The sequence below is a fragment of the Shewanella decolorationis S12 genome (assembly GCF_000485795.1).
Taxonomy (GTDB): Bacteria; Pseudomonadota; Gammaproteobacteria; order Enterobacterales; family Shewanellaceae; genus Shewanella; species Shewanella decolorationis.
In genome coordinates, this window is record NZ_AXZL01000056.1 from 1 (window position 1) to 57,671 (window position 57,671).

The following is a 57,671-nucleotide window of genomic DNA, read 5'->3' on the forward strand; positions in this document are numbered from 1 at the left end:
GTCGTTGGTGATAAAGTCACTGCTGGAGCTGCCGGTGTCTTCGGTGATGGCGGTGATGGCCACGGTGTTGCCGTCACCGTCTTGGTCAATCTGGGTGTCTACGCTGCCGTTATCGCTGGCTTTTCCTGTATTACCCGCTGGATCGGTGACTGAAGCCTCTGCAGTGTAGCCACCTTCAGCGATGGGGTTGGTCACATCAACTACATAAGTTCCATCTGGGTTAACCGTCGTTGTAAGAGTTTGTTGTGCTCCCGTACTGTCGGTAACAACGATAGTGATAGTACTACCTGGAGGAGCATCGGTTGTACCCGTGATAGTGGGCGTTGTATCTTGCGTGTCATCGGGCGCACTCACAGTGATCACTGGACCTGTAGTGTCCAGAACTGCGGAATCACTGCCTTCTGGCGAGGTGTTCCCTGCTGCATCTGTTATGGTTGCAACGACAGTGATTGTTTCACCTTCAGCAGGAGCTGGAAGCGTTAGATTAACAAATCCATTATCTATGTCCTCCTGCGTTAGGATGTAATCAACACCATTAACTGTGAGCGTATCTCCCGCATTCGCGCCAGTACCCTCCAAGCCAATAGTGACGTTTACTTCGGTTGCTCCACCAAGTTCTTCATTACTGATGAAGCCGTCATTGTTAGTGTCTGTAATGATAGTGACACTAGGACCGCCATTTGCAACCGGAGTGATATTAATCGTTAATGTTGCGGTTGAACCAGTATTGGTGGTGTAAGTAATGACGGGTACTTGGCCATTCCAGAATTCGTTAGGTGTGAATGTGTAGGAACCGTCGGCATTGATGACTAAGCTACCGCCTTCTAAAGTAACTGTGGTGCCAGCTGCAACCGTTTGACCGTTGACTGTAAAGCTGGTCACGGACAGTTCATTGTCCACATCGCTATCGTTATCTAGCACGTTACCAGTTGCTACCGTATTTTCATCGACAGTATTTGTGTCGTTGGCAAGAACTGATGGGTCATCAACTGGAGTGATATTAATGGTTAATGTCGCAGTTGAGCCAGTGTTGGTGGTGTAGGTAATAACAGGAACTTGACCGTTCCAGTTTTCATTTGGCGTGAAGGTGTAAGAGCCATCGGCATTGATGACTAAGCTACCGCCTTCTAGAGTAACTGTTGAACCTGCCGCAAAACTTGTACCGTCAACACTAAAACTCACCACACTTAAAATTGTGTCAGCGTCAGTATCGTTATTGAGCACGTTACCTGTGGCTACTGTATCTTCATCAACGGTAATACTGTCGTTTGCTAATACTGAGGGAGAGTCTGTCGCAATAGATTGATCTGGCGTGTTACTAGCAATCGCTGCGAGTGTTTGTCCTGATGTGCTATAGCCGGATGTTGCAATCGCTTCGGCCCCATCGCGGGCAAGACTTACGTAACCGGAATTACCATCACTGGCAGGGGCATTGCCTGCAGCGGTTTCAGGTAAGTTTTTCGTTGGGTCCTCACCTGAAGCAATAAGATCTTGTAATGCTTGGATTTCATCAGGTGTTGCTTCAGCGTTTGTTGGGGTAGCTGCTGTAATAGCTGGCGCTGCCTCGTTTGATAACTTAGTGCCATCATCAAAAGTGATTTCGTAAGTGGCATTTTCACCAATGTGGAGAACGGCACCCTTTGGGAGTTGTTCGCCATCCTTAGCGGGTTGTTTTGAACCATCAACTTCGATATTGATCTGCCCATTAACTAACTTGAGCAAACCTTTCTTTGATGTAATTACCGATCCCATAATTAGCTCCCAACAGCCAAAGTGTGTTAATCCGAAGAAGCACAAATTCAACAAAAATGCAGAATTGTGATACAAGTGGTGAAATTTTAGCTGGGTAAGTAGCGCAAGTCAATTTTTTGACGCACCTAGATGGCTTGCTGTGACTGGGTTTTACTGGAGGAGAGACTGAATAATGTCGTTTATAAACCAAAAAACTAGATGTTGTATCTTAAATCACAAATGCAACTGTATCTAGTGTCATTGATTTCTATGTTTAAACATTTTTATAACAATTTGTGCTTGAAATAGATATTAAAGTTTTATGAATTGTTTGAGATGTGCAAGAGGTTGACCGCCAACTTCAGTTATTAACCAATAAATTTGCTTAGGCAATACCTGCTCAACAAGCATTGTCGCAACCCGCTAATGGGGCTGCGACGGCAAAATATTATAGGTTTACCGCTTGGCGATAGCTTTGATTAGCATTGCCCTGTTCACCTAATTGCTCTTGAATGCGTGCTAGCGCAAGCCAAGAGTCTTTACTCGGGGCAAGGCGACACACATTCTGCCAGCAGGTTTTCGCTTCTTTCATGTCGCGGGTTTGTTGATACAGCAGTGCTAAGCATTTTTGGTAATCAGCATTATTCTCATGGGTGATTTCATGCTTGAGCAATTGCTTGCGGATCTCTTCGTCATGGGCGGTGACGATCTGTGGAATCACTTCTAACAGTGCTGACTCTGGCGAGCTACGTAGCTTTTTCGAGAGTAATTTAAGCGCTTGGTCTTTACGATTAAAGCGGCATAAGCCCATGGCGTAAATCGCTAAAAACTCAGACTGGTTACGTTCATCGCGTGAAAGCCATTGCCAGCATTGCTCTAGGGCATCTTCCCCTTTAAGACTCGCCGCTTTTAATAGGGCGCAATGGGTTTCAACGCTGAGTGCAGTTAACTTTGCATCATCTAGAATTTGGCGTTTCTTCAATATTGGCAGCAATAGCTTAAGTGCTTCCCAGTCTTGTTGCGCGCGATATAACTCGAGGGCGAGTTTCAGCACTGGGGCTTTACTCTTACTGGTTGGTGCTAACTTATCGAGTTCCGCTCTGGCTAAGGCTAATTCACCTTGTTTGAGTAAATAACGGGTACGAGTGGTTGCTACCGCATTGGCCGTCATAGGTTGGGCTTCTGCGCGGGCAAGATATTGATCTCGCTCTGCAATTTTATTTTGGTGTTGCGCGGCGCGTGCTGCGGCTAACAAATTTAATGCTGGCAATTCACCGTTGTCGGCCCCTTTAATCATGGCGCGCTCTGCCGCAGGCCAATCTTCTTCGGCAATGGCAAGTGCGCCGATGAGGGTGTGTTTTTTGGCGGAGCGGCGACGCCAATGCTGCGGGATAAAACGGCTACGTAGCAGCAGATTAATCACAGTGATCACTAGCCATTCCAGCACTTGGAATAGGGCATAGAACACGATTAACATGATGATGCCAAAAACTAAACTGGTCTCAAGCTGATAATCGCCAGCGGCAATATACACATAGCCAGTATTGCCAACAATCCAAGGGCTAATACACAAACCTATTAATATGAACCCAAGAAATATCAATGCTTTAATCATAGCTGTGGTTCCTCTGAAGAGGTGAGCTCACCATAGCTGGTTAACTGTAATAACAGCGGCTTAGCGGCAAAGGATTTCAGGGTGATCGGGTCAAGCTCGAGTGTTGCCAACTTGTCGATTTCGGCAATCGCTTCACTAGTTTGATGGGCTTGAACATCAAAATAGGTTTGGATCCACTGGCGCGCCATCATCAGTGATTGATGATAAGCGGCTCTATCATAGCGATAGAGTGCCAGTTGTGATTGCAGCAGTTTATGGCGGATATTCTCAACCAGATACCATTGTTGCTCTGGCGCGAGCAGGGCTGGCGCATCGGCGGTGCGATGGCGAATGGTAATAAAATCTTGGGTCAACGCCTTCCAAGTTTTACTTAGATTGCTTTGCCAATCATTCAGATCGCCAGAAATGGCCGTATCTTCCGGTGTACTTGAGGCGTTGTCGGCGCGGTTAAGTGGTAATTTGTCGAGTTGATCGATTAAGGCATTGAGTGCTAGTACACCACCTTCAATATCCACACTCTTAATATTGGTAGTCGCCGCAATATCCTTGGCCAGCGCCTTACGGATTGGCAGTAATGCGGGGTTGTTCATCGCGGCAATGGTTTCGTCGGCTGACTTTAATAAGTCGGTCGCTGTGCGCGGATCTTTTTCGAGCCAAAGTTTACGACCCGCCATGTTCACCAAATATTCGGCTTCCGAGGCCATCCAGTGGGTTGGGCTACGTTGGGCCAGCTTATTTAATCTGTCCTGCAACTGGCTTTGGTCTGTGGCGAGTTTCGACAATTCTTGGAAGGTTTTGGCATCGGACAGTTGTTGTTGCTCAAGCTGTGCAATGCGCTGATTCGGGACGAGTAAAGCCTGCTGTAACTGATCTTGCAGGGCTAGATTTTTTGTCTCTTGCAATTGAAGCTGTTGCTGCATTTGTTGATACAGCAAATAGCCGCCACCTATGGTGCAAACGGTTAAGCCTAAGGCCAGTAACACACCGAAACGAATCGCCCAGGAGCTGCGATTCACTTGCAACACTTGGCGAGCCGCTTGAGTCGATTCGGGTTTGCTGGCTTGCGGCTTAGTATCGGCAGGTTTAACGGCTTTATCTTCGAGTTGATTGGCCTGGGGTTCAGAAGCTTGGGTCTGTGGCGCAGCGTCATCGGTATTGACCGACGGAGCGAGAACTGGGGTAGCCTGTGACTCTGGGCTTTGGGCGTCGTGCTTGTTGTTATCCATTTAACAGTCCTTAAAATCATGCTACTGCCGAAATTCGAGTAAAATCGGGCTAAATAGCACTTAGAGTTTAAGGGCGTTTAGCACGGCTTTGCTGTTGGCGGCATTGGCATTGGTGACTTGGGCTATACCAAAGGCATGAGCTTGAGCTTCTACTCGGTTACTGGGGACTATGATATGACATGAGCGCAGCCATGCAAATAACTCTTTTGGCACTAGATTAATCAGATTATCCAGTACTGCACCACTCGTTACGACGATAGTATCTATCCCTAAGTCACGCCAGTGTTGGCTAACCGCAGCGCCATCGAGTGGCGGGCAAGCGCGTTGATAGACTTCCCAATAGCGTACCTTTGCACCTCTGGCGCTCAGTTGCTCGGCGAGGGCTTCACGACCACCGACACCACGAATGATAGTGATATGTTTGCCTTGGATATGTTGCAGTGCAGGCAATGTCAGCAAGCCTTCTGTTTGCTGGCAATCATCTGGTGCTTCGAGAGCCTCAATTCCCTTCTCTTGCAGCGCTTCCCAAGTTGCATGACCTACGGCGAAATAATGCACGTTTGGCCAGTCTTTAACTTGGGCTGTATCGACTTTAAACGCAGCATCAGCAAAGCTCACCGCATTGGCGCTGATGCAGATAACCATATCGACATTAGCGAGTGGATGCGAAGTGTCTGGGGGCAGAGGAGGCGTGGCCTCGACACAGAGGAGTGGGGTAACGCAGTGGTCGATACCTTTTTCAGTTAAGGCATCGACCATTGACTGATTGCGCCCCTCGGGGCGCGTCAGTAAGACTTTCATCGTCTTAGGCTTTTGCGTAAACAGCGTCGAGGATGCTTTTGGCGCCTTTACTCAGCAGTTCTTCTGCAAGGGCGACACCGAGTTGCGTGGCTTCGGTCTTTGGACCTGTGATCACGCCTTCGATGATTTGGCTACCATCGGGATTACCCACGAGGCCGCGCAGTGTCATCTCATCGCCGTTTATTTCGGCAAAGGCACCAATAGGTACTTGGCAGCCACCCTCGAGGCGAGTATTCATGGCGCGCTCGGCGATCACGCGGTAGCGAGTCTCTAAGTGCTCTAAAGGTGCTAAAAGCGCTTTTACGCGTGCATCGTTAGTGCGGCACTCGATACCAACAGCGCCTTGACCGTTGGCGGGTAAAGATTCTTCCGCAGAGATAAAGCTGGCAATACGCTCTGATAACTTCAGGCGAATTAAACCTGCCGCAGCTAGGATAATCGCATCGTATTCGCCGTTATCGAGTTTCGCGAGGCGGGTGCCGACGTTGCCGCGCAGATCTTTGATAATCAGGTCTGGACGTGAGGCGCGTAGCTGGCACTGACGACGTAGGCTTGAGGTGCCGACTGTTGCACCAAGTGGCAGCTCACTGATTGACTTATACAGGTTAGACACAAAGGCATCACGCGGATCTTCGCGTTCACAAATCACTTCCAGCCCTAAGCCTTCGGGGAAATCCACTGGCACGTCTTTCATTGAGTGCACTGCGATATCGGCTTGATCTTCCAGCATGGCGACTTCGAGTTCTTTTACAAACAAGCCTTTACCACCAACCTTTGCTAAGGGAGTGTCTAAGATAACATCGCCCTTGGTGCTCATTGGCAATAGTTCCACCACGATACCTGGGTGAACGCGTTCTAATTCTGCTTTAACAAATTCAGCTTGCCACATGGCTAGCGGACTCTTGCGGGTAGCGATACGTATGCGGTTTTCAGACATGCCTAGTTTCCATCCGAGATCTTAGTTGCGCCAATGCTAACATTGGCTATTCGCGAATGTAAGGAAGCCGTATCGATTCTTTGAAGTCGGCGGTGTTCTAAATAACATAAAAATGTGATGGATATCTCATTTAGTTGCTCCGCTTTGCAAAAGTGTTAACATGAGCACACTTCTCAATTGTGCTTAAGTGTCGTGTTCTAGGATGGATCAGCAAGGTCAATTTCCTGATATCGCAGAAAGACTTAATCAAGTTCGTATTGCACGAGCTTTGGCTTTGCTTTCGCCGCTGCAAAAGCATTTGTTCCGTTTAATCCCCTTTCTTATTCAGCAGAATAGCGTTCAGTATCCTGGCTTTGTCGATGTCAATACGCCGTGTGGGATCCAAGGTTATTGTCCTGACTCAGTTGAGGCACAGGCCTGTGATGTATTTAAGCTCCCCTTTATTGCCAGCGAGGTTGAAAATCCAGCCTTTGAAGGCGTTTATGCCATGGGCAGCACTGCAAGCTTTGGTCAAAATGCTAAGAGCGATGTGGATGTGTGGTTAGTGCACAACGCGCAGTTATGTGATGACGACTTAGCCTTAATCAAATTAAAAACTGAGCGTTTAACTGCCTGGTTTGCCGAGTATCAATTTGAGGTGAATTTTTATTTAGTTCACCCACTGCAATTTTGTGGGGATATGGCGCAGCGTTCGGGCTGCCAATCGTCGATGGCCCATGAGCACAGTGGTAGTACTCAGCACTGGTTATTGCTTGAGGAGTTTTACCGTAGCCAAATTCGATTGGCGGGCAAAACCGTTGCATGGTGGCCGGATGCCAAGCTCAATCCTGAGCTGTTATACCTGGGCAATGTGCATGAGTTACCAGCAAGTGAGTACTTTGGAGCTTCGCTTTGGCAGCTCTATAAAGGCCTTAATAAGCCCCATAAGGCGTTGATAAAAATACTGCTACTTGAGGCCTATGCGAGTGAATATCCCCATTCGCAACTCTTGTGCGACAGGTTATGGCAAAAGACCTTAGGGGGAGATTTCTCAGCCTCTAACGATGCCTACTACGCGATTTATGAGGTTATTGAGGCTTACCTATTAAAGCAAAATGATAGTCGCCGACTCGAGATTGTACGTCGCTGTTTTTATCTCAAATGCGGTGTGTTTTTGAGTGTGGAGGCTCAGGGTAAAGATTGGCGTTATGCCAAAATGCAAAAGCTGGTGCAGGAGTGGCAGTGGCCCGACAGTTTGATCACTACCTTAGATGATTGCGAGCATTGGCATAGTGGCCAGCTCAATTGGTTTAATGAGCAACTCAATGAATTACTGCTGGCGAGTTACCAAACCTTACTGCGTTTCGCCTCGACCCATGAGTTAAACGAGGGACTCAGGATTGAAGAGTTGGGGATGCTTACTCGCAAACTGCACACTTACTTCAGCCAAGATGAAGACCAAATCGCTAAGTTGAATTTACTCTGGAGCCGCTCGGTTGCCGAATCTGAAGTGACCATGGTGTCTAGTGCCAAGGAAAATCTGTATTACCTCTATCGTCAGGGACCAATTCCCCGCAATCTTTTAGGTGAATCAGCTATTTGTAAAGGGAAAAGTCCTTCGTCGTTAATGATCTGGGCCTGTTTAAATGGGGTCTCGACCTTGGAAACCAAATGGTATGAATTTGGTCAGGGCAAAGCCAAATCTAGCCGTTTGACAGAAGCCTCAAGGCGACTGCTTAATTTTATTGACCATGATTGGCGAGTGTCGAAACTCGATTTATGTCAGCCCTGGCATTTTAGAAAGCTTATTTTTGTCCTTAATCTCGACTGTGATCCTACCGTCAATTGGCATGGGCAAGAGATGATGGTCGATGTGATGAATGCCAACGTGTTTTCATTGGGCCGTAAGCAGGAAAATATGCTCGGCGCCCTCGATGCTATCTGCCTCAATAGTTGGGCAGAGTGGCAATGCCACCGTTTTGAGGGCGAAACTGCGGTGTTGCAGGCGCTATCGTTTGTCACGCCGGGATTAAGACGAGCAACCCATCCCGTTGATATGGATGTGATTAGCTGCTCGCAAAAACTTAGGCCACAACTTAAGTTAGCGGTGAAAAACCTGCTGAAACAAACCGTGCGCCTCTGTCAACAAGTGCAGCAATCGAGCACCTTAGTGCAGCCGCTGCAAATCAGTCATACCCGTTATGGGATTTTCTTTAATCCATTAGGCATGGCGTATCAGGACTTGAGCGATGCCAAATCTTTCTATCAGCAGCTGTCACGCAGTCATTTGGTGCAATTACCTCGGCCTGAGTTGGGCGACGATCCCTTTTCGAGTATGCCGAAAATTATTCAGAACTTTGCGGCTAAGGGCGCGATTCAATATTTTCTGCGCCAACGCGCTGACAGCCTAGATGTGTTTATTCTCGATGAGGAAAATCAGTTAAGCCATTATGTGCAGTCTGGTTCGGATATGAGCGAACTGGTTAACAAGGTGAGTCATCACTATGTGTTTGATGAATTTTATGCATCAAAAGCACGCTTTAATATTCCGCAGTTTTTCCAGCTGGTGCGGGTGGCCGGCGAGTTGACCGTGATGCCTTTTGGGGTGGATATCAATAATGCCAATGTGGAGTTTTAAGCGGGAATCATTTCCCGCTTAGCAATGTCATATCCGCCTATTATAGGCTCAATGCGATACCGCTCTGGCGAAGGATGGAGTCCTGCACAAAGGGCATAAACTCGCCACCATTACGACCATCAATCCATTTACCATCAACAAAACCAAAGTGATAGCCACCGAAACGGGTCGCAACCCAGATTTCATGTAAAGGCTCTTGTTTGTTGATGACGATTTTCGAACCATCGACAAATTCCAGCTGTAACACGTTACCGCTGGCATCGATATCCACATCGGCGTCTTGTTGATCAATTGCGGTTTCGATAGCGGTCTCTATCGCTTGGAACATGTCATCGGCGAGCTGGTGAAATTCTGTATCTGTCATGGCCATGCATTTCTGTCCTTTGCTTTCGTCAAGATGGGTGCGATTATAAGGCTATTAGTCACCAGATGCACAGATGTTGAGAAAAATGAGACTGTTTTTATTGTTATTGCTTGGTAGCCTATTCATTACAGCATGCGGTCAAAAAGGCCCCCTGTATAAATCCTCTCCCGCAGAGGTGACTCAGTCTAAAAAAGTCAAGGCGCCTGAGAGAGAAGCAACCCCTGCTAATCCGGCGGAGCCTCAAGCTGAAACTGAAATAACACAATAATAATCAGCATAATTACAACAAAGCGCAGTAAGGAATCGGACATTGGATCACTTTCTCTACCAAGACAATACCCTGTACGCCGAAGGCTGTCGGGTCAATGATTTAGCCCAGCAGTATGGCACGCCACTGTATATCTATTCCCGTGCGACCCTCGAGCGCCATTGGCATGCGTTTAACAATGCGGTGGCCGACCATCCACATTTAGTGTGTTACGCAGTAAAAGCCAACTCGAACTTAGCGGTACTTAACGTATTGGCTCGCTTAGGCAGTGGTTTTGATATTGTCTCCGGTGGCGAGTTAGCGCGGGTGATGGAGGCCGGTGGCGATCCGGCTAAAGTGGTGTTTTCTGGCGTGGGTAAAACCGTTGCCGAAATGGAACAAGCGCTTAACCTTGGTATTTATTGCTTTAACGTCGAATCAAGCGCCGAGCTTGACCAACTTAACGACGTTGCTGGTCGCTTAGGTAAAGTTGCCCCTGTGTCGCTGCGGGTGAATCCCGATGTCGATGCCGGAACGCATCCCTATATTTCTACTGGCCTTAAAGAGAACAAATTTGGTATCGCCATGGATGAGGCCGAAGTTGTATTCGCCCGTGCCCATGCGCTGCCACATTTACAGGTAAAAGGGGTCGATTGCCATATCGGTTCACAGCTGACCGAGATCCAGCCTTTCCTCGATGCGATGGACAGAATGTTAGCCCTTATCGACCGTCTGGCCGAGCAAGGCATTGTGATTGAACACTTCGATGTGGGTGGTGGTTTAGGGGTAACCTATGATGATGAAACCCCGCCGCATCCCGATGTTTACGCCGCTGCACTGCTCGCGCGTTTAGGCGATCGCAAACTCAAGTTAATTTTCGAACCGGGTCGTGCCATTGCCGCTAACGCGGGGATTTTCGTGACTCAGGTGCTGTACCTTAAAGAAAACAGCGATAAGCGTTTTGCGATTGTCGACGGCGCGATGAACGACTTAATTCGCCCAGCACTCTATAGTGCTTGGCAAAATATCATTCCGGTAAATCCAAGGGATGAACAGGCACAAGTATTTGATATCGTAGGGCCAGTGTGCGAAACCGGTGACTTTTTAGGTAAAGACAGAGCACTCGCGATTGCGGCGGGGGATTTGCTGGTCGTGCGCTCAAGCGGTGCCTACGGTTTTGCCATGGCCTCAAACTATAACACTCGTCCGCGTGCGGCCGAGGTGATGGTTGATGGTGATAAGGCTTATCTAGTGCGTGAGCGAGAAAAATTAGCGCAGCTCTGGCAAGGTGAGCAACTCCTGCCGTAAACTAGAAAATTATATTGATTCAGGCGCTTGGCTAGTTAATGGCGGCGCCTAGGCTTAAAGGATAAGTATCTTGATCCAATTCACTAAGATGCACGGACTAGGCAACGATTTTATGGTGGTCGATGGTGTCACGCAGAACGTGTTCTTTTCGCCTGAGCAGATCCGCCGTTTAGCCGACCGTAACTTTGGCATAGGTTTCGACCAACTTTTACTGGTTGAGCCGCCCTATGATCCCGATTTGGATTTTCACTATCGTATCTTTAATGCCGACGGTGGTGAGGTCGAAAACTGCGGTAATGGCGCCCGTTGTTTTGCGCGCTTTGTTCGCAATAAAGGACTGACGAATAAGAATAAAATTCGTGTAAGCACCTCTGCGGGTAAGATGACTCTGCGCCTCGAACGTGACGGCACCGTTACTGTGAACATGGGCGTGCCCGTGCTCGACCCAAGCCAAATTCCTTTCAAAGCCAAAAAGGCCGAAAAAACCTATCTGCTGCAAACGCCGCAACAAACCTTTTTATGTGGCGCGGCCTCTATGGGCAACCCCCATTGCGTGCTCGATGTCGAAGATGTTGCTAACGCCAATGTCGCCGAAATTGGCGCGCTGCTCACTAGGCATGAGCGTTTTCCGCGCGGGGTAAACGTGGGCTTTATGCAGGTGGTGAACTCGGGCCATATCAAGCTTAGAGTTTATGAACGTGGTGCGGCCGAGACTTTAGCCTGTGGCACAGGCGCTTGTGCCGCCGTGGTGGTAGGGCAGATCCAAGGCAAACTTGACCAACAGGTGCGTGTCGATTTGCCGGGTGGCACCTTAACCATCAATTGGGAAGGTGAAGGCAAACCGCTATGGATGACGGGACCTGCGCAGCACGTTTACGATGGACAAATTCAGTTATGACCGAGCCTTTGATGCCGCAGACCAATCTTCCCTTCGATGAGTTGATTATTCGCGAGTACCTACTCGATAACCCAGACTTTTTTAATCGATATCCCGAGCTGTTATTGGCGATGCGTTTGCCCCATTCGGAGCGCGGCGCGATTTCTTTAGTCGAGCGACGCCAAGAGTTACTGCGCCAACGGGTTGGGCAACTCGAAGAAGAAATCACCAGTCTGCTGGCGATGGCGGCACGCAATGAAAAGATATTTCGGTTTAACACTGAGTTGTCTTTTAAGTTACTCAATTGCGTTAATTTAGAAGCGCTTAAAGAAGTGCTGGCCGATAATTTAAAGACGCAGTTTAATTTTACCCATGTGCGTCTTATCAGTGTGTTAGACGCTGATGTTGAGATGCAAGCGATTTGGGCGCAGCGCCTACGTAAGGATTACTACTTTGGCCGCTTAACCCAGCAGGAAGCGAAACGCCTGTTTGGTAGCGAAGTGGGCTCAGTCGCGTTAGTGAAGTTAGCCGATAATATTCCAGTAATTTTTGCCATCGCTAGTCATGATGCTACTCATTTCCATCCGGATATGGACAATATGTTGCTCGAACAATTACGTCGGTTACTCGCACATATGCTGGCCAAACTTTAAGGTACATGGTCCGCCTTGCCTCAATTCCCTAATGATGAGGAGCTGGAGATGCCCCCGCAGTGTCAGTCCTATTTGCAGCAATTTGAAACCTATATGCAGTCGGAGCGACAGTTATCGGCGCATACGGTTCGCAATTATATGTACGAGTTGCAGCGGGGAAGCGAGTTACTGCCCGAGGGCGTTGATTTGCTCAATGTGGGCCGTGAGCATTGGCAACAGGTGCTTGCTAAGCTGCACCGCAAGGGCTTAAGCCCCCGCTCGCTATCATTGTGGTTGTCGGCCATCAAACAGTGGGGAGAGTTTTTATTGCGCTCAGGCGTGATTGAACTCAATCCTGCTAAGGGACTGAGTGCGCCCAAACAAGCCAAACCGTTACCTAAGAATATCGACGTCGATTCTATCTCGCATCTGCTCGCGATTGAGGGCAATGACCCACTGACCCTGCGTGATAAAGCCATTATGGAGCTATTCTACTCCAGTGGATTGCGTTTGGCTGAGTTGGCGGCGCTGGACTTATCCAGTGTGCAATACGATCAGCATGAAGTGCGCGTCTTAGGCAAAGGCAACAAAGAGCGTATAGTCCCCGTTGGGCGTTACGCTATAGAGGCCATCAGTGCTTGGCTTAAGTGCCGCAAACAAATTCCCTGTGAAGATAGCGCATTGTTTGTCACCGAGAAGGGCAAGCGTTTATCCCATCGCAGCATTCAGGCGCGGATGAGCAAATGGGGTCAGGAGCAGGCGCTTTCTATGCGGGTGCATCCCCATAAGTTACGCCATTCCTTTGCTACGCATATGCTGGAATCCAGTGCCGATTTACGGGCGGTGCAGGAATTATTAGGCCACGAAAACCTATCTACCACGCAAATTTATACCAGTTTAGATTTCCAACACTTAGCTAAGGTGTATGATAACGCCCATCCTAGAGCGAAAAAACAACAGGATAAATAATGCGTTGTTATCTTAGACCCCAGAAGATTCGTGCAATTAGCTTCGATCTCGATGATACCTTATACGATAACGAGCCCCACATTCTTAACGCCGAAGCCGAGCTCACGCAGTTTTTGCATCAGGCTTATCCGCTGACTCAAGCTTGGCAACCGCAGCAATGGCGACTGCTCAAGTTGCAACTGATACAGCAAAATCCGGCCCTTGCCCATGACACCTCTGCGGCGCGAATTGCGACCCTGCACAAAGGCCTTTTACTGCTCGGTTATAGTGAACTTGAGGCAAAACGTGGCGCGCAGGAAGGTTTGGATTGTTTTTATTTTCATCGCAGCCATTTTCAGGTTTCAGACGACGTCTTGGCACTACTCACGCGCTTATCGGCCCACTTTCGCTTGATTGGTATCACCAATGGCAATGTGGACGCACAGCGTATCGGCTTAAGTAATGTGTTCGAATTTGTGCTGCATCCTGGCAGTGGTGTGCGGATGAAGCCAGCTAAAGATATGTTTTCACAGGCCTGTGAAAGACTAGATATCGGCTTAGATGAACTGCTGCACGTTGGCGATAGTATGAATGCCGATGTTCGTGGTGCGCGTTTAGCGGGGTGTCAGTCGGTTTGGCTCAACCCAAGTTTTGGCCGCGTGGCGTCGCTGCCTATTGCAGCACTCTTGCCCCATATGGAAATTGCTTCACTCGATTCATTACAAGAAATGTTATTGCCTTAAAAGAATAGCAGCCTATTTAAAGTGATAGGGATCAAGGATTGGCATATCGTTTTGCCGTAGAGTATTAGCATTTGTTTAACTCAGTTGTTACGCTTTCACTAACAAGGAACTGCTATGGTGCGTTTAAGTCTGTTGCTCCTCTTGAGTCTATCGTTTATTGCCCCTGCGTCGGCGCACGAAATCCACTCCGGTGGTGGTTTTATGGCGGGCTTTAATCATCCTGTTTTAGGCTTTGACCATCTCCTTGCTATGTTAAGTGTGGGCATGCTCAGTACTCAATTGGGCGGCCGCGCTATTTGGACTGTGCCCTTAGCCTTTGTGTGTTTCATGTTGGTGGGTGGTATTTTAGGGTTATACGCGATTCCGGTGCCTTTTGTCGAAATTGGCATTGCGCTATCTGTCTTATTGCTTGGGCTGGCGATTGCCTTTGACCGCCAATTACCGCTGTTGTTTGCGATGGCATTTGTCGGCGTGTTTGCGATTTTCCACGGCCATGCCCATGGCATGGAAATGCCAGAGCTCGCCAGTCCCGTGCTCTATGCTTTTGGTTTCTTATTCGGTACTGCGGTTATCCATTTAGGTGGCGTTATGCTAGGGCTTGGCATGCAGCGGGTCACCGGACAGCGCAGCTTAATGCGGGTATCGGGCGTGGCGATTGCTGCTATGGGTGGCTATTTACTCGCGGGTTTTTAGAAATACTACCGCGCCTTAAGTTGCTTATTGCAGTGATGGGCGCGGCGCAGCATTTGTGTAACCTGTCTTCGGCTGGCGTGCATGTCGGCATCTCCCACACGAAAATAAGTCCCCGTATAAGGATCTGTACCGATAAATACAGGCTTTAGGTGCTCTGGCGCGATCGGTACGCGAATTCTTATCAGTTTTTTATTCATAATTTCAATCAGCTGCACATCGGAAATCGCCAAAATATTATGGCTGGTGCGGCTTGGGTCATCGAGGATTTCCCAAAATTCCTGTAATACGGGTAGTGGATTAGGAATGCCTTCAATGGTGAAGTGACCATGTTCTTCACGCACCCCGAGGATAATCTCGCCACCTAAGGTATTGGCGAAGGAACTATAGGTTGCCCAAATATCTTCGGGGAGTTGGCCTTGGCCATTACGCCCATGTGCCAGTTTAAACTCCACTTGGGCAGATTCATGCAGTGAACCAATATCGTCGAGTGCGAATGTGGGGTATGTCATGGCGGCTTATCCTAGCAAGGCACACCACTTTTTGTAACACGCCAAAATCACAAAGGCCAGCAGTTGTGCTGACCTTGGTGGTTAATCAATCTTGTTTATTAGGCGAGTTGCAGCGCCTTAGGGAAGAGGATGTTATTCTCTAAATGGATGTGTCGGTGCAAGTCCGCCTCAAATTCGACGAGAGTCGCATAACATACGCGCCATGTGGTGCAGGCGTATTCCGGCGGCGTAAAGTCATTGGTTAACTCGTGTAGCTTTTGCAAAATTTGTCCGGCTTCTTCGTGCTCGTATCGCATCGCATTGATGGGGTTGCCGATATGACCAAAACAACCTTGCACTTGTTCGCCTTGACTCATGGCGCGGATCGCGGGGAAGAGGATATTTTCTTCCTTCATCAAATGCGGCATTAAATCTCCAATTAAGGCGCGTACCCAACCAGCGAAGGGAATAATCTCTGCATAATGCTCGCCATGGGCGCGTACCATTTTCTCTGAATATTCGAGCAATAATGGCGCCTTAGCACGAACGTATTGGTGGTGGGTTTGCTCGATATAATCGATCAACTGGTCGAGGGGTAGCTGATTGAGCTCATTTTCTTTAGCGCCAGAGTCCGAGACTGCCTCCAATGCCGCAACAACCTGCTCAGGATTGGCTTCTGCTCGCTCACAGGCCTTGATCAGTGCTCTACCACCACCGCAGCAGAAATCGATACCAAATTGGCTAAACACATGGGCGCGACGAAAATCCTCAGCAACTAACTCACCCACTTTACGATCAAGCCATGGTGAGATTGAGGGTTCTTCTATTTGAGGACCAGACGAGAGATTAGCTGACAGCATAACAACACTCCAAAGCGCAAATAATTTACATGCATAATATTTGCAGCTTTAAAGTGGTGCAATAAATCCCGACTAAAATACTCAAGATTTGCCGCAGCTGTCACATAAATAGCGTCTGTTAAAAAGTCATATGGGGATTATCAAGCTGGAATTGGATGAGTCCTTTTGAGATTTGATTCATCTTAAGAGGAAATCGCTAAAAAGCGCCGCATACTAAGATGATTTGATGGGGTGTAGCGCCTATTGAAACAGCAAAACTCCCCTGAAAGTTAAACTACTCAGCAATAAAAGCAGTGAGCGCCTTTGGATCGATAATATGCAGCTGCTGATCGCGTTTTTCGACAAGGCTGAGTTCAATCAGGGAGTTGAGTGCGCGGCGGTAGACGCGACTGCTGGTGCCGAAGCGTTCGGCTTCTTGCTCGACCTTGTTAAAGGCTCCGAGGGCGAGATTGTTTTGGCTGCGTTGTAGCAAATCGAGGGCGATATTGACGGCGATGGGATGCAATAAGCGGTTGGTGTAGATTGCCATTGAGTCCTGGTAATCCCATGCTAGCGCGGAGGCAAAAAACAGTGCTAATTGCGGTTGCGTGATGATGCATTGTTGCAGTTTGGCCGCACAAATTACCTCGACTTCTATTTGCTCTTCAGCCACCACAGTCCACTGACAGGGCAGTTGGGTAAAAAACTCAATTTCGCCAAAAATATGCTGGTCACAATTTAGCTCGCCAAGTTGAAAGCGCCGACCATTATTGGCGCTGGTATACATGGCGACTTTCCCTACAGATACCACGTAGAGCTCACGCACATTTTGCCCTTGTTGCAACATGATATCTCCGAGGGCAAAGTGGCGGGTGGCCGTTTGGCACTGAAATAAAGCTTGCTTAAAGAGTTCGCGCTGCTCGTTTAAGGTGTCGCCAAAGCGGCTAGAGAGTTCAGGATGTAACTGCATGTTGATGATAGTTGCGGATTACTAATGCGATTAAGGTACGCATTTCGCCGCAGGATTGATACTTATTCGATCATAAAATCAGTTAATCGGTGCATACAGGTATTTTGGTAGCGGTGGATGATAGCGCACAATGCGCGTCGCCGCTGTTGTGGCGCTGCAAACTCTGTTGTGGGCTTGGTGTAATGGAAGTGTGGGTGAATGGGATAATGGCGCATTGGCTGCGCCATTAAGAGCATGACTTTGTGGTTATCTGATGCTGCGTTTAGCGGCAATGCGGGCCGCTTTAGGCTCAACAGGCTTCAATCACACAGTGCGTTGAGCGCGGCTAAAATGGCATGTTGCTCACCTTGGGCGCTTGCCTTGGACGATGCTACATAGTCATTAACGCCTGCTTTAACATCCTGATTAAACAGCACTACGTTGGCGAGTATGGCCGCCACTTCAATTTGGCGCAGTCGGCCGACGGTGAATAAGGCTGCGGTTTCCATATCGGCCCCGAGCACGCCTTGGCGATGCCAATAGTGGCAGAGGTCCTGTTCTTGATCGGTATAAAAACTGTCGTGGGAGCGCACTATGCCGCTATGGGCAATAATATAATGCTGCGCGCAGTATGCTTGCAGTTTGCCGACCAAGCGATGATTGGCACAGGCCGGAAAACCGGGCTTTACATAGCTGGCAGAGCCGCCATCATCACGAACGGCGGCCTCGGCAATAATCACATCACCTATGGCTATCTGCGGTTGTAGCGCACCAGCAGAGCCGATGCGGATAAGTTGCTTTACACCGCATTGATACAGTTCCTCAAGGGCAATGATCGCCGAGGGCGCGCCAATGCCAGTGCTGCAGACGGTGACTGTAGTGTCGCCATAACGGCCACGCATCAGTCGAAACTCACGGTTATCCGCCAAGGGTTCGACATCCGTTAGATGCGCCGCGATGCGGTTGACTCGATTGGGTTCGCCGCAGACGACGGCTTTTTCACTGACTTGATGGGGCGCGACGAGAATATGGGGTTGAATACTCATTGTTGACCTTTATCAATTACTTAGCTTGGCGGTAGCCCTAAGTTTTATCGGGCTACCGCGAAGGGAATACTTAGATAAACAAACTGACAATTGCAGCATTCATTAAGTTTGCTAACGTTGCCGCTAGCAGGACTTTCATCCCGAGCTGGCCAATCAGCCCTGCACGTTGTGGGATCATTTTACTCAGGGCGCCACACACCATGGCCACTGAGCCGATATTGGCAAAACCGCAAAGGGCAATGGTCATAATGGCATTACTACGTGCAGACAGTTCCACATTGCCCATATTGGCGAAGGCAACAAATTCATTCATGGCGATTTTTTGCCCAAGGAAAGCGCCGGCTGTGCTTGCTTCAGCCCATGGAATACCAATCAACCATGCTACTGGCGCAAACAAGGTGCCGAGGATCATATCCACGGTTAAGGTTGACATGCCAAACAGTTCACCAATTGCCCCCAATCCGCCGTTCAACAAAGCCATGAGGCCAATGCAGGCAATAATGACTGCGCCGACGATGGCAGCGATTCCCATACCAGCAATAGCACCTTTGGCTATGGCATCAATAAAGCTGCTGGGCTTTTCATCATCGGGTAATTCGGGCACTTCGTTAACGGTTGGCTCGGTTTCAGGGATAAGCAACTTAGCGAACATCAACCCCGCAGGGGCAGACATAAAGCAGGCCATAATCAGATAATTAAGTGCAACGCCCATCCCCGCAAGGCCCGCTAAAATGGAGCCTGCAATCGAAGACAATCCACCGACCATGACCGCAAAAATTTGCGCGCGGGTGAGAACGCGGTGATAGGGCTTGATCAGTAACGGTGCCTCGGTTTGGCCGAGAATAATATTGCCCGCCGCATTCATTGACTCCGCCCGTGACGTGCCGAGCACTTTTTGTAAACTGCCGCCAATGATCAACACAAACCACTGCATAATGCCTAAGTAGTACAACAAAGAGGTGAGCGCGGCAGTAAAGATGATTTGTGGTAAAACCTGTAACGCCCAGACAAAACCAATGCCTTCAACACTGAAATTGACTAAGCTGCCAAAGGCAAATTTAATCCCTTCAGTACCATAACCAAAGACTTTACCTACGGTATTCGATACGGCCAGCAGCACATCGGCACCAATTTCGGTTGCTAGCACAAAAAATGCGAGCGCGATAATAATGCCAAATGCACCGATAACAGCGCGCCAGCTGATCAAACGGCGGTTATCAGAACACAACAAACCAACGCCTAAGAGCACTAAAATGCCAAGGATGGACTGGATCATACAGAGTGGTCCTTATATGAATTAACGGCTGCAATTACACGATCTGCGTGGGCCTTTGCAAGGGAAAGAGTGTTGGATTTATTGCCACCTTCAGCGGCAGTGGAGTTCATCTCAAAGCTAATAATGGTATCGATAATATCGACAGCGGCTGCGCGAAATGGGTGTTCGTAAGCTTGCTGGTATGCGTTAAAGGGTAAAAAGTTAAAGCCCGTCTCGCTGTAAGATTCCTCAGTCGCCCCCGCAGTGATAGAAAATAAGACAGGTTTACCTTGGAGCTGGCTACCATTGGGGCCAAAGGCAAAACCATAGGTAAATACCTCATCAATCCAATGTTTGAGCACGGCGGGATAGGTGCTCCAATAGAGCGGGAATTGCACCACTATTACATCGGCATCAAGCAACTGTTGCTGCTCCGAGGCGATATCGCCATCAAACTGAGCCACTGAATTGATATGCCAGCCCAGTTGCTCAGCCTCAATGGCAAGTATGCTGGCATTGGCAACAGACTGGGTTAAGTTGGGGTGCCCGTTTAGCACTAGTATGTTCATTTGCTAGCTCCTGAGAGAAAACGGTGCCACTTTGCAGCCAAAACCAGAGGCTCAAGCACCGTGTTACGAAGTCATAGCGTGGATTATAGGGAGGGAAGAACGAATGCCAGAGGACATTTGTCTCCTAGCACCTGATTCAGTTCATACTATTGTGATAATTTGATTAACACATCGATGTAAAGATGAATGAAGTGATAAATGCCGTACTTTTCCAATGAAATTAAAACAATTTATTTAATTCACTATTAATGCATAAGAAGTCATCGTGAGCGAATATCAATACTATAAATTCGAGCGTCTAGATGGGTATTTAGACGCTAAAGCACGCGAAGCACTCCGAGCCATTTCAAGCCGTGCCGAGATCAGTGCTACATCCTTTCAGGTGTATTACACCTACAGTGATCTAAAGGCAGAGCCTTTTAAGCTGATGTTAAAATACTTTGATATCGGTTTTTACTATGCCGATTGGGGCTCAATCGATGCCTACATCAAGCTACCAGCAGGAACGATCCCTGAAGCGTTGCTTGGCTTTTCAAGTGACGGGCTTCATGTTCACGAAAACGATGAGTGGCAGTTACTGATTTTTTCCCTTGAGGAGTATGACGAGTATTTTGACGATGAGCATGCTGACGACTTTTTCCAGCATTTAGCCGCTTTACGCAGCGGGTTAATGCAAGGGGATTGGCGCCTTGTGTACTTTATGTGGCTCAAAGCGTTTGATTTTAATGATGACATTGAGCGAGTGCCGTTAATTCAATTCGATTTTGAGCACCTCAGTGAAGAGGAGCAGGCGTTTGCGGCGCTGTATGATATTCCCTTAGCATTGGTTAAGGCACTCGCCATGGCGCTGAACGCACAACCCAGCCATCAAGCCAAACAAACTCAGCTTACGTTTGATGCGTGGCTCCATAATCTCTCTGAAGCAGAGAAAGACACGCTATTACGCACCTTGTTTGAGCAAGGCCAGCTAACCCGTCACCAAGCCTTAGCGCTGACGCGAAAAGAATCTGTCAACACAGACGAGATCTATCAATACTGGTTAACCCCCGAGGTAATTTCCCCTTTTATCGAGCAAGCGCAAAGCCAATTACAGCAAGAGCAAGCCGCAGCTCTCGCAAAAAAATTAGCCATCGAAAAAGCGGAAAAAGAAAAAGCGTTGACGGATATCTACAATCAGCGCGAGTACTACTGGCAGCAATCACAAGAGCAAGCGGATCGAACTTGCGCCAGTGGTTATGATGCGGCATCACGCTATTTGCATCAGCTGTTTGAGGCCTATCAGTTCAAAGCGAATGAAGCGGCGTTTGAACAACGTTTTAAGCGCTTTGTTGTGGCGAATAATAGCCGGAAAGCACTGTTAAATCGTCTCAAAAGTCTACTTTTATAGGGCGTTCCGTTACGCCCCTTTGCGTAGCACAAACATGCGGTACCCAAACTCGCCTAAGTAGCGCTCATAAATCGCAATTTCTCGCTCGATATCTGCGATGGCGTTTGATTTTGGCATGCTTGCTTTCACTTCTGCCACTCGCGCTTTGAGTGGTTGATAGTAATCGTGCCATGCTTGTTCCCTTAAGGTGAAATGATCAATCACTTCAAAGCCTGCTTGGCGCATTTGGCTTAAGCGTTTTTCGATGGTTTGCATATCTGGGTATTCACCTTCCCAGAATGCGACTGCCTCTTGACTTGGGTTATCGGTTAACCAGATCAAATCACTGACGACCATATAGCCACGATTAGTCAGTAGTTTACGCCACTGGGTTAATGCTTGTTCAATACCCATTATGTAAGCTGAGCCTTCTGACCAGATACAATCAAAACTTTCAGGTGTAAAAGGCAGATCCGTCATGCTGGCGCAGCTTAAGGTAACGCGGGTATCTAACCCCTGCTCAGTGAGGCGTTCACCGAGTTCATCCAGCGCACTTTGCTCGTTATCCACTGCCACAATCTCGGCTAGGGTGTGCTTTGCCAATAACCGGGTTGAAAAGCCTTTGCCGCAGCCAATATCAATGATCTTGGAGGGTATTGTTGGCAGCGTTAATAGCGCCTTTAGCGAATCGGCATCACAGCCCGGCCCCCATCGTTCTAGAGTTTGGAATACCGTCATAAAATCGGCCATGTATTGATCGTGTTCGTTCATATCTTTTGATAACCATTTCAAATGCAGGGCTTGTTGTTCATTAAAACCTTGCTGTTTTAACCAATCCAGATAGGCTTCTGGCGCTAATTTATCGGTCTGTTGATGCCAAATACGAAGCGAACCCTGACCCAGCAGGGCGACGAGTAACTCGCGAGCTTGCTGCTTTTGAGCGATATCTTCGTCCAACTGCTGCAAGCGCTTTTCAAGTACCGCGCGCTGCACCTTGCTGTCTAAAAAGGATTTGCATTCTTTAAGTGTTAAGCCGCCCGATTGTAGTTGTTGCAACAAGTGCAACTGCTGAACATCTTTATCGGAATAAAGTCGATAGCCGTTGGTTTGGCGAGAGCCACGTAATAAGCCTTGCTTCTCGTAGTAGAGCAAGGTTGAACGTGATAGCCCGACTTTGTCAGCTAACTCAGAAATGCGATACACAGATAAAACGTCCTTTCCGTTCTTTTTTAATAATGGCGCGGCTGGCTCAAACAGACCTGAACGCTATTGACGATAAACTATGAAGTTATAGACAGGTCAATCATTGTTGGCAAAAAATATTGTTCAGCGGTGATTGGATGATTGGGTGATTGGGTGATTGGGTGGAAGGTTGTATGCCACCTTTAGGTCTTCAGATTGTTACCTTTAAAGTAACTTAGCGTAGACCACTGACCGCTGCATTTCCCCGTTCATTAAAACGCGTGTACGAGGCTGTTCATAATTCTGTGTCAGGCTAATTTCACACCTCTATGCGCATGAAAGTATTGTGGTGTTCTAGTCGAGTATAAAACAACCCCTCAATAGCTTTCTTCTTTGCGAATGCCAGCTCGTTAAACAAGGCGTTGCCATTGTGCAATGGCTTTTGACACTTCCCCCTTGGGCATTTTTGGTGGCATGGGGACGCCTTGAGTCAACACACCTAGCGACTCATCAACCCTGCCACCATTTAAACAACAACTGATAACAGACATCTGCAAACCGATTTGGATGGGGAAAATAAAAAAGCCCTGTATTTACAAGAAAATAATAGGGCTTTTAAGACATTCTTGGACGGGTGGGAAAACTATTCGACGTTCTGGATCTGAATGTCGGATATTTTAATAAAATCAATAAATAACAGATAATTAAGTTTCGTTTTTGTGAGGTTTTCAGGTTTTAGTAACCGATTTAGTAACCACTTTGTCAATGCCTAGTGATTGTTTTTTCCTTTGACGGTGGGGCTATTCAATTATCAAGAATGGATGATCAAGATAGTTCGCTAGATACATTATGTAGTTGCTCGTCGTTGAGGGGAAAAAGTTATTTGCTTGGACTCCAGTTAAGTTTTTTACATATCTGAAGGGTTTTAACAAATTAGATAACAAGATGTTACTGGCTTCTTGCGGCCTTTCGCGAAGCATCACCAAAAGGTCTTCATGTTGTTTTTTGGAGTTCTTACTCCATCCAGGAGTATCTATATTATTGATAATTAGTTCGTTGCCCCCAAACCAGGCATAAAGTCTGATAAGGCCTATATGGTCAGCAAGTTTGATCTCAACTGTCACATTATAGGAAGAGTCTGCTTCGAGATTCCAATTTGCCTCAAATGTCACAATGCAAGAATATCCTAATATAGCTATAGGATTGTGCCATGCTATTGATTTTTCGAAATAAGTTATTCTGCTCTTCACTACTCTTGCCCAACCAATCTTGCCTGTTTTCTTGAGTAAGCACAAATAGCGGTATGTCCGTGCTAAGGTAATTTTTTTATTTTCAACATTCCAAGTAACAAAGCTATTTCTGGTATCGTTAGCAACAAAGCTATTTGTCGCGTTCAAGAAGTCTGTGGGTAGATATTTAACTCTTCCAGAGATAGAACGCTGTGACTTATTTATGTTTTTGATTGAGCTAGCTAGTTTGCTTAATCTTTTATAATACCTCTTTTGGGCAGCAAGCTGTTCAGCTATTGCCAGTTCACGAGCCCGCTCTTTTTTAATGACTTCTTCATCTATTCTGTTAGCTTCAGTTTTAATCTGCTGATACTGTTGCAAGTGTGGCTTAACCTGCTTTTGCATATCTTTGAGCACGTCTAGTGATAGTGGTTTTCGATGTTCTTTCCATTTTGATACTTCGACGCAAACTCTATTGACTGCAGTTTGGTTAGTGAATACCGCAGTAGCCTCAAGGTTTTTTGTTCCTTTTCGTGTCAAATTTTGACTACCTATACTCGCAAACTCATTCGGAACGATTACACACTTTGCATGTAGTGAAGGTAGCGCATAGAGCTCAAACCCACGTTTTTTAAGCGTAATAAGGGTTTGTATGGAAGAACTGAGATTGATGAATAACTCGGCTGAAAATAACGTGTAAATATCGCATTGACCGCTACTCAAAGATGAAGTGACGGTCTCAGCAGTGCTCGAGGTTATATAAGGGGAGTAAATTTCTACAGAGGTTGCTTTTTTTAGCTCATTTTGCCATCTTCTTGTAACATTTCGGAAGAATAGCTCGTAATCCTTTTCCATACTTCAGACTATCCTTAGTGCTAATGAAAAAACCGGGCGATAGTTCACTAAGAAACATGGCCCGGTTGTACCCACCCCTAACCCATATTGCTGAAAGCGGATTCAGTTACTTGGCGCACCTTTCTCCTAGCCAATGGCAAGCTATTCAGCACCGGAAATGTTTAAACACAACTTTCAGCCGATAGAAGCTCAAAGTGGTGCGGTTAAAACCAAAACATTGTAATGGTGTTGTACATCCAACACTTAAGAGACGATAAGCTCGTCTTGGGCTTTATTGGGTTAGGTCATTGTTGCTATTTGGCATAGAGAGGTCAAGCAAATTAATATCTTCAGTAGGAAGCCCTAATTTGAGCAATGCTTGCCTAATTTTGAACGCAAGTATAATACGGTCATTATCATTGTTTTGCTTTTCTGATTGATGTTTAAAGCTAGGAAGTAAACAATAAATTTTTTCAACCATTTCTTGTGGGTTGTTAAATGTAGCGTAGTTTGGTGAGACCCAGTGCGCATCCTCGTTATCTGAAAACCCCATATTTTTAATATCAAGGTGATCTTTTAGGCCTAGTCGTTTCTGGAAGAGCACTACAAATTGGTCACTACTTCTAATAACAATGACACGGCGAATACTTATAGACTTATTACTATCTAGAATTTTGGTTACATGCTTAAGTAGAATCTCGCCTTCAATACGGAAAAAGTAGATTTTATCCTCTGAATCGAATGAGTAAAAAAGGTGCTCCAACTTGCGTTTCAGTAAATGGCCAAACTCTTTAATAAGTCCATTCATTTGTCTTTCTGTTGCTAAAGCCTCACCGTTTCTCCAGCGGGAAACCTGTGCAATCGATTTACCACTTAGACCTGCCTTTACAGCAATATCTGCATTTGTATAACCGTTATCGAGGGCAATGCGGATAATCTGTTTTGTAAACCGGTACTTTTTCTTATCCTGTGTTCCTTCCGAACGCTCCTTGATCATTGATATCTCCTTTAAATCATGCTGGTGGTTATCATGCCACCAGCATGGTTTCACTAATCATCACCTAAGTATGCATCATTGTTTGGATTGTGGGCATCTGCCCAATCGTCCATATTTGCATCATTGTTTGGATTGTTGATATCAGACCAAAGGTCCAATTCATCTGGAGACATATTACTAGTATTTGGCATAGTGTTACCTACTTTTTATTGTCACTTTTATATTGAGAATTATTCGGATTTAACTGGTTTGAACGGTTTTTTTGAACGCTCTGATAGGCTTGGTTTGTACCAGATGTACCTTTGTTACTATTGCTTTGGTTGGCCTTGTGGTTGTTATTCATAGCTTGAACCCTTCTAAGTTATTTGACGTTAATGTCGATGTTAATTGTATGGAATACTGAGGGTTAGCTTGAAGTGATGGGCTTGTGATTGTTTGATGATACTCGGTGATAATGAGTGATATATTCATTAACCTATTCTTCACAACTTGTTTGGGATAGCTCTGGATAGTTAGTTAAACGATTCTACTCAAAAAGCTTTAACCTTAAATTATGTTAGTAGGTCGTGTTTTCAATCATAACCCTCTAACACAATTAGATTTTATGGCCTACTGCAGCAAACCTTGATATCTTCAGCATATGAATGGCAAAAGCAAGTTTTAGAAGGCACTATTGATGGGAAGCAATATTAGTAACTTCGATTTCCTTAAGCATCACGATGAACTGTTATTGCGTCTTGCACAAACAGCTGAATGGTGTTTTATACCGGACCCTAACACCACGCTTTTAAAGATGCGCCAATTGGGTGAGGAGCTAGCAAAAAACATTGCAGCTCGCGTTGGTGTGGCTTGTGGTCAGGGAATAAACCAAGTCGATTTACTTCGTAGCCTTGATTACTCTCTTAAGCTCGAACAGCGTATCAAAGATGCCTTTCATACGATACGAAAACTCGGCAATGCAGCTAATCACGATATCACCTCAAATAGTCACCGTGATGCCTTACAGTCGTTGCAAATAGGTCACGCTTTAAGTATTTGGTATCACCAGCTTTATGGTGGCGATGCGGCGAAAGGCTTTAAGCCTACCCCATTTGTAAAACCTAAAGACCCTTCAGATGACGTTCGGATTCTCGAAGAAAAAATGCTCGAGCTAGAACGTCAACAGCAACGCACTTCCGAACGTCTTGCGGTTGCAGAATCGCTCAAGCGACTCGAACAAGAAAAGATGCAAGCCGAGCTTAAACGTGCAGAGCAAATGCAAGCCGAAAGTAAAATCTGGGAGCAAATTGCCACAGAGCAAGAAGCGAAACTCAATGAATACAAAGCCCAGATGGCTGCCACCAATCTTGAGCTGTATACCGCCTTCCAAGCTAAAGATCACCAAGCACAACAACAAGAAATTAAGCGTGTCGAAAAACTACCTTTTTATTTAGATGAAGCCGAAACCCGCATCATTATAGATAAACAGTTAAATGAAGCTGGTTGGAAAGCTGACACCACAAACTTAAAGTTCTCTAAAGGTGCACGGCCTGTCGAGAATGAAAACAGAGCAATTGCGGAATGGCCCACCAGCTCTGGTCCGGCAGATTATGTCTTGTTTATGGGATTGACTCCCGTTGCAGTCGTTGAAGCTAAAAAAACAGCTAAGAATGTTTATAGCTCAATTGACCAAGCCAAACGTTATGCAAAAGGACTCGAAACAAAGAATGCGTTCACAATAGAAACCTGCTGGAGAGACTTCAAAGTACCACTAACGTTTGCTACGAATGGTCGTCCATACCTTAAGCAGCTAGAACAAGAGAGTGGTATCTGGTTTTTAGATGTTCGCGATAATAGCAACCGACGTAAAGCACTCAAAGGTTGGTATTCACCAACCGAAATCAAATTGCTTTTAAAACAAACGCCAGAGCAAGCAGAGCAAAAGCTTGATGCGATGGCCTTTGATTACGACTTAAAGCTGCGAGACTATCAAGTAAACGCTATTAAAGCGGTCGAGCAAAGTATTAAAGACGGCAAAGATCGTGCGCTGGTTGCAATGGCAACCGGTACAGGTAAAACCAAAACCTGTATAGCGTTGGTTTATCGACTGCTCAAATCTGAGCGGTTTAGGCGGATCTTGTTTTTGGTTGATCGCTCAGCACTTGGTGAACAAGCTACCAATGATTTCAAAGAAGTGCGATTAGAGCATCTGCAAACTTTTGCCGATACTTTTGATTTGATGGGACTAAAAGACATCAAGCCCGAAGACAGTACCAAAGTTCATATCGCCACAGTACAAGGTTTGGTCCAGCGCATTTTATATCCCTCAGATAACGATACAAAACCTGGTGTTGGCCAATACGATTGTATTGTGGTCGATGAATGCCACCGAGGTTATTTACTCGACCGAGAGCTTAGTGATACCGAAATAGTGTTCCGTGACCAAAAAGACTACCAATCAAAATACCGCTCGGTAATTGATTATTTCGACGCTTTTAAAATTGGTCTAACGGCAACTCCTGCGTTACATACGGTTGATATTTTTGGTGAACCAGTATTCAGCTATAGCTATACCGATGCAGTACTTGATGGACATTTAAATGATCATCTGCCGCCTGTACGCATCCATACTAAGCTCGCCGAACAGGGGATTCACTATGAAGTGAATGAAGAAGTGAAGGTATACGATGCCGTAAATAACGATATCAAAATTTATAACACCCCAGATGAGCTAGATTTTGATGTTTCGGAATTTAACCGTAAGGTTATGGCACCAAACTTCACCAAAGTCGTGACGAAATGGCTAATTGAAAGTGATGCGATTAATCCTTACTCAGATGCCAAAACATTGGTTTTTTGTGTCACCGATAAACATGCCGATGAAGTCGTTGAAGCCTTTAAGCAAGCCTGTGAAGACTACCACGGTGAAGTGGAAGACGACGCCATTCAAAAAATTACCGGCGCATCCGACAAACCGCTGGAAAAAATCCGTTTATTTAAAAATGACCGTCTACCCAATATAGCAGTGACGGTTGATCTACTTACCACCGGCATTGACGTGCCCAAAATATGTAATCTGGTATTTTTACGTCGGGTAAACAGCAGGATCCTCTTCGAGCAGATGCTAGGTAGGGCCACGCGCCTATGTCCAGAAATTAGTAAAGGTCCATTTCGGATTTACGATGCCGTCGATATTTATAAACAACTCGAAAACGTCAATACCATGAAGCCTGTAGTGACTAATGTCGACATTAGTTTTACTGATCTAACGGGTGAAATGGCCAACAGCAATAACGAAGAGTTACAGACACTAGCCAAAAACCAATTTATCGCCAAGTTACAAGTAAAAAGACGGTATTTAAGTCCTGAGCAGCAAGAAAAATTTGAAACCATTGCAGGGCAACCACCTGCGCAATTTATCAAAGAGCTTAAAACCATGTCAGCAGAGCAATTAGCAGAATGGTTTATTCATCATCCAGGCTTAGGTGAGTTGCTGGATGAAAAAGTCAAAGGTGGCTCAGGAAGCGATCCACTGTATATCTCTGAGCATGATGACCAAGTCACCCATATCACCACAGGTTACGGTGACGGCCAAAAACCTGAGGACTATTTACGTTCTTTTAATGACTTTGTGAATGCGAACAGTAACCGCTTGCTCGCAATTCAAACAGTCATTCAAGCTCCTTGGGAATTAACCCGACAAAGCTTAAAAGAACTGGCATTAGTGCTTGAACAAAATAAGTTTAGAGAACAAGATCTGCAGGTCGCATGGCATGAGGTTAAAAAAGAAGATATTGCCGCTCGTATCATTGGTTTTATCCGTCAAGCCGCTATTGGTGAAGCATTGATCCCATTTGAGCAGCGAGTTGATAACGCCTTAAATCGCATCCTTGCAAGTCAACAATGGAAAACACCGCAAATTCAATGGTTAAACACTATTGCAAAGCAAATGAAAGCAACAACCATTGTCGATGAAGCCGCATTAGAACAAGGTATTTTTCAACATCAAGGCGGGGTAAAACGGGCCAATAAGCTCTTTGAGCAACCCATAGCGAATGTACTACTGATGTTCAATAAAGCCTTATGGCAAAACGATATCAGTAGGTCTGCATAATATTTTCATTGTAGTTCATTAAAAATGAGCGAAATTTAGGTAATAACATGAGCACTCAAGATCTGGTCGCCAAACTATGGAACCTGTGTAACTTACTCCGTGATGATGGCGTCACCTACCATGAATACATCAATGAGCTGACCTATTTGGTCTTTCTTAAAATGGTAGAAGAGACAGGTAGAGAAGAAAAAAATATTCCTACTGGTTACCGTTGGGCCGACTTGGAGCGTTATGACGCCGCCACTCGCCTAGAAGAGTATAAAAAGTTACTCATTCATTTAGGCTCACATGGCTCTCAAATCACCAATGCTATTTATGCCAACGCCAGCACAGTCATTCGTAAACCGGCCACTTTAAGTAAATTAGTCAGTGAAATTGATAAGCTAGATTGGTACAGCGCCAAAACCGAAGGTTTAGGTGATATGTACGAAGGCTTATTAGAAATCAACGCCGGTGAGAAAAAATCAGGTGCAGGACAGTACTTCACTCCACGAGTATTGATCAATGTTATGGTCGAATTGATGAAGCCAAGTTTGGACGATGTGATTGTGGATCCAACGGCGGGCACTGGCGGCTTTTTAATTGCAGCTCACCACTACATAGCAGAACATAATGACATTCCGTCACTGGATCCAACCGCCTACGACAAATATCAGCATGAAACCTTTTTTGGCATGGAGTTAGTACCAGATACTCGCCGCCTAGCCATGATGAACCTTATGCTGCACGACCTCGCAGTTGATGATGAAAACTCAGGTATTTTATTTGGTGATACGCTTTCTAATGAAGGTAAAGCCTTACCACCAGCAAGTTTAATTTTGGCCAACCCACCGTTTGGTACCAAACAAGGTGGCGGAATCCCCACCCGTGATGACTTAATCACTTACACCAGCAATAAACAATTAGCATTTTTGCACTTAATGTATTTGCGTATGTTAAAGCCTGGTGGCCGTGCCGCCGTGGTATTGCCCGACAATGTGTTGTTCGAAGGCTCTACCGGCCAAACCATTCGTAAAGATTTAATGGAAAAATGCAACCTGCACACCATTTTGCGTCTACCGACCGGTATTTTTTATGCGGCAGGCGTTAAAACCAACGTATTGTTTTTCTCCAAACCCACAGACCCGAAACAAGACAAAGGCCAGACTAAAAATGTCTGGGTCTATGACCTACGCTCGAATATGCCGCAGTTTGGTAAACGCACGGTTTTTACCAAAGCGCATTTTGATGAGTTTTATCAAGCTGTTGACAGCGACTTAACTACTGTGGATGAAGCCGCTCGCCATGCTTTTATCGAACAATACACAAACAATGGCGGTGACCCTACAACCTGCCGCCTACGTTGCTTTAGCCGAGAAGACATCGCCAGAAAAGACGACTCGCTTGATTTAGCTTGGATCCGCGACGATAGCGCAGAAGATAGTGCCAACTTGCCAGACCCTGATGTGCTAATTAACCAAGCTTTGGAGGAAATGGCCGGTGCCATGCTGGAGCTTAAGGCTATTTTGGTAGAGCTGGGGTCAGAGGAAGAAGCGGGCGAGGTGGTGCTGTGAGCGAGTTGCCGAATGGGTGGGCGAAATGCAAACTCAGTGAGTTCAGTGTGATCGAGATGGGGCAATCCCCCAAAGGCGAATTTGTTGGTGACACTCCAATAGGACTGCCATTCTATCAAGGTAAGGCTGAATTCGGTAAATGGTACCCAACCCCCCGAAAGTACTGTAGTCAGCCAACTAAAATAGCTGAAAAAAATGACATTCTTCTGTCAATAAGGGCCCCTGTTGGCCCCACAAATCTATGTCCCGAGAAAAGTTGTATTGGTAGAGGGCTAGCTTCAATAAGAGCATTTGAAGAAAAATCTCAAAAATACCTTATCCATTATTTTAGGTATTTAGAGCCTTGGTTAAGTGAACAAGGGACAGGTTCAACGTTCAAAGCCATAAGTGGTGGATTTATAAGAGACATTGATGTTTTAGTTGCCCCACTAAACGAACAAATTCGCATAGCAGACAAACTGGATTCAATTCTGGCCAAAGTCGACCGCGCCCAAGCGCGCCTAGACAAAATTCCCGGCATCATAAAACGTTTCCGCCAATCCGTCCTCGCCGCCGCCACATCTGGTGAGTTAACTAGAGAATGGCGTGGAAATAAAGATGCAAACTGGGAAACCACAGTTTTTGGCGATTTAATAAAAAACGGGCCTCAGAATGGAATTTATAAGCCTTCGTCTTCATACGGAAGTGGTACAAAGATAATACGTATTGATGGGTTTTATGATGGAAATTTGTCACCTTGGTCAACGATAAAGCGCGTTCAGTTGGATGAGTCGGAGCTTTCTAAATGGAAATTAAATGTTGACGACATTTTGATCAATCGAGTTAATAGCATAGAGTACCTGGGTAAGTGTGGTCATGTCGATGCTCTACCAGAGGATGCAGTATTTGAGAGTAATATAATGAGGGTTGAGCTTGATAAAGCTCGCGCAATCCCTCGATTCATTAAGTATTTTCTTTCCAGCACCACTGGGCTAAGCCAGTTGAGGGCAAATGCAAAACATGCTGTAAATCAAGCAAGTATTAATCAAACAGACGTGAAGTCAGTAGAGATCCAATTACCAAGCATTGAAGAGCAAACAATCATAGTTAATAAGGTTGAGGCGCTCTTTCTTAAAGCTGATTATTTCGAAAAACAATATTCTGACGCTAAAAAACTCATCAATAAATTAGGCCAATCTTCTTTAACTAAGGCTTTCCGAGGGGAATTAGTAGAGCAAAACGATACTGAAGAGCCTGCCAGCCAATTGCTAGCGCGAATTAAACAGCAACAACTTGAAGCTCCAAAGGCAACCAGACAAACTAGAAAATTAGCAGCAAAACTAAGTCCTTCAGTTGATGTGGTTGAAACTGATGTTGAGTTGGCACCGCAAGAAAGTGAAATTCTTGCTCTCTTGAAAAATGCAACTGGCGAGTTATCCGCACAGCAGATTATGGATAAGCTGACCGAGAAAACCTTTGAGCAAGTCGATGCGCTTTTTACCGAGCTTAGACGCTTACTTGATAATAATTCGATTGTAAAAGTTGGATCTGGTGAAGCCTGTACTTTTAAGGCTATTAAAAGATGAAGTTAGATTACCTGATCATTCGCTCCGGCTTTAAAAACATCAGCAATTTGAAAATTGAGTTTGATGAAGGCCAATTGCTAACCGTCTTGGTGGGCCGAAATGGTTCGGGTAAATCCAATATCATCGAAGCGCTGGTCAGAATTTTCCGTGCATTAGATTTGGGCGAGCTTGCACCTTTTAGCTATGAGTTAGTTTACTCGCTTGGTGCGGAAAACCGCATTTGGGTAAAAGTTGATGCCGACCCAGCCTACGGCAACACACCGATATCGCAGCATCAAATCGAAGTCGCGGAAAAGCTTGGCCAACATGACATGCCGATTTGGAACAAAGTATCTCTGGCCAAAGTGCAGCGTGATAAAGCAGGTCAATCCGCATATTTACCGAAACATCTTTTTGCTTATTACTCTGGCCCAAGTGACCGGCTTGAAAGCTTGTTTGTAAAACATCGCACGGATTTTTATTACCAATTGCTTAAAGACAAAGTAAAAATCGAAGATGAAGTCAGACCACTATTTTATGCGAAACCTTATCATAGTCAGTTTGTGTTATTAGCTTTCTTTCTCAGTGGACAAAGTGATGAGGGGAGGAAGTTTCTCGCAGCACAACTCGGTATCAAGCAGTTTCACTCGGCACATTTTGTCTTTAGGAAACCATCATGGGAACGAAGTAAAACCGATGCTTTTTGGGGAGCTTATGGTGTTGTTCGGGAGTTTCTGAATCGCTTACTACCACATACTTTTGGTATGGTTAGAGCAACTAGAGAAGAAACAACCTCTTTAACCGGGAAAGGCAAAAATAATGATTTTGTTCATGTGTATTTACCTGACTTAACTGCGTTAAATTCAACCGCTAAAGGTCTCGGTCCAAAAAACTTCTTTAAGATGCTGGAAAGCACTCTGCTTTCAGAGTTGATTTCCAGTGTACATATTAAAGTTGTACTTAATAATAATGAGATTGTGAGCTTCAGTGAGTTAAGCGAAGGGGAGCAGCAGTTGCTTACTGTGTTTGGCTTAATGCAATTTACCGCTGAATCTGATTCATTATTTTTACTTGATGAACCGGATACCCATCTAAACCCGGCATGGGCGGCAAAATACCACGCTTTCTTAAACCGGTTTATTCCCAATAAAAACCACTGCCATATCGTTATGGTCACCCATCATCCGCTAGCTATTGCTGAACTGAATAAAGAACAAATCCAAGTGTTGCATCGCGACTCAATTGGATTGTCATATGCCGAACAACCAGCTGAAAGCCCGATTGGTATGGGCGTCAACGGCATCTTAACCAGCGACATGTTTGGTATGGCGACAACGCTGGATCAACACACTAGTAAAGTGATTGAAGACCGGCGGAAAATTTTAGAAAAAGATGAGCTGAATGAAGATGATAAGGCAAAACTTCGAAAGCTGAATTCATCGTTGGAACGTTTAGGATATGGATACACTCACCCCGATGAGGATTATAGGCAGTTTCTTATTGAGCGGAAAAAAGCCATGCATGCCATGGAATTGAAATCGATCGACACCACGGAAATACGCATGCAGATTGTTCAGCAAATACTTAAAGAGCGGGGGTATTCTGTTTGAGATTTATTGATCCCGCATTAATTCCTGCGTGCAAACCTCACGATTGGGATGTCAAAAGTGTGCAGTGGTTAGCCAGAGTTGCTGCTGCTCAAGACAAATCCGACGAAATCAAGAAGCTTAAAAATCCCTGGAAAAAGTTCAAGGTGAACTTCGCAAATACCTTTGGTGATAAGTGTTGGTATACAGAAGCTGCTCGCATCGGAACAACCAATGATGTTGATCATTTTCGTCCGAAAAATGCAGTTAAAGACCAATTTGGACGACATGTTGCCCGTACAAATGCTGCAGGTGTTGTCGAGTACGCAAATTATTGGTGGTTGGCTTATGAACCACTGAATTATCGCTATTCATGCATATTTAGCAATAGGGCCAATGGAGATGGAGGAAAACAAGAGTTTTTCCCATTAGAAGATGAGACAACTCGAGCGTGGACCCCTTCTTGTCCTTACATTAGGGAAGATGTCTCATTCCTAGATCCATGTAACAGTAATGATGTTCAGTTAATTGCTTTCGATGTAACAGTGGGCATGGCTGAGCCACGATTTAGCGAACAGCAAGATCCAAAAGCGTTTAGGCGTTTTCAACTAAGCAAGAAATACTACAACCTCAATGAAAAGACAATTGTCGACGCGCGAATGGAAGTGCTCAGCGAGCTAGCCAAAGATCTCAATCTTTTAGAGTTAACTTGGAGTTTTGATCCAGTTATTAAAGCGTCAATGCAGCCTGCATTAGATGCTGCGAAACAGGGAATTGTTAATAAATGCTCGCGCAAAGCTAAATTCTCGGCGGCTGCCGTTGCCCTGGTTAAAACTAAACAAGCAGAGCCTTGGCTTGCCGATGTTTTACCTTTACTAGATCTTTCCCCTTAAGGTCGTTCTGGCTAGGTGTTTGGGAAATGATTGTTTTCCTTTTTGGGGAGGTTAGCGACCACTTTATGGAAATGAATCATTAAATAGGGATGTGAAAATACCATGAAAAATCAGACGCTGAAAATAGCAGACCTCGCTGGCATTGAATATTACGGGACCGCAGGGATAACAACTCGGTGCTTAACTGCACTCACTATGGTTATTCAAGCTGGTGGTGAGATCATCACAAGAGCCTTCTTGCTTTCCGACGTGGATAGTAGTTCCAATTGCGGCACGCATTGCTTGTTATTGTGGCCAGAATCAAGTGACCCCATAGTCATTAAATCAGGTTTTGCTTCTGGTTATCTTGGTGAAGGCCCAAGAGGGCTATCCAGCGCGCTGCAGCTTCTGATTCGCCACAATATCGAAATTAAAGAATACGCAGTCGATGCAAATTTTATCCAAAGAGCCAATAGTTCATGTTTGACACTAGCCGATTTAGCTATGTTCGAAACACTGCAGCCAATAAGACCTGCACGCTATTACGACTACATCCTGCTTAGAGAAGAACAGCGCTTTTACAATGACAATCTAGTCAAAGTGCTCTTTGTTAAAAACATTCCTTTTTCACTCATTGATAACCGCATTATGGATTTAGCCATTGATTTCAGTAATAACCCAGATGCCAATCTAATGACTTGCTATCGCCGTTTAGAAGACATTATCCGAAGAAGAACGGGTTTGGAAGGGGAAAGCGGCTCTAAGTTATTTTCGCAGGCATTCCTTGGCAACAATGCTCCGCTGTACTGGCCTGAGTTACCGGAAGCAGAGGCAAGAGGCCGAGCAGGCCTTTTTACCAGTATTTACATGGCTTATCGCAATAGTCGTGCACACAAAGAAAACGTAACAACGTTAGATGATGCAATAAGAGAGGTTTTACTGATAAACCAATTGTTTATTCTTGAAAATGAAGCCAAAAGCCAAGAGAACTAACATCTAATTGAGTACTGAAGGTTAAATCTGCTCTCACTTAAAGCTTGTGTGGTTAAACGCTTTAGGTTTGAAATAGGGTTACAGAGGAACTAATGGCAAGATATTGCGGTAATCAAAATTCTGCTCCGTTGATAAAAGTTGCACAAGATTTTCAAGCCCAATCTTTAATTGCTGGCAACTCATTGCTGACGAATAAGCCAATCTGGGGGCTGAAAACCATTGATGAACTAGTAAAATATTTCGTTGATAACTTAGATGAAGGTGAAGGCGATTTTTTTTCTAAACTAGAAACTCAGCTAAAACCTGCCTCGGCAGACGCCAAGATATTATTAGCAGAGATGCTTTGGTTTATGTCCCTATGCCCTAGCAATGTTGGACCTTCCTCTAAACGCGATACAGTAGAACGTGTTTTTGCCTTTTCTGGCAAAAACCTAGCTGATACTGTTCCTGTAGATGTTCAAAAAGAATACCTTTCTGATGAGGTGCTAACCGGAATAGGTAAAACGGGGGCGGCATATAACACTGGCCGTTGGCGTGAGTTAGTTTATTTTATTCGCTTATTAACTGAATTGTTTAAATTAAGTGCCAGTGAGCGCTCAACCTTACTTGCCAATCACGAGGCATTTTCAACGTGGTTAGAGCTTATCCCTGAAAACAGCCAACGACAGTTTCGCCACATGCTCTTGTATCTGTTTTATCCTGATTCGCAAGAGCGTATTTTTGGTGGTAGCCATCGCCAGTCACTACTCACTAAATTTGCCAACATCAGCGCTTCACAATTTAAGAAAATGCCTGCTCATGATGTGGACAATCAATTATTAGATATTCGCAGAAAATTTGAGCAAGAATATGGCACTCAAGAACTTGATTACTATGTTGAGCCGCTTAAATCTCGTTGGGATAGAGAGAATGTTTCAACCACTATTGCTGAGCAAAATGCTGAATATGAGAGTAAGGATAAAACTATGGCGTCCAACAATAACAACACTAGTTTAAATCAAATCCTTTATGGTCCTCCTGGTACAGGCAAAACCTACAATACGATTAATCGTGCATTACAAATCGTAGCTCCGGAGTTCTACCGTTCGAATAAAGATAACAGAGTTGAGCTCAAGACACATTTCGATGATCTAGTTGCTAAGAACCGTATTGGTTTTGTCACCTTCCACCAGAGCTTTAGTTATGAAGATTTCGTCGAAGGGCTTAGAGCCAATAGTGATGAAGCAGGTCAGGTTAGTTATGATCTTGAGGATGGTATTTTCAAACGTATGTGTGCAGCTGCAAATGCTAAACCTATAATGGCTAAATCTCAACGTCGAGTTGATGTTTCTGGACGCAAGGTTTGGAAGATGTCGCTAGGCGATACTCTCGGTGATGATGCATATATTTATCAACAATGTATTGAAAATAATTATGTGCTGTTGGGTTACGGTTATAACGTTGATTTTAGTACTTCAAAAGACAGGAAAGGCGTGATTGATGCCTATAAATTCAACGGTATTGAGATAGAAAAAGAGAGTAACGACTACAGAGTAACATCGGTTCAAAACTTTAAAAATGTAATGTCTATCGGCGACTTAATCGTTATTTCTGATGGTAATCGAAAATTTAGAGCGATTGCCGAAGTGACTGGTGATTATCAATATGATCCTACGGCCATTGAGGATGATAGTTACTCGCAGATGCGTAAAGTTATTTGGCACCGCATATACGAACCTTCTTTACCTGTAGATGAGTTGTTTAATAAGAACTTATCGCAGATGACGTTGTATCGTTTACGAGAGCCCGTATTAGATGTAGTAAAGCTTCAAGATATGCTTCTTGGTGAACAGACTAAAGATGGAACTTTACCGAGTGTCGCTGTAGGCACTCAAATTTCATCATATATGGTTGAGTCCATATCTGATGAAATTATCGGTTTGAGAAAGCCAAATGGCGCTTTATTACCTATGCCGAGGATTATTATCGATCAACTAGTTTCTTTAGTGAAACTCAATCTAATATCAGTTGATGATATACGTTCAAAGAGAGTGTTTGAGCGTATTATTGATTCGGACATGGAGAAGTTCATTATAAATGGTTATCCCAATGTCTTGGCTCCCTTAGTCGAATCGATTCATCATTATGGTCTAGATACAAAGGCACTAACCTCTTCCGATAATCGGGTCTTGATTATCGACGAAATTAATCGCGGCAATATATCAAATATTTTTGGAGAGTTGATAACACTTATCGAGCCAAGTAAGCGTACCGGTGGTTCAGAGTCATTGTCGGTTAAATTGCCGTATTCTAAAGAGTCATTCTCCGTCCCTTCTAACCTTTACATTATTGGAACAATGAACACCGCTGATAAGTCCTTAGCTCAAGTAGATATTGCACTTCGTCGTCGTTTTGAATTTGTTGAGATGATGCCTAAGCATGAGTTGCTTGAAGGAATTGATATTGAAGGGATCAACATCGCTAAGTTACTCGAAGTCATAAATCAACGTATTGAACTAATTTATGACCGAGAGCATACCATCGGCCACAGTTTCTTTTTACCCTTGAAGTCAGAACCAACCATTGAACGCTTAGCACGTATATTTGAGCTAGAAATATTGCCTTTACTTGAGGAATATTTCTTTGAAGATTGGGAGCGGGTGGGGCAAGTGCTTGGTGATCAGTTTAAGAGCACCAATCCAGAGTTAAAGTTTATAGAAGAAAAGTATACAGATGCTTCAGTATTGAAGCTGATGGGCAGTGACTGGTCACAAGATAGTATTCGGCCATATAAACGCAATATGGCAGCATTAACTAACCCAGAAGCATACATAGGTATTTATGAATCGCCTCAAGGTTAACGATGTCATCGTTAGGGAGTTTGCTCTTTTAACTAATGAAGGCAACAACCGAAGCATAGATTGTCACTCAATACCCAAGTCTGCGTTTGAGTGGCTGCTTGCTAATGGGGTGAGTAGTGGTGAAAAGCAGCGGGAGCTAGTTAAGGTTAAACGCTACGGGAAATCAATCGCATTGCAGGTGGTGAACTTTGTTGGTGTGCTTGAGACGCCATGTAGAACCCGTATTGAGATTTTACCTAAAACGACTACAAATGAGTGTGAGCCCGAAATGGCTCGCAAAATTTTGCTTAAAATGCTGGCTAGCGTAGATAAACTTAAGTTAGAGGAGTTTCAACAGTCACATTTACAGTTACTAAAGCAACCTCTCTATGAGGTGTTGATTGCATACTTTCTCAAGTCTGTCGCTAAGCTGGTAAAGCAAGGTATAAGAAGTGAGTACCAGCGCGTAGAAAGCGAGTCCTCATTTCTAAAAGGCCAGTTACTGGTAGCTAAACAACTAAGACAGCGACCTGGTCGTCAGCATTACTTTCAAGTTTCTCACGATGTGTATCACGCTAATCGGGCAGAAAACCGCTTATTGCATTCATCATTAAAGCAAGTGTTTAAGTGGGCTAGAACGAGTGCTAACCAGCGTCTAGCAAGGGAATTATTATTCATATTTAGTGACACTGAAGAGTCTGCAGATTTTGCTCATGACTTTAGGCTTTGGACAGATAACAGAAGCCTTGCTCATTATCGACCGCTTAAACCATGGTGCGAGCTTATTTTGAGCTATCAATCACCAGTTGCGATGGTTGGAAATCATGGTGGGTTATCTTTCTTATTTCCGATGGAAAAACTATTTGAGCGCTATGTAGCTAAGCAACTATCTGCGCAACTGCCACCAGCATTAAAATTGAAGGAACAGGTCTCGAGTAAAAGTCTAACCCATCACAATGGCCAGGACTGGTTTAGGCTAAAACCGGATATAGTGGTTTATGATAAATCGCGTGTGGTCACAGTGATGGATATCAAGTGGAAGTTGCTTGATGCTTCACTTGACACCACAAAGGATAAATACAACTTGAGTCAGTCAGATTTGTACCAGTTGTTTACTTATGGTGAGAAATACCTAGAAGGTCATGGTGAGTTATATCTGATTTACCCTAAGCATGCTAGTTTTACTGAGCCTTTAGGGCACTTTGAGTTCAAACCAGGTTTGATACTACATGTTGTGCCTTATGATCTTGAATCTGATGAAGGCCTTACTAATCTAGAGGTTTCGTAATAGCTAAAGTTAAGACGGTATTAGTTAAGTTTGCGTATTACTTAATCGCTTTAATTGTCATTTTTAATCAGTTTGCTATCTCTATACTATCTAATATTGCACAATTCCAGTTAGAAGGCTTAGGTTTATATCTAAGCCTTTTAGTACTTTTATTCTATTACATGCTGTTATAACGTTCGGATAACTGAAAAATGTTTTCAGATAGAGAAAAAGAAATTAATTGGTGTTTTATAACCTCAACAGAAAAGCTGCCATCTCCTCTTAAGTGAGAGATTGTATTGTCTAAAATATCAGCAGCCATTCCATTTTTGACTTCAAGTTCGTTGGCTAGTTCTGTTAATTCATCTATTAATTGTTCAAACAACTCTTCATCGATGTACAAAGATGGCTTTTGAGAATCAGGTAAACTGCAGGAAAGTAATTTCTGTCTAATCGTTTTCGAAGACAATTGACGGGATTTATTTATATAACTGATGATATCAAATAGAAATGAAGCTGCTTGAGGATGCTCTGATCTCAGCTCAACGGCAACATCAAATAGTTCGATGCTGTTAACTTCAAGCAACTTACACATTTCTTGGTTATTTATTGCGATGCTACATTCCATAATGTTTTCTCTTGTTAAATTGGTAGATTGATTTCTGGGAGCGAATTGTTCCAATACTCAGTTCAATAATTGTTACTTGTTTATCAGACCTAGTAAAAACCTCTTAAACTTGTTTAATTTATTTTTTTTTGCCACGCGCGCGCGGTGTTTCACCACGTTCAGTTTTTAAAATACGCTAACATATCCACTGGCTAAATGCTTTCTCTCGCTCGGTCTCTGCTTCTGCCACTTTTGAAGTAGCTGGTTCCGGATTGGCCAAAAACATGAAGCAGTATGTATCTGACCTATCAGGGGATTTAATATTGTGCTTTTCTCGCATTTCCTTTTTGGCGCATACAACCCATTGCCCTAGCTCGTTGAGGTGAACAGGTAAGCGGGATATCTGGCTTTTAGTTAGCTCAGAGCTATCAATCTTCATACGGCCGGTCTTTATCGCATCGCGCATCATGATGTGACTATAAGCTCGCTGATTGACGAAACGGCTTTTTGCTTCATTGTTAAAAACAGGCTTCCCCCAGCGGATTTCTTGAACGTTTAAACCGAGCTCTACGGCAATTTTAACAGTTGAGAAGCCAACTCCGTCACCATCAATTAATACACTGACATTTTGGCTCTCATAGGGCTCTAAGTGCCTTTTTATTTCGTAGGCAAAGTCTATAGGATCTATGTCAGCACGCATTTCAATAATACTATGCGAGACCACCTGCCGAGTATTTGGTGAGTCTAGAGACACTTTGCATATGTTGATAACAGATTTGTCCCTGCCGTTACCTACGTCACATGCAGCCACCCATCCCCAATTACCATCGACAAGTAAAGGGTGGTTTCTTGAGGAACGTTCACAATCAGTCCTGCTAAGTAGGTAGCCGTCCATATTATCTGGAAACTGACCTAGTACTTTAACTTGATATTCAGGTGAGTCTTCGCCTCCATAAGAAATCAGTTTCTCACCGATAAACTCGGGTGTTACAAGAGGTGATTCCTCAGAATTTAAAGTAATAGCTGTCCAGATACCGCTAGGGTTGTCGATTGTTTTAGCTAACCTATGGTGGGTATCGTAAAAAAATCCTGCTGTACGTGTAGGTTGGCTTAATAAGCACATATTGTTATTTGCTTCTGTTAATGCGGAGCTTAACACGTTGAGAGCTTTGTCCGATAAACCACTCGCCTCATCGACGACCACTAGATAAGTATGACAATGCTCACCAGCTAAAGCCTCTTCATTACCTTGACGAGCTGATTTAGCAATACAACTCCATATTCCCTTGTAACCAATGGCGTAAAACTCTCGTTCATTCAGTTCAAAGTAGTTTTCTATCCATGGCAAGTTTCGACAGAGTGTTTTGAAGTTGATTTTAAGGTACTTCCATATGACATTACGCACTTGAGCTGCGTTGTTGGCAACCACTACAACTCTGCTTTCAGGATTAAGGATTATAAATGCTAGGATAATAATGCTCGTCATATCACTCTTGCCAGTACCATGCCCGCTTGATACAGATACCCTTGCACCTTGTACTTGAATGGCCGAGATAATTTGTCTTTGTTGCCAAGTTGGGCTTTTTCCTGCTAATACAGAAGCAAAGCCTACCCAGTCGTCTTGGAACATGGCTAAGAGCTCTATGTAGTGAGCATCGGACAATATAGTTTTTGGCTTTTTCAATTGTTATTCTCGACATGTTCAGAGTTAGCAAAAAGCTGCTGATTGATTCTTTGTTTCTCTATCGATACCGATTGCTCGCGTTGCTTTATCTGCTCTTTTTCTATGGCAATAGAGGCTTTGTAGTCTTCGAGTTTTGCAAGTATGTCCTCACGACTTAGGTTGTCATGTTCGGCATTAATTTGTTGCATGGCTAGCTCTTTGGAAAGCATCTGCTGAACGTAATCAGGCAATTGACCTAGCTGGTGGATCTCAAATTGAAATGCCACATCGCTTGGAGAGCAATTACCTATGTAAAGCTGTTTGAGCCAACGTGTTCGAGATCTATTAGTCTTTTCATGATCTGGTAAAGGCTTTGTTAATTTTGATTCCAGCAGCTTTTGAATTTGTGGAATGATTTTTACGCTTCTATCGACGCAAGATAGCCCGACGTTAAGAGCAGTAGTCTCTTCCCCTTCTGCAATTAAGCTATTGATAACTCTCTTGCCTATTGTGGTGATATTGCAGAGTTGGCCTTTTAAAATACCTAACTCAAACCCAAGATCATTATCAAGAAGTGCATCAACAATCGAGGGTGGAATTTCAACTGAATATCCACCATGGATCATTGCTGCTTTATTGTTCTCGATGAACTTAGATCGTCTTGTTGCAGGATCTAGAATGTAATTTTTATCATGAGCTGCGGTTCGGATTTTTTTCATACCTCCTCCGAAAAGTTAATAATGTCAGTCATAAAACCCGATTCAAGATCAAGCAGATGATTTAAGCCGCTTGTTCTGGAAAAAATACACTCTTTGAGTTGCTGGGTTAGAGTTGAAGTAAGAAACCAGCCATATTTTGAAGACTTTTTTGCTATAGAATTGGGATTAGTTTTTCGGGCCATCTTAAATACCTGTTTACGCCTGTTCTTCTCGAAGGTAATGCTTGGGTCCACCAGCATTAAATCTGTTTCAGGTTCAAAGTTTTTGATGGGTGTTAACTTGTTCTTTAAAAAGCCCTGGGCTCTGCCGTTGAGCTCTTTTGTGTGCTCTTTTGCTAAATAACTCGAACGATATATCGCCTCTTTTAGTGATGACTTATCCCCTCTTAATACAATGCAGAAAGGGTTATCAACGAATGAGACCGTTCCCTTCGAATGCTGTTCCCACATAGATTTAGCTAGCGATAGTAACTTTTCAGAGTGATTAATCTTATGACCACTCAACATAAGTTCTACATGATAGTGTTCAACCTCAGAGGTGTTCTGCTCTCTGGCACAGTGGTACAAGACCTTGCAGTCGTAATGCTTAGTTAGCAAGTGTGTTAGCTTTTTTAGATATTGATTAATAAGTTGGTTATCAGCTGAGCATTGACCAGGATGCAGATCTATACGACACACTAGAACTCGACTGTAAAAGCTAAGCATTACTTCGTAATCAGAAATGATGGCATTGACGATACTTTTCTTGAATCCTTTAAGTTTGGGTTTATAAACATGATATGCATGATTTTTGTATGCAAATAAAAGTGAGTTATGTTCATTGATACAAAAAGCTTGTTTAAGCCGCTTTACTTTAGGTTTTTTGGATAAACGTTGATAGATTTTATTGGTCATTGTAACGGTCTTTTGTTTGACTTTTAGTTCGTAAGGCGGCGATATATTCTTTAATATCCGCCTCACTTAGCTACTTTTCCTGGCACTAGTTACACTGTTCGTCTGAGGTTGAAGGCTTTTCAGGGTGTTATTCTCTGTATTGTTATTGCTTCAAAGTGTGTCAGCCGCATTGATAAAAAAGCAGGTCCAAACCTGCTATTTCATTCATCTGTGTGATAGCCATTCATGAAGATCTTTAAAGCACCAGCATGAACGTCCATTTTGGATTAAGGTAGGTTGTGGGAATTGCCCGGACTTAATTCTTCGTCCTAAAGTTGACCGACTGATGCCGAGCAACCGCTGGATTTCAGGTTTTTTGACTATTCGATACTCATCAATGAATAGCGCTAAGTGATCGTCGTTTGGGTTTTGCATCAACACTTTCCTCCGCCATTGACCGTTTGACGAGAGGCGACCCACTCAGTTAGCTCTGATAAGAGCCAGCCTACAGAAGTACTCTGTGGATAGAGCTGCCTGCGTTTGGGGAAAAGACCTCTGCGCTCAAGTGACCATGCAGTGGTACGTGAAATTGAGGTGATTGATTTACGTTCCGCTTCACGAACGATACGGTCTGTAGATGGTTTATTTAATGAGTTCATGCTCACTCCCGTTCAATGTTGTTCGGGAGTGATTATGGCTAATGATGTATTCTTAAAAAGTGCTTCTACATAGTTGAGGGGGGTATTTCTTTTTGTAAGATATTGATATTCAGCAAATATATTTTTTTATTGTTGATGTGGTAAACTTAGTTTGGATTAACTCTTTTAATCTTTCTGTACTAACTTTACTCATGCCCTTTGATTTGGAAAAATCATAACCTTTAAGGTACTTATTGATAAATTTGGATGAAGGGAAGCGCTCTGGAAATACTATTAGTGCAGGAAGGTCTAGATTATTACCTTTTTTTGAAAAATCTTTGATTGTATTGAAAATACTATCAACAAGTGCGGACTTGGTGACCTTTCCGTCAATATCACCCATCATTACAAAGTCTGCCATAGCGGTAATCAAATTTTGAACTGGAATGGTTCTGGTTGCAGTTTTCTTACCACCGGCTTGAGGGATTAACACTTTTTGAATAAATCCTGAATTTGCGTGCCGTTCAGTGGGGGTTTTCATGTCATGAGCACCAGCAAAATACCCAGTCAATATTGCCGTTTCTATGATGTTATAGAATAGATTCCATTTGAAATCCTTCCCTTCATTGGGATTGAGGGATAACTGCAATTCCTTTAGTTGTCTTCCTATGGTATTCAAATGGTCTTTCAGGATAGAAATCTCAGTCTGATAAGAAACATCATTTATAACAACAGATTCTGGGCTGCCATTTCTAAGGCATTTTGGTATTCGACCTTCTAAAACCCTCAATAATTCAAGTCCTTTATAATTAGCAACATGTAATCGGTAAAGTGCATTACTTTCGCCAACAGGCATTGGTATACCTAACGCATGCAATTTATAAGGGAGCATTTCTGGTAGTAGCATTCTTTTTATGTCATCAATTTGTGACAATATCTCGCTTTTAGGAAGATTCATATTTATTGAAACCTGAATTGTTGATTTTGCTCTTATAGGAAGTACTAGACTAAATATGCGTTTATTATTTCTAACAGTTAACTATCGGGGCTATGAGATTTGCTACTGAGTTGAGAGCATCTAGACGTTCATCAAAGTAATCGTAACGGTCATAAATGCCTTCAACGCCCTTGATTTTGTGGTTAAGGCAACGCTCGGCAATATGAGATGGGACTCCTTGCTTAGCGAGTAGACTTCTGCAAGTACGTCGGAAATCATGAATAGTGAAGTAAGGTATTTCTCCCATACGATTAATGGGTTGTCTGGTTTTGCTTGAGTCATGTCCAAAGAGTGAGGCTACAGCCCGATTCAGGGTATCACCTGAGACATGTGGCTTTTTGCTTGCTTTTCGATTAGGAAATACATAGTCCGAACCACAAGCTCTGATCTGTAACTCTTCAAACCATTCAACGACAGAATCAGGAAGTGGGATTGATATTGCTTTGGAGCTTTTTGTCCTTGGTTGTGGTAGTTTCCATAACTTCAAATTCAGATCTATTTCTTGCCAAGTTAATTTCAAGAGTTCGCCTTTTCTCACCCCTAAGCAAACTAACAAAGCTGAGGCTAGGTAGTTGTCCCGACCAAAACTGCTTATGTTGTCTTTTGCGACACTAAAAAACTGTTTCAGTTCTTCAACTGACAATGCTCTTTCTCTGCTTTTCTCCACGCCACCAGCATCTGCTGGTTTAAAGTGGCTCGCGGGGTTACCATCTTTTAAGCCAAGCTTGCAAGCATGAGTAAATAGCTTTTTGCAATGAAGCAGCGTGTCATTAGCTGTAGTGGGGCGATTACTATGGGCGACCTTTTGGATGATGTTTCTAATATCAAGGGGTGTTACATCCTTAATTTGCAAGCGGCCAATATAAGGTTGGACTTCTTTTGTATAGATTCTTAGTGGGATTTCACTGTGCTTAAGTCGTTTTTTTGCATCGACAAACCAATCATTGAAGAGGTCATCTACGGTTTGAATTTTCTCTTGGCCAATTTTCGCTCTTTCAGCTAGAGGATCGCCTCCCTTACTAATTGATTGCTTTAATATGGCAGCAGCAGCTCTAGCATCTGCTAGAGACATGTGTGGATACTGACCACCTTCTAGGGTCATGAATCGACGCTTGCCGTTTGAGGTATACCTTAACTCCCAGCTCGCTTTGCCTTCTGTCTGCACCCGAATATAAAGCCCATCGTCTACTAATTTACGAGTAGTTGTCTTGCTGCGGATAAATGCTTTGATCTGCTTATCATTCATGCTGTTGGACTCAAGTGGTTACTAAACCTATATAAAGTGGTTACTTGAATGATTTAGTAACCATTTTAGTAACCACTTCATAGCTTACAATAGCAAACAAACTCGAACCTGTAAAAACATTAAACCCAGCAAGTGCTGGGTTTAATTGGTTATTTTAAAAAATGGCAATCAGGCTAAAACATCATTCCACATTCTGGATCTGTTCGCGCATTTGCTCTATTAAAACTTTAAGTTCTACTGCTGCAGCGGTGATTTCGGTGCTGATGGATTTTGAGGCGAGGGTGTTAGATTCGCGGTTAAATTCCTGCATCATAAAATCTAAGCGACGGCCTTCGCTGCCGCCTTTTTTGAGGATGCGGCGCGCTTCGGTGACATGGGCTTCGAGTCTGTCCATCTCTTCGGCCACATCTTGCTTTTGCGCTAACAGGATCATCTCCTGCTCTATGCGGGCTGGGTCGAGTTCACCTTTGATTTCCGCGAGGCGATTGGTGAGTTTATCGCGCTGATATTCCATCACTTTAGGCATGTGCTCGCGCACGATAGCAATTTGCTCTTCGACGCCTTCTAAACGGCTTAACAGCATTTCTTTAATCGCGGCGCCTTCGCGGCCACGGGCTTCGATAAACTGGTCTATTGCTAAATCGAAAGCCGTTAATAACTCGGCGCCAATCGCATCCATATCTTGCTCTGAGCTTGAGAGCACACCTGGCCAGCGTAGAATGTCAGTCAGGCTCACTTCGCCTTGGCCGGCTTCTTGTTTTAACCAGCTGGCGGCGTCGAGCAACTGCTTGGCTAGACCTTGGTTTAATTTGAGTTCGTTATTGCTGTTGTCGGCTAACTCGTAGCGTAAATTGACCTCGACTTTACCGCGGCTTAAACGTTTACGCAGGCGGTCGCGCAGCACTGGCTCGAAACTGCGAAATTGTTCGGGTAAGCGCAGATAAGTTTCGAGATAACGTTGGTTAACTGAGCGAATTTCCCAAGAGGCGGTGCCCCATTGTGCTTTGTGCTCGATGCGAGCGTAGGCTGTCATGCTTTGGATCATGGGATTGTCCTGATGGTTGAATCGTCATATTGATAGGCGATTATAGAGTCAATGGCTTTAGGATTAAAGGCATACAGTATACTGCGAAGGGAAAGCTGGTGTTGTAAATGGCGGAGTTTGCCAGAGAATGGCCCTAGGCATGGCATCCTCAGGCACAAATCCCTATAATATGCAGCCAAAATCGGTCAATGACTCAGAATACAGGAATCTCGCATGCGTCCAAGTAACAGTACGCCAGCACAAACACGTCCCATCACTATCACTCGCCAGTTTACGGCCCATGCCGAAGGTTCTGTGTTAGTGGAGTTTGGCGAAACCAAAGTACTTTGTACCGCCAGTTTTACTGAGGGTGTGCCACGTTTCCTAAAAGGTCAGGGACAAGGCTGGGTGACGGCAGAATACGGTATGTTGCCACGTTCAACCCACAGTCGTATGGACCGTGAAGCGGCTCGCGGTAAGCAATCTGGTCGTACTCAAGAGATCCAGCGTCTGATTGGCCGTGCACTGCGTGCTTGCGTCGATATGAAAGCCCTTGGTGAAAACACTATCGTTATTGATTGTGATGTGATCCAAGCCGATGGCGGTACTCGCACCGCATCTATCACAGGTGCCTGTGTGGCTCTTGTGGATGCACTGAACTGGGCCCGTGGTAAGGGCATTATCAAGTCTAACCCACTGAAGTTTTTGATTGCTGCGGTCAGCGTAGGTATCTACAACGGTGAAGCGATCAGCGATCTTGAATATGTGGAAGACAGCGCGGCCGAAACCGATATGAACGTAGTTATGACGGAAACCGGTAAGATTATTGAAATTCAAGGTACGGCCGAAGGTGAGCCGTTTAGCCATGAAGAATTGATTGAGCTACTCGGATTGGCGAAGAACAGTATTCGTGAAATCGTCGATGTGCAGAAAGCCGCATTGAATTAATTGTTGTTGATAAGAAGCCCCGTTATGGGGCTTTTTATTAAATCAATATTGCTATAACCCAATAAAAATAGAACGTTAAAGTCGTAAGGAGAGATTGTGAAAGCCTATCAACGTGAGTTTATTGAATTTGCCCTAGAGCGTCAGGTACTGCGATTCGGTGAGTTTACCCTTAAATCGGGCCGTATCAGTCCTTATTTCTTTAATGCGGGTTTATTCAATACTGGACGAGACCTTGCGCGTTTAGGACGTTTTTATGCGGCGGCGTTAGTGGATTCAGGCATAGAGTATGATCTGTTGTTTGGTCCTGCCTACAAAGGTATTCCGATTGCGACCACGACAGCGGTAGCCTTGTGCGAACACCACGATATCGATATTCCCTACTGCTTTAACCGTAAAGAGAAAAAAGATCACGGCGAAGGCGGCAGCTTAGTCGGTAGCGAGCTTAAAGGTCGTGTGATGTTGGTGGACGATGTGATCACCGCGGGTACGGCAATTCGTGAGTCGATGGAAATCATCGAGGCCCATCAAGCGCAGCTGGCAGGCGTATTAATCGCGCTGGATAGACAAGAGAAGGGCAAGGGTGAACTGTCGGCCATCCAAGAGGTTGAGCGTGATTTTGGCTGCGGTATTGTGGCGATTATCAAACTGGTTGATCTGATCAGCTACCTGTCAGAAAAACCGGGTATGGAAGCGCAACTAGCAGCGGTAAGCCAGTACCGTGAGCAGTATGGCATCGAGGCCTAATGAGGCTTAAGCCTGTGATAAACCGCTAAAACAAAAACGCTGCGATTCATCAAGAATGGCAGCGTTTTTTTATGCACTGATTAAATCTAACAGCTTATTTGGATTGATTTAAAAACTCGGCACGGGTGGCGGGGTTAGATTTAAAAATCCCCCCTAAGGCGGTGGTCGTGGTGGAGCTGGTGGAGTCCATCACGCCGCGTGATTTGACGCAGTAATGCACCGCATCCATTTTAACCGCAACATCTTTAGTTTCGAGCAAGGTCTGCAGCGCGACTAACACTTGCTGAGTCAAACGCTCTTGTACCTGAGGGCGCTGGGCAAAGAAGCGTACAATACGGTTAATTTTTGATAAACCGATAATTTTTTTACGTGGAAGATATGCAATGGTTGCCGTGCCATCAATAGTGACAAGGTGATGCTCACAGGTACTGGTCAGGCTAATATCCTGCACGCGCACCATTTCATCAAAGCCCATTTTGTTATCAATCACAGTGATCTTTGGAAAGTTCTCATAATCTAGACCGGAGAATATTTCGTCGACATACATTTTGGCGATGCGGCGTGGGGTATCGGCAAGACTGTCGTCGGAAAGATCCAGCGACATAAGCGTCAGGATTTCCTTCATATGGTGTTCAATCTTGTCCTTACGCTCTTCAGGAGTAAACACACTGGGGAGCATGGGGGTTTCAAGTCCGCGCTCTTGCAGGGCGGCCTGTACTTTTACTGCTGCTTCACTTAATGCCATTTTTATCCTCCACTACTTTTGTAGCGGCTATCACTGAAAACCTAGCACTGGTCGCTGAGTATCAGCAATCAGGCGCACTAGGGTACAAATCGATTCGTTGTCACTTGGACAAGAATAAGGTGGGGCAGAATAGCGCGAATTGCGGATAATTCATACCAAAAAACGCTCACGCTGAAGATGAAAAAGCCGATAGTCCTTATCGATTATCGGCTCCTCGGGGCGTTAAAACATCATTATCTTGATGAAGATAATAGGGTGTGTTGACGTTTCAGGGTTATTTTTGCAGCAATGTGGCTGGCTTTTATGCAAGGCAAAGTCCGTGCTGTGTAGTTATTCTACATAAACGGACGATAACGCGGCAGAAAAGCCAGCCAAATGCTGCCCGAAGGGTTCGTCTGGCAAGCCCTTGCGCTTACTTTCAGTCATAAGAGCCGCTCTTCATTGGAGTAGAATAACGACACATCATTCCTCGTTTCGCGAGCACGAACTTGACAGTACGAACAAAATTTAATCTCGAAACGTCAACACGCCCTAAATAAAAAGCCCGCTTACCTAAAAGATAAACGGGCTTTTTACTGAATTTAATGAGTTGGCCGATAAGCCGGGTCCTGTCTTGGACAGTCATTCATCTAGGCCTGCAATCGCTCGCAGGCTCAAGCGACCTACCCGGTTCCAACGCGAGCCACGCCATACGGAACCCTATTTGGTCTTGCTTCGGGTGGAGTTTACCTTGCTACGGACTATTGCTAGCCGCACGGTGCGCTCTTACCGCACCCTTTCACCCTTACCACCTTAGCCGAGGCTATGATGGCGGTCTCCTCTCTGTTGCACTTGTCGTCGGTTCGCACCGCCCAGGCGTTACCTGGCACCCCGCTCTGTGAAGCCCGGACTTTCCTCCCCGCTCTTGCGAGCGCAGCGACTGTCTGGCCAACTCGGCGCGGATTATAGCCTAAGCAATCTGCGCGTACCACTGTTAATCCCGTCAGTGTGTGCCTATCTCAAAGATCCGCTTATAAATCCGACTCTAAACCGAACTTATACAGGGCATTCTTTTTAAGACCGTGAATTTGCGCAGCAATGGCGGCGGCCTTTTTGAGGGGTAATTCTTCACAGAGTAATTTCAGGGTGTTGATGGCGACTGTCGGAATGGCGTCATCATCCTCCGCGGCGCGGTGACCATGTACCATCAGCACTATCTCGCCTTTTTGCTGGTTAGGATCGCTGCTGACCGTAGCCAACACCTCAGCCACAGGGCCTGAGAGGAAGGTCTCGAAGGTTTTAGTCACTTCCCGAGCCATCACCACTTGGCGCTCGCCGCCTAACACTTCGACCATGGTCGTCAGACTATGCTCGATGCGGTGCGGTGATTCATAAAAAATCAGCGTGCGAGGGTCTTCCTTGAGCTCGAGCAGCTTATCGGCACGCGCCTTCTCTTTAGAAGGTAAGAAACCTTCGAAGGAGAAACGATCCGACGGTAAACCCGATGCACTTAATGCGGTAATCGCTGCGCAAGGGCCGGGCAATGGGATCACGCTAAAACCCGACTGGCGCACATGAGAAACTAAGTGATAGCCGGGGTCTGAAATCAGTGGTGTGCCCGCATCAGAAATCAGCGCTATCGATTGTCCTGCGGCCAACTGTTCCACAATCCATTGGGCGCGGGCGCGCTCGTTATGGTCGTGCAGTGCGATCGTTTTAGTGGAAATACCAAAATGACTCAATAACTTGCCACTGTGGCGCGTATCTTCACAGGCAATCAATGCGACCTGAGTGAGCACTTCGATAGCACGTGGGCTCATGTCCCCCAAGTTACCAATGGGAGTGGGAACAATGTAGAGTGCGACGCTTTGGTCCATATATACCTCGGTAATGACAGTGCCAAGACTTTCGTCAAGCGCAAGAGAAGGTTAAACTAGAGGCAGCATCTTACCAGAGTGAAGCCCAGTGTTAAAAAGCCTGAATACAACTAAGTTCGTTTCCGTGGCCATTTTATCCGCAGTGTTGGCGGGTTGCGGCAGCCAAGCGCCCAGCTCAACCGGTACTGCCCCCACAGTGGCCACCTCTTTAGCCTCTGCACCATTGGCGCCCAATGTGTATTTAGCACAGGCCGCAAATAGCAAAGATCCGCAGCAGCGCGACACTAACCTGCTGCTGGCGGCGCATGCCTATATCAATGCCAATGACTATGCGGCGGCGCAGAAACTGCTGAAGTCGATGCAGCCAAGTCTGAGCCAGACTCCCACTCTGGTGGCCGAGCATAAATACCTGACGGCGCGTGTATTAGAGCATACATCGACCTATGTCGAGGCGCTCAAAACCCTGAGCTATCCAAGCACTTGGGTGTTACCCGGCTGGCAAATGGCCGCATATCATCAATTTAGAGCGCATTTATTCCAGTTGAATAAGCAACCTATCGAGCAAGTGCGCGAGCTGAGTTTATTGACCACCTATTTACCGCCCGCCGAGGCGAGTGAAGTGAATAACCAAATCTGGCAGGTGTTGCAACCGATGCACGAGCAAACCTTGCTCTCATTTACTAAAGATGCCAAAAGCCCTGTATTTGCAGGTTGGTTGCAGCTCGCCTATATCGCCAAACATTATGCGGTCGACCCTAATCAACTGGTTCGTTACTTAGGCGACTGGCAAAAGCAGAATCCTTATCATCCCGCGGCGGCGAAATTACCCGCAGATCTAGATAGAGCGCTTAATGCCAAGCCATTTATGCCGAAGAATATCGCCGTCTTGTTGCCGCTCACAGGTCAACGCGCCAGCGCGGCCAACGCGATTCGCCAAGGGATTTTAGCCAGCTATTTAGCCAAACCCAATGAGCAGGTTGCGGTTAATTTTTACGATACGGCCAATGATGCCGTCGCCGCATATCAGCAAGCGGTAAACGCAGGTGCCGAGTTTATTATTGGCCCCTTGCTGCCAAATGAAATCGATCAATTACTCTCGCTGAATAACACAAGCCCTTCAACGAGCACGTCAACAGGAACAGCACCCGCTGCGCCTATCGCTCCCACCGCAGCTATCCCGCAGCTGTTTTTAAATCAAACCGATAAGTTTGTGCCCGATATCAATAAGTTTTTCTTTGCGCTGTCACCAGCCCAAGAAGCTGCCGATGCCGCAACGCGCATGTATCAAGATGGCGTGACTATGCCATTACTGCTCGCCAGCAACGACGCCATTGGTAAACGCATGGCAGAAAGCTTTATCCAAGCTTGGAAAAAGAAAAGCGACACACCTATCGAAGTCTATTACTACGATGGTGGCGATAAGATGAAAACCACAGTGCAGGATGCGCTCGGTGTCCGTGATAGCCAAGAACGTATCGCTCGGATCAAGGAGTTGCTCGGCAATTCGGTACAGGCCGATTTTCGTTCGCGCCAAGATATCGATGCGATTTATATGATCTCGACACCGCAGGATTTAACCTTGCTCAAGGCCTTTATTGATGTGAACTTCAGCGTCTTTACTCAGCCGGTGCCGCTTTACACCTCAAGCCGTAGTCGAGTCGATAACGAATCGAGCCAAACAGCGCAGGATTTAAATAACCTGACCATGAGCGATGCACCTTGGCTGATGCAAAATGGTGAAGAAAACCTGATGGTTAACACACTTTGGTCGGGCTGGAACAACAGCCAGAAACGCTTGTTTGTGATGGGCTATGATGCCATGGATTTGATCAGCAAACTGGCACAAATGCGCTCATTCACAGGTTACCAGTTCAATGGACGTAGCGGCGTGTTATCCGTCAATCCAGACGGCGTGATAAACCGCCAATTAAGCTGGGGACGCTATCAAAGAGGCAGTTTCCGTCAACTATGACACTCGGACAGCAGGCAGAGTCGCTCGCTCAAGGTTACCTCGAACAGCAGGGTTTAACCTTTGTCGAGCGCAATGTCCGCTATCCCTTTGGTGAAATAGACCTCGTCATGCGCCATAAACACCACTGGGTATTTGTTGAAGTAAAATATCGCTCAGCAAATCAATTTGGCGGCGCAATACAAGCACTTAGCAAAGCACAAATCGGCAGGATCCGCATGGCGGCCAGCCACTATTTACAGACGCATAAACTGGATGTGCCGTGCCGATTCGACGTTGTCGCCATCGAGGATGCGCAAATCCACTGGCTAGTCGATGCCTTTTAAACGAGACCTTCGACTCAGCTAATCGAATAATTTTTAACGCTTATGCCTCAACTCCACCGTGGAAATATGGCATCATAGCCACACTTTATCCTGAAAGGATGTATCCATGTTAGAACGCATTAAAGACAGCTTTACTGAATCTATCCAGACCAAAATCGATGCAGCCGAAGCACTGCCAGAATCCATCGCCAAAGCGGCTGAGATGATGGTGCAATGTCTTTTGGGCGGCAATAAAATTCTTGCCTGCGGTAATGGTGGCAGTGCCGGTGATGCTCAGCACTTCTCTGCCGAGCTATTAAACCGCTACGAAATTGAACGTCCACCATTGCCCGCGATTGCGCTGTCAACCGACACCTCGACCATCACTGCGATTGCCAACGACTACAGCTACAATGAGATTTTCTCAAAACAAATCTTAGCCTTAGGTCAACCTGGAGACATTCTGCTGGCGATTTCCACCAGCGGTAACTCAGGCAACGTGATTAAAGCCATGGAAGCCGCCCTGAGCCGCGATATGACTATCGTTGCCTTAACCGGTAAAGACGGTGGCGCGATGGCGGGATTGCTGAGCGTGGGCGACGTGGAAATCCGCGTACCTTCTAACGTGACGGCACGTATTCAAGAAGTGCACTTACTGGTTATCCACTGCCTGTGTGACAATATCGACCGCACGCTCTTCCCGCAGGACGAACAGCAATGAGATATGCTGCCCCACTGTTAATGGTTTGCATGCTGCTGCAAGGTTGCGCCGGTGCCGTTATGGTGGGCGCAGTCAGTGGCGCCATGATGGCCAACGATGAGCGTTCGGTGAAGACCCAGCTCGACGATACCAATACCGATTTTAAGATCACCAGTGCCCTGCTAGAGCATGAAGATCTGAAGAAACAAACGAACATTACGGGTGTTTCGGTTAACGGTAATGTGCTGATGATTGGCCAAGCCCCCAACTCTATGTTGAGGGATAAGGCGATTAAGGTCGTACAAGATCTTAAGCTTGGGGGAAAGATCCACAATCAGATCCGCATCGGTAACCCAACCTCTTTCACCACCCGTAGCAATGACACTTGGGTGACGACGAAAGTGAAGGGACGCATGCTCAACGAGAAAGAGCTGGATGTCACCCGCATTAAGGTCATCACTGAAAACGGTGAAGTCTTCCTACTCGGACTCATTCACCGCTCTCAGGCCGATATGGCCGTCGATATCGCGCGCAACACCGCCGGTGTGCGTAAAGTCGTTAAAGTATTCGAATACATCGAATAACCGATTGAGCCTAAGCCCTTAGGGTTTAGGCTCGCCTTCTACCGCTTCCAGTCCTAACGCTTTTACTTGGATGTTATCCATCACCTTGGGTGACTTGGCCATCCACATGCCAATCCAAGGTAAAAACAGTGACGGCAACACAATCAATGCGGCGCCCAGCCAACTTAGGCTATCTAACCATTCATCGAATAACAGCCAGCCCAAAAAGACGATAAATAACAGGCCGGTATATTCGGCAATCGCAATATCGCTCGCCTGCGCGCGGCGATAGGCCAGCACGCAGAACCAGTGATAAATCAGTAAGAAGGCATTACTGAGTAGCGCTACGGCTAGCAATCCCCAGCTCAGCCCCTCAAGTCCTTGAAAGGCCGCGATGATTAAGGTCGCAGGAATACCCAGCAGGTTATACAGCATCAAGGTTAATACTGGATGCTCAGTGTTAGGGACTTTTTTCAGGGTCAACTGATTGACGGCAAAGGTAAATGCCGAAAATAACACAGCCAATCCAAACCAGTTCATTTCACTAGGTCTGAGGATAATTAAGATCCCGACAAACCCAAGCAATGTGCATACCACTTGCCCTGTGGTGATCCGCTCCTTTAAAAACCAATAGCCCATCAAAATAATCATCAACGGCGCCGAGTAAAATAGGGAGCTAACCGTCGCTAAAGGCAAAGCCATTAGGCCAATAATTAAAAAAAGCGCGCCAACCGAGCCTATGTTGGCACGCCAAAGGTGGACCGAAATATGTTCCGTCTTGGGTCGCTGCGAGTACAACCAAATGGGGAGTAACATCAATACTGAGGTGATTTGTCTCACGAGTAGAAAAGTGGCCGCATTCGCATCTTCTGGCAACCATTTGATCGATACATCGTAAAAAGCACTAAATAGATTACCCACTATCAATAAAATCAAACCGATAACTACAGGGCGCTGCATTTTTTACCATCCACAAATCTCAATGCAGGCATGATAATCCCCACAAAACTTAAGCTGAAATGATGCTTTCTCATACTAGATGAATTAAATTCATACTAAATCTTTTAGGCATTGAAAATCATGAGAAAGCTTCCTCCATTACGCGCACTACAAGTCTTTGAGACCGCCGCTAGACAACAGCATTTTTCCAAGGCTGCCGCCGAACTTTGCATTACCCAAAGCGCGGTTTCACACCAAGTGCGTGTATTAGAGGAATATTTTGGCGAGCAGCTTTTCGACCGTCAGGGACGAAAATTACAACTCACGCCTAAGGGACAGAGCTTATTTATTGAGTTAGAAAGGATTTTTAATGAGTTAAGTGATCTTAATCTCAAGATCCGCGACACCCCAAACCAACAACTCTGTTTGGCGGTGTACAGCTCTTTTGCAGTGAAATGGTTGATCCCGAGATTAGCGGATTTTAGGCGCCAGTATCCCAGCGTTAAAATTCGCCTCGAGATGATCACTCAAGACCCCGATCTCAGCACCAGCACGGCCGATATCTTTATCGCGGGTAAACTCAATCAACGGGGCTATTGGCAGCAGCTACTGCATAAAGAACGGCTCATCCCAGTATGTAGCCCGAGTTTTTACCCCAAGTGGCGTGATATTAACTTAAGCAATTTCCAGCAACAGGCACTACTGATTGTGGACGAGGGTCAGCTAGGACTCGATTGGCATAAATGGTCATCGGCCCATCAGATCCCGCTGAATAACGAGCAGCAACATATTTTTAGCCATATCGTAATGGCGATTGAGGCGGCAATTGCAGGCCAAGGCCTTGCCCTCGCCCCCGATTTTATGGTGGCAGGTGATATCAGCACTGGCAGACTGGTTGCGGTTAATCTGCCCGATG

General features: G+C 45.3%; 52 protein-coding genes and 1 other RNA gene (1 of these 53 running past the window's edge). 24 read left to right on the forward strand and 29 right to left on the reverse strand.

The genetic code is table 11. The features are described 5' to 3' along the window. The 5 genes from SHD_RS06375 to hemC all read right to left on the reverse strand — a co-directional run. Positions 1 to 1,752, reverse strand: a 1,752-nt coding sequence (locus SHD_RS06375) for a retention module-containing protein (protein ID WP_023266350.1), incomplete at its 3' end; no start/stop codon positions are given. Between the two features lie 427 nt (positions 1,753 to 2,179). Further along, positions 2,180 to 3,346, reverse strand: coding sequence for a heme biosynthesis HemY N-terminal domain-containing protein (locus SHD_RS06380; RefSeq protein WP_023266351.1), 1,167 nt, complete (start codon positions 3,344 to 3,346; stop codon positions 2,180 to 2,182). Then, positions 3,343 to 4,572 (reverse strand): uroporphyrinogen-III C-methyltransferase, encoded by a 1,230-nt coding sequence (locus SHD_RS06385; protein WP_023266352.1) that lies wholly within the window; start codon positions 4,570 to 4,572, stop codon positions 3,343 to 3,345. Before SHD_RS06385 ends, SHD_RS06380 begins: the two co-directional genes overlap by 4 nt. A 60-nt stretch (positions 4,573 to 4,632) precedes the next feature. Then, positions 4,633 to 5,373, reverse strand: coding sequence for a uroporphyrinogen-III synthase (locus tag SHD_RS06390; RefSeq protein WP_023266353.1), 741 nt, complete (start codon positions 5,371 to 5,373; stop codon positions 4,633 to 4,635). A 4-nt stretch (positions 5,374 to 5,377) separates the two neighbouring features. After that, entirely contained in the window at positions 5,378 to 6,310 is a 933-nt protein-coding gene (gene hemC, locus SHD_RS06395) for a hydroxymethylbilane synthase (protein WP_023266354.1), read from the reverse strand. A 202-nt stretch (positions 6,311 to 6,512) separates the two neighbouring features. Between hemC and SHD_RS06400 the strand changes: the two genes are divergently transcribed. Beyond that, on the forward strand, positions 6,513 to 8,927 hold the full coding sequence (locus SHD_RS06400; protein ID WP_023266355.1) for a class I adenylate cyclase: 2,415 nt from the start codon (positions 6,513 to 6,515) through the stop codon (positions 8,925 to 8,927). A 40-nt stretch (positions 8,928 to 8,967) separates the two neighbouring features. Here the strand turns inward: SHD_RS06400 and cyaY are convergent, their stop codons facing one another. Then, the gene (gene cyaY, locus SHD_RS06405) at positions 8,968 to 9,297 is read right to left on the reverse strand and encodes an iron donor protein CyaY (protein ID WP_023266356.1); all 330 of its coding nucleotides are present in this window, start codon (positions 9,295 to 9,297) and stop codon (positions 8,968 to 8,970) included. A gap of 79 nt (positions 9,298 to 9,376) precedes the next feature. Between cyaY and lptM the strand changes: the two genes are divergently transcribed. The 7 genes from lptM (at position 9,377) to SHD_RS06440 (ending at position 14,739) form a co-directional block, all read left to right on the forward strand. Further along, entirely contained in the window at positions 9,377 to 9,559 is a 183-nt protein-coding gene (lptM, locus tag SHD_RS06410; RefSeq protein ID WP_052030986.1) for an LPS translocon maturation chaperone LptM, read from the forward strand. 42 nt (positions 9,560 to 9,601) lie between these two features. Beyond that, entirely contained in the window at positions 9,602 to 10,846 is a 1,245-nt protein-coding gene (gene lysA, locus SHD_RS06415) for a diaminopimelate decarboxylase (RefSeq protein WP_023266358.1), read from the forward strand. Between the two features lie 70 nt (positions 10,847 to 10,916). Continuing rightward, on the forward strand, positions 10,917 to 11,744 hold the full coding sequence (gene dapF / locus SHD_RS06420) for a diaminopimelate epimerase (RefSeq protein WP_039977715.1): 828 nt from the start codon (positions 10,917 to 10,919) through the stop codon (positions 11,742 to 11,744). Continuing rightward, positions 11,741 to 12,376 carry a DUF484 family protein gene (locus SHD_RS06425; protein WP_023266360.1) on the forward strand — a complete coding sequence of 212 codons (636 nt, stop codon included), beginning with the start codon at positions 11,741 to 11,743 and terminating at the stop codon, positions 12,374 to 12,376. The genes dapF and SHD_RS06425 overlap by 4 nt, the downstream gene beginning before the upstream one ends. Before the next feature lie 48 nt (positions 12,377 to 12,424). Next, positions 12,425 to 13,324, forward strand: coding sequence for a tyrosine recombinase XerC (gene xerC, locus SHD_RS06430; RefSeq protein ID WP_039977717.1), 900 nt, complete (start codon positions 12,425 to 12,427; stop codon positions 13,322 to 13,324). Continuing rightward, positions 13,324 to 14,046 (forward strand): HAD-IA family hydrolase, encoded by a 723-nt coding sequence (locus SHD_RS06435; RefSeq protein WP_023266362.1) that lies wholly within the window; start codon positions 13,324 to 13,326, stop codon positions 14,044 to 14,046. The genes xerC and SHD_RS06435 overlap by 1 nt, the downstream gene beginning before the upstream one ends. Positions 14,047 to 14,160: 114 nt before the next feature. Continuing rightward, a complete protein-coding gene (locus SHD_RS06440) occupies positions 14,161 to 14,739 on the forward strand; it encodes a HupE/UreJ family protein (protein WP_023266363.1) in 579 nt (192 codons plus the stop codon). Positions 14,740 to 14,744: 5 nt separating this feature from the next. On the opposite strand, the gene SHD_RS06445 is transcribed toward SHD_RS06440, so the two are convergent. From SHD_RS06445 to SHD_RS06470, 6 genes are all read right to left on the reverse strand, one after another. Further along, positions 14,745 to 15,248: an AlbA family DNA-binding domain-containing protein gene (locus tag SHD_RS06445; protein WP_023266364.1), complete on the reverse strand. Its 504-nt coding sequence runs from the start codon at positions 15,246 to 15,248 to the stop codon at positions 14,745 to 14,747. A 98-nt stretch (positions 15,249 to 15,346) separates the two neighbouring features. After that, positions 15,347 to 16,087 carry an iron-sulfur cluster repair di-iron protein gene (gene ric, locus SHD_RS06450; protein ID WP_023266365.1) on the reverse strand — a complete coding sequence of 247 codons (741 nt, stop codon included), beginning with the start codon at positions 16,085 to 16,087 and terminating at the stop codon, positions 15,347 to 15,349. Positions 16,088 to 16,361: 274 nt separating this feature from the next. Then, entirely contained in the window at positions 16,362 to 17,036 is a 675-nt protein-coding gene (locus tag SHD_RS06455) for a Crp/Fnr family transcriptional regulator (RefSeq protein ID WP_023266366.1), read from the reverse strand. Positions 17,037 to 17,335: 299 nt separating this feature from the next. Then, on the reverse strand, positions 17,336 to 18,061 hold the full coding sequence (locus SHD_RS06460; RefSeq protein WP_023266368.1) for a nucleoside phosphorylase: 726 nt from the start codon (positions 18,059 to 18,061) through the stop codon (positions 17,336 to 17,338). Positions 18,062 to 18,131: 70 nt separating this feature from the next. Then, positions 18,132 to 19,337, reverse strand: coding sequence for a NupC/NupG family nucleoside CNT transporter (locus tag SHD_RS06465; RefSeq protein ID WP_023266369.1), 1,206 nt, complete (start codon positions 19,335 to 19,337; stop codon positions 18,132 to 18,134). Then, complete coding sequence (locus SHD_RS06470) at positions 19,334 to 19,885, reverse strand: NAD(P)H-dependent oxidoreductase (RefSeq protein WP_023266370.1); 552 nt, start codon at positions 19,883 to 19,885, stop codon at positions 19,334 to 19,336. The genes SHD_RS06465 and SHD_RS06470 overlap by 4 nt, the downstream gene beginning before the upstream one ends. A gap of 265 nt (positions 19,886 to 20,150) precedes the next feature. On the opposite strand from SHD_RS06470, the gene SHD_RS06475 reads away from it, so the two are divergent. Further along, the gene (locus tag SHD_RS06475) at positions 20,151 to 21,272 is read left to right on the forward strand and encodes a hypothetical protein (RefSeq protein ID WP_023266371.1); all 1,122 of its coding nucleotides are present in this window, start codon (positions 20,151 to 20,153) and stop codon (positions 21,270 to 21,272) included. 9 nt (positions 21,273 to 21,281) lie between these two features. On the opposite strand, the gene SHD_RS06480 is transcribed toward SHD_RS06475, so the two are convergent. From SHD_RS06480 to SHD_RS22025, 4 genes are all read right to left on the reverse strand, one after another. Next, entirely contained in the window at positions 21,282 to 22,454 is a 1,173-nt protein-coding gene (locus tag SHD_RS06480) for a MerR family transcriptional regulator (RefSeq protein ID WP_023266372.1), read from the reverse strand. Between the two features lie 779 nt (positions 22,455 to 23,233). Next, positions 23,234 to 24,517, reverse strand: coding sequence for a phospholipase D-like domain-containing protein (locus SHD_RS06485; protein WP_023266373.1), 1,284 nt, complete (start codon positions 24,515 to 24,517; stop codon positions 23,234 to 23,236). A 271-nt stretch (positions 24,518 to 24,788) separates the two neighbouring features. Continuing rightward, entirely contained in the window at positions 24,789 to 25,493 is a 705-nt protein-coding gene (locus tag SHD_RS21410; protein ID WP_052030977.1) for a hypothetical protein, read from the reverse strand. Between the two features lie 53 nt (positions 25,494 to 25,546). Next, positions 25,547 to 25,684, reverse strand: coding sequence for a hypothetical protein (locus tag SHD_RS22025; protein WP_167330618.1), 138 nt, complete (start codon positions 25,682 to 25,684; stop codon positions 25,547 to 25,549). 485 nt (positions 25,685 to 26,169) lie between these two features. On the opposite strand from SHD_RS22025, the gene hsdR reads away from it, so the two are divergent. The 8 genes from hsdR (at position 26,170) to SHD_RS06535 (ending at position 40,241) form a co-directional block, all read left to right on the forward strand. After that, the gene (hsdR, locus tag SHD_RS06500; RefSeq protein ID WP_023266376.1) at positions 26,170 to 29,586 is read left to right on the forward strand and encodes a type I restriction-modification system endonuclease; all 3,417 of its coding nucleotides are present in this window, start codon (positions 26,170 to 26,172) and stop codon (positions 29,584 to 29,586) included. Between the two features lie 47 nt (positions 29,587 to 29,633). Continuing rightward, positions 29,634 to 31,139, forward strand: a complete 1,506-nt coding sequence (locus SHD_RS06505; protein WP_023266377.1) for a class I SAM-dependent DNA methyltransferase — start codon at positions 29,634 to 29,636, stop codon at positions 31,137 to 31,139. Beyond that, on the forward strand, positions 31,136 to 32,704 hold the full coding sequence (locus tag SHD_RS21945) for a restriction endonuclease subunit S (protein ID WP_023266378.1): 1,569 nt from the start codon (positions 31,136 to 31,138) through the stop codon (positions 32,702 to 32,704). Before SHD_RS06505 ends, SHD_RS21945 begins: the two co-directional genes overlap by 4 nt. Beyond that, the gene (locus tag SHD_RS06515) at positions 32,701 to 34,293 is read left to right on the forward strand and encodes an AAA family ATPase (RefSeq protein WP_023266379.1); all 1,593 of its coding nucleotides are present in this window, start codon (positions 32,701 to 32,703) and stop codon (positions 34,291 to 34,293) included. The genes SHD_RS21945 and SHD_RS06515 overlap by 4 nt, the downstream gene beginning before the upstream one ends. After that, entirely contained in the window at positions 34,290 to 35,162 is an 873-nt protein-coding gene (locus SHD_RS21420; RefSeq protein ID WP_023266380.1) for a hypothetical protein, read from the forward strand. Before SHD_RS06515 ends, SHD_RS21420 begins: the two co-directional genes overlap by 4 nt. Positions 35,163 to 35,264: 102 nt before the next feature. Then, positions 35,265 to 36,134 (forward strand): TIGR02391 family protein, encoded by an 870-nt coding sequence (locus tag SHD_RS06525; RefSeq protein WP_023266381.1) that lies wholly within the window; start codon positions 35,265 to 35,267, stop codon positions 36,132 to 36,134. 92 nt (positions 36,135 to 36,226) lie between these two features. Next, positions 36,227 to 38,974, forward strand: coding sequence for an AAA family ATPase (locus tag SHD_RS22265; RefSeq protein WP_023266382.1), 2,748 nt, complete (start codon positions 36,227 to 36,229; stop codon positions 38,972 to 38,974). Beyond that, the gene (locus tag SHD_RS06535; RefSeq protein ID WP_023266383.1) at positions 38,955 to 40,241 is read left to right on the forward strand and encodes an McrC family protein; all 1,287 of its coding nucleotides are present in this window, start codon (positions 38,955 to 38,957) and stop codon (positions 40,239 to 40,241) included. The genes SHD_RS22265 and SHD_RS06535 overlap by 20 nt, the downstream gene beginning before the upstream one ends. 157 nt (positions 40,242 to 40,398) lie before the next feature. Here SHD_RS06535 and SHD_RS06540 read toward each other — a convergent pair whose 3' ends face one another. The 9 genes from SHD_RS06540 to SHD_RS06570 form a co-directional block, all read right to left on the reverse strand. After that, on the reverse strand, positions 40,399 to 40,848 hold the full coding sequence (locus tag SHD_RS06540; RefSeq protein WP_023266384.1) for a hypothetical protein: 450 nt from the start codon (positions 40,846 to 40,848) through the stop codon (positions 40,399 to 40,401). 175 nt (positions 40,849 to 41,023) lie between these two features. Next, on the reverse strand, positions 41,024 to 42,457 hold the full coding sequence (locus SHD_RS06545) for a hypothetical protein (protein ID WP_052030980.1): 1,434 nt from the start codon (positions 42,455 to 42,457) through the stop codon (positions 41,024 to 41,026). Between the two features lie 50 nt (positions 42,458 to 42,507). Continuing rightward, the gene (locus tag SHD_RS06550; protein WP_023266386.1) at positions 42,508 to 43,209 is read right to left on the reverse strand and encodes a hypothetical protein; all 702 of its coding nucleotides are present in this window, start codon (positions 43,207 to 43,209) and stop codon (positions 42,508 to 42,510) included. Beyond that, entirely contained in the window at positions 43,206 to 44,102 is an 897-nt protein-coding gene (locus tag SHD_RS06555; RefSeq protein WP_023266387.1) for a YagK/YfjJ domain-containing protein, read from the reverse strand. Before SHD_RS06555 ends, SHD_RS06550 begins: the two co-directional genes overlap by 4 nt. A 204-nt stretch (positions 44,103 to 44,306) precedes the next feature. After that, entirely contained in the window at positions 44,307 to 44,516 is a 210-nt protein-coding gene (locus tag SHD_RS22430; RefSeq protein WP_084294849.1) for a helix-turn-helix transcriptional regulator, read from the reverse strand. Beyond that, complete coding sequence (locus SHD_RS21570) at positions 44,516 to 44,740, reverse strand: helix-turn-helix transcriptional regulator (protein WP_167330619.1); 225 nt, start codon at positions 44,738 to 44,740, stop codon at positions 44,516 to 44,518. Before SHD_RS21570 ends, SHD_RS22430 begins: the two co-directional genes overlap by 1 nt. Before the next feature lie 109 nt (positions 44,741 to 44,849). Further along, on the reverse strand, positions 44,850 to 45,677 hold the full coding sequence (locus SHD_RS06560) for a hypothetical protein (protein WP_023266388.1): 828 nt from the start codon (positions 45,675 to 45,677) through the stop codon (positions 44,850 to 44,852). Between the two features lie 70 nt (positions 45,678 to 45,747). Then, entirely contained in the window at positions 45,748 to 46,962 is a 1,215-nt protein-coding gene (locus tag SHD_RS06565) for a tyrosine-type recombinase/integrase (protein ID WP_023266389.1), read from the reverse strand. Positions 46,963 to 47,143: 181 nt separating this feature from the next. After that, a complete protein-coding gene (locus SHD_RS06570) occupies positions 47,144 to 48,007 on the reverse strand; it encodes a YicC/YloC family endoribonuclease (RefSeq protein ID WP_011718520.1) in 864 nt (287 codons plus the stop codon). A gap of 213 nt (positions 48,008 to 48,220) precedes the next feature. On the opposite strand from SHD_RS06570, the gene rph reads away from it, so the two are divergent. Together rph and pyrE are read left to right on the forward strand one after the other, a co-directional pair. After that, positions 48,221 to 48,934: a ribonuclease PH gene (rph, locus tag SHD_RS06575; RefSeq protein WP_023266390.1), complete on the forward strand. Its 714-nt coding sequence runs from the start codon at positions 48,221 to 48,223 to the stop codon at positions 48,932 to 48,934. 96 nt (positions 48,935 to 49,030) lie between these two features. Then, positions 49,031 to 49,678 carry an orotate phosphoribosyltransferase gene (pyrE, locus tag SHD_RS06580; protein ID WP_023266391.1) on the forward strand — a complete coding sequence of 216 codons (648 nt, stop codon included), beginning with the start codon at positions 49,031 to 49,033 and terminating at the stop codon, positions 49,676 to 49,678. Positions 49,679 to 49,772: 94 nt separating this feature from the next. On the opposite strand, the gene folE is transcribed toward pyrE, so the two are convergent. From folE to rsmI, 3 genes are all read right to left on the reverse strand, one after another. Then, positions 49,773 to 50,423 (reverse strand): GTP cyclohydrolase I FolE, encoded by a 651-nt coding sequence (gene folE, locus SHD_RS06585; RefSeq protein WP_023266392.1) that lies wholly within the window; start codon positions 50,421 to 50,423, stop codon positions 49,773 to 49,775. Positions 50,424 to 51,004: 581 nt separating this feature from the next. Then, positions 51,005 to 51,358: RNase P RNA component class A (rnpB, locus tag SHD_RS21425), an RNA gene on the reverse strand. A gap of 75 nt (positions 51,359 to 51,433) precedes the next feature. Continuing rightward, positions 51,434 to 52,279 (reverse strand): 16S rRNA (cytidine(1402)-2'-O)-methyltransferase, encoded by an 846-nt coding sequence (gene rsmI / locus SHD_RS06590; RefSeq protein WP_023266393.1) that lies wholly within the window; start codon positions 52,277 to 52,279, stop codon positions 51,434 to 51,436. 88 nt (positions 52,280 to 52,367) lie between these two features. Between rsmI and SHD_RS06595 the strand changes: the two genes are divergently transcribed. From SHD_RS06595 to dolP, 4 genes are all read left to right on the forward strand, one after another. Next, positions 52,368 to 54,251: a penicillin-binding protein activator gene (locus tag SHD_RS06595; RefSeq protein WP_023266394.1), complete on the forward strand. Its 1,884-nt coding sequence runs from the start codon at positions 52,368 to 52,370 to the stop codon at positions 54,249 to 54,251. Beyond that, the gene (locus tag SHD_RS06600; RefSeq protein ID WP_023266395.1) at positions 54,248 to 54,574 is read left to right on the forward strand and encodes a YraN family protein; all 327 of its coding nucleotides are present in this window, start codon (positions 54,248 to 54,250) and stop codon (positions 54,572 to 54,574) included. Before SHD_RS06595 ends, SHD_RS06600 begins: the two co-directional genes overlap by 4 nt. 106 nt (positions 54,575 to 54,680) lie before the next feature. After that, on the forward strand, positions 54,681 to 55,274 hold the full coding sequence (locus tag SHD_RS06605) for a phosphoheptose isomerase (RefSeq protein ID WP_023266396.1): 594 nt from the start codon (positions 54,681 to 54,683) through the stop codon (positions 55,272 to 55,274). Beyond that, positions 55,271 to 55,837 (forward strand): division/outer membrane stress-associated lipid-binding lipoprotein, encoded by a 567-nt coding sequence (dolP, locus tag SHD_RS06610; protein ID WP_011624409.1) that lies wholly within the window; start codon positions 55,271 to 55,273, stop codon positions 55,835 to 55,837. The genes SHD_RS06605 and dolP overlap by 4 nt, the downstream gene beginning before the upstream one ends. An 18-nt stretch (positions 55,838 to 55,855) precedes the next feature. On the opposite strand, the gene SHD_RS06615 is transcribed toward dolP, so the two are convergent. Continuing rightward, positions 55,856 to 56,776, reverse strand: a complete 921-nt coding sequence (locus SHD_RS06615; RefSeq protein ID WP_023266397.1) for a DMT family transporter — start codon at positions 56,774 to 56,776, stop codon at positions 55,856 to 55,858. 120 nt (positions 56,777 to 56,896) lie between these two features. Here SHD_RS06615 and SHD_RS06620 point away from each other — a divergent pair, with 120 nt between their 5' ends. Continuing rightward, positions 56,897 to 57,671, forward strand: partial view of a LysR substrate-binding domain-containing protein gene (locus SHD_RS06620; protein WP_023266398.1) — the 5' portion only. 98 nt of this gene lie beyond the right edge of the window; the window shows 775 of its 873 coding nt (coding positions 1-775); the start codon lies at positions 56,897 to 56,899; its stop codon lies beyond the right edge, outside the window.

Coding starts and splice junctions, on each gene's coding strand:
- SHD_RS06385 (WP_023266352.1), bottom strand. CDS start 4,572: ATGGATAACAACAAGCACGACGCCCAAAGCCCAGAGTCACAGGCTACC.
- SHD_RS06470 (WP_023266370.1), bottom strand. CDS start 19,885: ATGAACATACTAGTGCTAAACGGGCACCCCAACTTAACCCAGTCTGTT.
- rsmI (WP_023266393.1), bottom strand. CDS start 52,279: ATGGACCAAAGCGTCGCACTCTACATTGTTCCCACTCCCATTGGTAAC.
- lptM (WP_052030986.1), top strand. CDS start 9,377: ATGAGACTGTTTTTATTGTTATTGCTTGGTAGCCTATTCATTACAGCA.
- SHD_RS06550 (WP_023266386.1), bottom strand. CDS start 43,209: ATGAAAAAAATCCGAACCGCAGCTCATGATAAAAATTACATTCTAGAT.
- SHD_RS06390 (WP_023266353.1), bottom strand. CDS start 5,373: ATGAAAGTCTTACTGACGCGCCCCGAGGGGCGCAATCAGTCAATGGTC.
- SHD_RS21570 (WP_167330619.1), bottom strand. CDS start 44,740: ATGAACTCATTAAATAAACCATCTACAGACCGTATCGTTCGTGAAGCG.
- SHD_RS06555 (WP_023266387.1), bottom strand. CDS start 44,102: ATGACCAATAAAATCTATCAACGTTTATCCAAAAAACCTAAAGTAAAG.
- xerC (WP_039977717.1), top strand. CDS start 12,425: ATGCCCCCGCAGTGTCAGTCCTATTTGCAGCAATTTGAAACCTATATG.
- SHD_RS06540 (WP_023266384.1), bottom strand. CDS start 40,848: ATGGAATGTAGCATCGCAATAAATAACCAAGAAATGTGTAAGTTGCTT.
- SHD_RS06525 (WP_023266381.1), top strand. CDS start 35,265: ATGAAAAATCAGACGCTGAAAATAGCAGACCTCGCTGGCATTGAATAT.
- SHD_RS06615 (WP_023266397.1), bottom strand. CDS start 56,776: ATGCAGCGCCCTGTAGTTATCGGTTTGATTTTATTGATAGTGGGTAAT.
- SHD_RS22265 (WP_023266382.1), top strand. CDS start 36,227: ATGGCAAGATATTGCGGTAATCAAAATTCTGCTCCGTTGATAAAAGTT.
- SHD_RS22430 (WP_084294849.1), bottom strand. CDS start 44,516: ATGCAAAACCCAAACGACGATCACTTAGCGCTATTCATTGATGAGTAT.
- SHD_RS06545 (WP_052030980.1), bottom strand. CDS start 42,457: ATGTTCCAAGACGACTGGGTAGGCTTTGCTTCTGTATTAGCAGGAAAA.
- SHD_RS06535 (WP_023266383.1), top strand. CDS start 38,955: ATGAATCGCCTCAAGGTTAACGATGTCATCGTTAGGGAGTTTGCTCTT.
- folE (WP_023266392.1), bottom strand. CDS start 50,423: ATGGCATTAAGTGAAGCAGCAGTAAAAGTACAGGCCGCCCTGCAAGAG.
- SHD_RS06435 (WP_023266362.1), top strand. CDS start 13,324: ATGCGTTGTTATCTTAGACCCCAGAAGATTCGTGCAATTAGCTTCGAT.
- hemC (WP_023266354.1), bottom strand. CDS start 6,310: ATGTCTGAAAACCGCATACGTATCGCTACCCGCAAGAGTCCGCTAGCC.
- SHD_RS06440 (WP_023266363.1), top strand. CDS start 14,161: ATGGTGCGTTTAAGTCTGTTGCTCCTCTTGAGTCTATCGTTTATTGCC.
- SHD_RS06570 (WP_011718520.1), bottom strand. CDS start 48,007: ATGATCCAAAGCATGACAGCCTACGCTCGCATCGAGCACAAAGCACAA.
- SHD_RS21410 (WP_052030977.1), bottom strand. CDS start 25,493: ATGATCAAGGAGCGTTCGGAAGGAACACAGGATAAGAAAAAGTACCGG.
- dolP (WP_011624409.1), top strand. CDS start 55,271: ATGAGATATGCTGCCCCACTGTTAATGGTTTGCATGCTGCTGCAAGGT.
- SHD_RS22025 (WP_167330618.1), bottom strand. CDS start 25,684: ATGCCAAATACTAGTAATATGTCTCCAGATGAATTGGACCTTTGGTCT.
- SHD_RS06565 (WP_023266389.1), bottom strand. CDS start 46,962: ATGAATGATAAGCAGATCAAAGCATTTATCCGCAGCAAGACAACTACT.
- SHD_RS06460 (WP_023266368.1), bottom strand. CDS start 18,061: ATGAGTATTCAACCCCATATTCTCGTCGCGCCCCATCAAGTCAGTGAA.
- SHD_RS06560 (WP_023266388.1), bottom strand. CDS start 45,677: ATGAATCTTCCTAAAAGCGAGATATTGTCACAAATTGATGACATAAAA.
- SHD_RS06465 (WP_023266369.1), bottom strand. CDS start 19,337: ATGATCCAGTCCATCCTTGGCATTTTAGTGCTCTTAGGCGTTGGTTTG.
- SHD_RS06600 (WP_023266395.1), top strand. CDS start 54,248: ATGACACTCGGACAGCAGGCAGAGTCGCTCGCTCAAGGTTACCTCGAA.
- rph (WP_023266390.1), top strand. CDS start 48,221: ATGCGTCCAAGTAACAGTACGCCAGCACAAACACGTCCCATCACTATC.
- SHD_RS06425 (WP_023266360.1), top strand. CDS start 11,741: ATGACCGAGCCTTTGATGCCGCAGACCAATCTTCCCTTCGATGAGTTG.
- ric (WP_023266365.1), bottom strand. CDS start 16,087: ATGCTGTCAGCTAATCTCTCGTCTGGTCCTCAAATAGAAGAACCCTCA.
- SHD_RS06445 (WP_023266364.1), bottom strand. CDS start 15,248: ATGACATACCCCACATTCGCACTCGACGATATTGGTTCACTGCATGAA.
- SHD_RS06455 (WP_023266366.1), bottom strand. CDS start 17,036: ATGCAGTTACATCCTGAACTCTCTAGCCGCTTTGGCGACACCTTAAAC.
- SHD_RS06485 (WP_023266373.1), bottom strand. CDS start 24,517: ATGGAAAAGGATTACGAGCTATTCTTCCGAAATGTTACAAGAAGATGG.
- SHD_RS06515 (WP_023266379.1), top strand. CDS start 32,701: ATGAAGTTAGATTACCTGATCATTCGCTCCGGCTTTAAAAACATCAGC.
- SHD_RS06505 (WP_023266377.1), top strand. CDS start 29,634: ATGAGCACTCAAGATCTGGTCGCCAAACTATGGAACCTGTGTAACTTA.
- SHD_RS06400 (WP_023266355.1), top strand. CDS start 6,513: ATGGATCAGCAAGGTCAATTTCCTGATATCGCAGAAAGACTTAATCAA.
- SHD_RS06605 (WP_023266396.1), top strand. CDS start 54,681: ATGTTAGAACGCATTAAAGACAGCTTTACTGAATCTATCCAGACCAAA.
- SHD_RS06380 (WP_023266351.1), bottom strand. CDS start 3,346: ATGATTAAAGCATTGATATTTCTTGGGTTCATATTAATAGGTTTGTGT.
- hsdR (WP_023266376.1), top strand. CDS start 26,170: ATGGGAAGCAATATTAGTAACTTCGATTTCCTTAAGCATCACGATGAA.
- cyaY (WP_023266356.1), bottom strand. CDS start 9,297: ATGGCCATGACAGATACAGAATTTCACCAGCTCGCCGATGACATGTTC.